Here is a 57,671-nt window from a genome sequence, read left to right as displayed (position 1 = left end):
GCGGCCGATGGGTTTTGCGATGAATGATGCAGTCGAGATTGTCGACCGGGCTTCTGCGTGTGCGCAGGCATTGTCCATTTCGAATGGCGCATCGGTTTCGGTTGGCACGCGGTTGTATGGTGTGTTGAGGCAGTCGCTGCGATCAGCGGTAGGACAACTCGAAGTCGATTTACGCGCCGCTCTCGAAGTCAAAGGCCATCTGGAGCAGTTGACGCTCGAGCGCCTCGAGCGGATTCATACGTTGGAGGCGCAACTCCGGGATACCGACAAAGCCTTCCGCTTTGCCGAACGGCTGTCGCTCGAACGTTTGTCGGAAATTCAAGCGCTGGACCAGCGAGCGACGGCATTTGATTTGGCGCTTGAAGAGGCTAAGTGCCTGTCGCAGGAGCGTCTTGCCCAGACTATGGCGCTGGATGCACAACTGGCCGAGACCAACAAAGCATTGGACGAAGTCAAGAAGCTGTCTATTGAGCGACTCGACAAACTCATGCTCCTCGAAAAGCAGCTAAAGGAAACCGCTGCGACACGCGAAACACGTCTTGAGCAGACCGATGCCGTGCTCAATGAAATGAAAGCGCTTGCGGACGAGCGGCTCGAGCGGATTCATACGCTGGAGGCACAACTTCGGGATACCGACAAAGCTTTTCGCTTTGCCGAACGGTTGTCGCTTGAACGCTTGTCGGAAATTCAGGTGCTGGACCAGCGAGCGACGGCATTTGATTTGGCGCTCGAAGAAACGAAGCGCTTGTCGAAGGAGCGGCTTGCTCAACTGATGGCACTGGATGCGCAACTGGCCGAGACCAATAAAGCATTGGACGAAGTCAAGGAGCTGTCTATTGAGCGACTCGACAAACTCATGCTTCTCGAAGAGCAGCTAAAGGAAACCGCTGCGGCACACGAAACACGTCTTGAGCAAGCCGATGCCGCGCTCGATGAAATGAAAGCCCTTGCGGATGAGCGGCTTGAGCGGATTCGTGCGTTGGAGTTGCAGCTGGCTGCGCATGCCGCCGAGCATTCAACCGACGCGGAGATCAAAACCGGTCAGGATGTGGCCAAGAAACCTTGATTGAAAAAACATGAGAACGAAGACCGTTGTATTTACCAGCGCAGCGCTTAACTATATTCCGAAAGTTCGGATGTTATTCAATTCCTTGCGCGAGCTTCATCCTGAAATCGAATTACATCTTGCGCTGTCTGACATACTGCCTAAAGATGTCGATCTGAGCGACGAGCCGTTCGACGAGGTTCACCCGATCAGTGAACTGGGCATTCCCGACTGGAAAGGATGGACGTTTTGCCATTCGATCGTGGAGCTGTCGACTGCGATCAAGCCGTTCGTGCTCGAAAAATTGCTGCTGCGCCCGGATACGGAGCGCGTGATCTACTTCGATCCGGACATGGTTTTATTTTCGAGGGTCGATGATTTGCTCGAGGCACTCGAAGAATCGAATGTTATTTTGACACCGCATCAAACGGAGCCTGAAAGCCGCTTATCGGCGGTGATCGACAATGAAATTTGCAGCCTCAAGCACGGGGTCTACAACCTCGGATTCGTCGGCGTTTCGGCGACGGACGAGGGATTGCGGTTTGCAAACTGGTGGAAGCAGCGAATTTACTATTTTTGCCGCGCCGATATTCCGAACGGCTTGTTTACAGACCAGCGCTGGATCGACCTCGTGCCGGCCTTTTTCTCGGACGTTGCCATCATTCGCTCTCCGCGACATAACGTGGCGCCTTGGAACGTCACGACCCGCGATGTGACGGGAAGCTTTGCAGAGGGGTTCCAGGTTAATGGCGAGAAACTCGGTTTCTATCACTTCACGGGTTTTGATAGCGGCGCGCATCGTGTAATGGCGTCGATCAATGCACGGCCGGCGTCGAAAATCGGCGTGTTGATCGATTGGTACGAACGCGAAACGGCTCAATTGGCATTGGATCCGCTCGCTCAATACAAATGGGCGTTCGCTGCGTATTCGAATGGCGAGAAGATCGATCCGCTCCACCGATTGATTTATCGAGAGCGTGTCGATTTGCAAAGAGCATTTGCCGATCCATTCGATGCAAGCAACGGCGGGTACTTCGGCTGGGTGACCAAGCAAGGCGTGCTCGAATATCCGAACCTGGCCGTGAGGGATCAAGCGGATCCCGGGCTCGATATGCTCAAGCGCCAATTAACGCCAGGCTTCAGGCCTTCTCATGAAGACAATCTGGATTGGAACCGCATTCGCAATCTGGCTGCTGACGTCATGACGCGTCCGTCGCAGGCGACTCGCTATGCTAAACGTGCATGGGAGATTTTGCGTCAGGAAGGCATAAAAGGAGTGACTCGTCGGTTGAGTTGAAAATTGTTTTAGCGGGACGGGGGCAATGCGAGAAAAGCGTGTTGCGACGAAAATAAAACGACTAGGGACCAAAATGAAACTACAAGCTAAATTTGCCGAAGACGGCACTGCGGGGATTTTGACGTACACCTTGCACGGTACCGGGCGGCTCAAGCCGAACGCGGAAATATCGATCCAGGTTGCCGGAAGGCAAGACATTCAGTTGAGCGCGGCGCGGGCAGCAGACTTGCCGATCGATATTCATATTCACACACACCTGTTCGAAAACGGTACGTACACGCTGCAAGCAAAGGCAAAGAGCGGATGGCTGGGCGACACGATTCGCGCACAAACCGTTTTTAAGATCGAACATCGCGATGGACTGGCGGTGAAGGTCTCGTCTCTTCTGGCCGAAGCCGGCACGCCTCCGGTATTCGCGGGAGACTGCGATTCGTCGTACTACCCCTATGACGAAACCGCGGCGACGCCTTGGTTCGATCGGCCGGATGCGGATGAACATATTGCTGCATTGCTGCGCTCGGGCGAGATTTCGGGCACTGAGGCCAGTGCGCTGCGCCAATTCGTGAAAGACGGTTTCATGATTCTCGAAGACGTGATCGACGACGCGTTGGTCGATGCCGTCAACGCGGAAATCGAAGATGCGATTGAACGTAAGTACCAAAACTATGAGTTTGGGACGAGTCAGCGAATCGAACATCTTCATCTGCATTATCCGAACATACGTAAGTTGTGGCTCGATCGGCGCCATCTTCGCCTGGCCGATCTGGTATTCAATGCTCGTGCCCGGCCTTGTCAGACACTGACTTACGTATTCGGCAGTCAGCAAGATGCGCATCAGGACACGGTGCACCTTACGCCGTTTCCCGCAGGCTATATGTGCGGCATTTGGATCGCGCTGCAGGATATCTGCGCAAATAGCGGAGAGCTTGTCGTTTATCCGGGCAGTCATCGCGAGCCGCGCATTTATTTAAATGGAACGGGGTGCAATAAGGTCCGATCGGACTGGAGCGAATTCGGTGCCAAGATCGTGCCGAAATATCAGGAAATGTCGGCGCGATATACCCCTTTCGTTTACCGCCCGAAAAAAGGCACTGTTCTGATTTGGCATGAAAACCTGTTGCATGCGGGGTCGGTTCGTCTTGATCAATCGTTGCCGCGCCGCTCGGTGGTCATTCACGCATTCGCGGATGGTGCGATCGGTTACTACGATTCAACGGGTATAGCGGCAAGTGCAGTGCCATTCACGGAAATTGCCGCCTTTGCTGGCAATTGACGCGCTTTATGCCGTCGACGGGTTAAGAAATACTGATATGAATATATCCAATGCCCCAATACTGGACCGGGAAAACGATTTGACCGAATTCAGGTGGTCGATCGATCATCTTGCCGTAAATGAAGATGGCGCGCTTCTCTTATTTGGTTGGGCCCTGCATGTCAAGCGCGAAATCAAGCGGCTGATTGTCGTTTGCCACGGCTCGGACGGGGAAGAATTGCATTTTCCCGTCACATATGGAACTGAACGGGTAGACGTTGCGAGGTCGATGCCGGAAGTCATCCATGCAAGCGCGAGCGGGTTTTATTATTTCGGACATTTGCCGCTTTCGGGGAAGACGAGCGTATCGCTCAAGGTTACGTTGGCGGACGGCAGCAGCGTCACGCTCCCATCTGACCGCGAGGTGGAAAAAAAAGCGGCCGCGTCAGGCGTTTCGAGCGCTACAACACGCACGCGTATTCAGGCGTATCGCTATCTGCTGGGGCGCGCGTGGCATTTTGCGGCATCGGGCCGCTTCACGGATCTAGGAGCGGCTGCCGCACGATACCTTCGCAATCGGCCTCCCAAGGTCGCAGGCGGACTGGACGGCATCCTGAGTCGGCTGAGTCAACAAAAAGAGACGGTGCTCGTTATCGATCATGATTTGGGGGGCGGCGCGAATCAGTTTCGCAGGAAATTGATGCGCGATTTGGTTTCGTCGAACGCGCAAGTCCTGCTTCTCACCTTTCATCTACCGTCGCTGCGTTATGCGATCGAGTTGCATGTAGACGACGAACTGGTTCGAGTCGCGGTGAATGGCGAGCGTCTGTTCACTGAACTACAGCGTTTGCCGCTCAACCGGATTCATTATAATAATTCGGTTTCCTTCACGAATCAGTTGTCGTTGCTTCATGCATTGATATTGATTCATTCGAGTCGTGCGGTGCCGATAACATTTTATTTGCACGATTATCACAGTATTTGCCCATCCCATTTTTTGCTCGATAATCACGGGAAATTTTGTAATATCCCTGATCTGCAGCGCTGTGCAAAATGCCTGCCGGCGATGAGCAGTGGCCTAGTGTCGTTGTTTGCCGAGCGGGATATCGGTCTTTGGCGGAAGGTCTGGTTTGACTTTCTGACGCAGACGGCTGAAATCGTCTGTTTTTCGAATGCGAGCCTTCAACTGCTGCTGAAGGCTTATCCGGGACTTGCCGATCATCGTCGCCTGGTGGTCCGGCCGCATGACATGTCCGATTTTCCGGTCAAGCAGATAACGTTTGACCTCGATAGGCCGCTCAATATCGGCGTGGTTGGTCGAATTAACGAACATAAGGGGGCCGCTATCGTTGCGGAAATGGCCGACGCGCTCGAGCGGAGGAACAAGGGTGAGCGTATCACCGTCTTGGGCGCGCTCGACGCGGCTCGAGTGTCGGGCGTTCTTCACGTAACGGGAGCGTATGAGCGGGACAAGCTGTCAGATCTCGTGGACAAACATCAGATCAACATGATTGCGTTCACCTCGATCTGGCCGGAGACGTTTTCGTTCGTTGTATCGGAAGTCATGAATTTGGGCTTGCCGATTGTCTGCTTCGACATGGGCGCACCTGCCGAGCGAGTCCGATCTTATTCGCTTGGCAAGGAAATTCCATTTTGTGATGGTGCCACGCTGGTCGAGACGATCGTGGCGTTCAAGGACGAACTGCGCAAGAAGCGGCAGCTACATCGGGTGTAACAGCGGTCCTGGCATGACGCAAACAGTAGCATTCAGAGTGTTGTCGGCTGGTATGCGCACTCGATTTGTTAGCAGCGTCAAATTTGCTGAATCGATGTTTCGACGGCTGGCGGCCTAATTGGGTAGTGTTTGTTCGGACTACCATGATTTAAGGCACCACGCCGGCCCGTGTGCCGGAAAGCAAGCGATCGATATGCTTCGACGGCTTGCTGCAAGCGAGTCCGATGCGTGGGTGCGTCGCGATATCGGTTTGCCGGCACGCGGGTTTATGGCCTCCCCAGGTTTTCTGCGGAGCGGATGACGATCGGCGTTCAGGGAGCCGCTCAATGCCGATGAAACTGCGTTCCGCACGGCGGCTTCGATATGCGCAGAAGAAGGTGGGCGAGTGCAAAGCATGGGCGTGCTTTTTATCGTAGGCTTGTCCGTGAGCGAAGAACATTGTCGCTGTGATCCGCGTGGTGGCAGCAAGCGGTTGCAGCAATCTACGTCGGAGAAAGTAGCTTTCGAGCTGTTAACCTGTATTGCACACTCGCTGATTTGGACTCGGAAGATCTACTTCGCGGTGGAGCGTTTCGGCAGTCACCGACGCTATTACCTTTGAAAACGCATCGATAAATGCTTGGTTTTCCTGAACAGTGCCGATCGTCACTCGAATATGATCGGGATATTCGCGGAACCCCCGCACGTGCACGTGATGTTTTCTTAGGCGTTCGACGATGTTCGAACCATCCGGCGCCTTTAGCAATAGAAAGTTTCCTTCGCTAGCTGCGACACAATACGGAGCGATGACTGGGTGAGTTTGCAGCCGCTGTCAACAGCAACTTAGAAGTGACCCACTTGGGCCGTTGTGCAGCACATTAGATTTGACCCACCTGGGTCACCAAGTTGATGCCCAGCATGTTGCGTGACCCTGGGTCAGCGCCAGTTGCTGGCCATCGGTTTCGCCTGACCCAGGTTCAAACGATGTTGCTGATCATCACTTAGGCGTGCATCTCCAGTTGCTGTTCAGCACTTTCGGATGCACGGGATCGGATCACGCCGGCTTTTCGCTTGTCCTTCAGTCGGTAGCTTTCGCCTTTGATCTGTAGAACATGGCTGTGATGTAGGAGGCGGTCGAGCAACGCGGCCGTGAGCGTCTGATCTCCGGCGAATGTCTGGTCCCATTGCCCGAACGGCAAGTTGCTCGTTACGATCACGGAACCCTTTTCATACCGCTTGGCGATTACCTGGAAGAACAGATTGGCATCGTCCCGGCCGAGCGGCAGATAGCCGACCTCATCAATGATCAACAGCCGTGGGTTCATGATGTTGCGCTTCAGGAAGTCGGCCAATCGATCCTGCCGGGAAGCGGCGGCCAAGGCAATGACGAGATCCGCCGCAGAGATGAAGCGCGTCTTGATCCCCATCTGCGTTGCGATGTAACCGAGTGCGATCGCCAGATGCGTTTTGCCAAGGCCGCTCGGCCCGAGCAACACGATGTTCTCGGCGCGCTCGACGAAGGCCATCGACGACAGCTCCAGCACCGATTTCTTGGTAACGCCGTGAGCAAACGTAAAGTCGAACTCCTCCAGCGTCTTCAGTACAGGGAAGCCGGCCGTGCGCAGCAACATGGATTTGGTCCGCGTGTGCTTCGCGTCCATCGCAGACTTCAACAGCGCCTCGAAGAAGTCGGCAAACGTGAGTTGGTTCGCCGCCGCGCGAGTTGCCAACATGCTGTACTGCTCGCCCATCGTGTCGATGCGCAGTTGTCGACAGGCTTCGAGGATACGTTCGTGCTGGATGTCCATCAACGCGCCTCCGTCAGCAGGGCTTGATAGACTGACAGCTGATGCTGCAGCGGCGTATCATCGAACCGCGACGGCGGTGGCATCGTCGGCATGGAAGCTGACGGCAGGTTCGCGCGCCACGGCTCCGGCAACTGCTGCAGCTTCGGTTGCTCGAGCAGGAGCCGCTCGAGCGGCGACTCGCCAGTCGTGCCGTGGATGCGCACATTGGCGACATCTCTCAGCCAGCGTACGACCTCGGCGTTCGCCGTGGTCGCGTCAAGCGAGAGGCGATCCTGAGCGAGCCGGCTTGCCAGCGGATTGTAGAAGCTGCGGCGCAGGTACCCGTTAAAGCGCTCCACCTTCCCCTTGGTCTTGGCTCGGTAGGGCTTGCACAGGCGCGGCACGAAGCCGTGGTGCTTCGCAAAGTCGAGGAAGGCCGGTTGATAGCGATGCAGTCCGGGACCATAGGCGTCTCGGCCAATCACCACCGTCTTGACGTTGTCGTACAGAACCTCGCGAGGAACCCCACCGAAGAAGTCGAACGCGCGCTCATGGCAGCCCAGCAGCGTCGGCAATCGTTCGTCGGTCACGAACTCGACGTAACTCGCCCGACTGTAACCAAGCGTCGCGACAAATGCCGATAGCGGCAGCTTGCCACGTCGAAACACAATCCAGTCGACCTGCATCTGCTGCCCCGGATCGGTTTCGAAACGCACCAGTGGCTCCGGCGCCTTGATCGACTTCAGCGACCGCAGATAGGCCCGCAGCCGCGTCAGGCCTCCGTCATAACCCATCGCGCGAATCTCGATCAGCAGTGCGGTCGCCGGCAGCCAGGCCGGATGCGCTGCGCGAACCCGGTCATGCAGATAGGCTTTGAACGGATCGAGCTTCTGCGTGCGCCCCGATCGCGGCGCACGATCCTGCTCAGCACAACTGCGTAAGTATTTGCGCACGGTGTTCCTCGACAGCCCCAGTTCCCGCGAGATCTCCCGGATTCCTAATCCTTGGCGGGCCAACACACGTATTTCCACGATTACCTCCCTCGTAAGCACCGGCCCTCCAAAAAGGGCCCATCCTACCCGGGTGGGTCAAATCCAATGTGCTGCCGCTGGGTCATTTTCAACGTGCTGCTGACACCGCTTGCGCTCGGCTGCATTGTGTGAGCGGCAAGCCGCAATGAAGTCGGCATCCTCGAGCGCCATTCTGGCTAGCTCGGCGGTCAACGCATTGATATTGAACGGCGGCCGCGCACGCTCCAATTGTCCAATCAGCATGGGATTCGAAATGCCATAGCCTAGGCGCAATCCCGCAAGTCCGTAGGCTTTCGATAGCGTTCGAACCACAACGAGATTCGGATATTGGTTGACAAAACCGATGCAAGACTTGAAGTCCGGGCTCGTCGCATATTCCACGTAGGCTTCATCGACAACGAGCAACGTCGACTCCGGTATGTGCTGCAACAGGCTACGCATCGTCACTTCATTCAGATAACGGCCCGTCGGATTGCACGGATTGTCGAGAAAAATGACCTGTGCATCGGCGGCGGCTTCCAATAGTGCGTCGACGTCGTGACCATAGTATTTTGATGGGACGAAACGGATTTCGGCGCCCGTCATCGAACTCGCAATCGAGTAGAACGAAAACGAGTATTCGGAGCACAACGCGGTGCGGCCTCGTGAGAGAAATGCCCGGGCCAGAAACATTAAGATTTCAGACGAACCATTGCCAATCAAGAGTTGATTTTCGTCGATGCTGTGTAGGCGGCTAAGAGCCGATCGAAGCGCAGGATAGTGATTGTCCGGATAACGAGCGATGTTGCAATGTTCGAGAAGTTGTTTCCCCAGTTTCCGCAAACGGGATTCACCGAACGGGTTTTCGTTGTTGCACAGGTATACCGCATACTGGCCTTCGGCTTCGACGTTGAGGCCAGGCTGGTAGGCCGGCATTCTGGCGATCCAGTCATTGACGGCGGGGCCGCGTGTAACGGATGCAGTGGTTGAATCGATGGAACGTGGCATTGTCGTCATGAATAACCTTTGCTGAAGGCGGTAGCGCTGCCATGAACAGCGCTACCGAGTCGACCGGATTGAACATGCGCTGGGTGGCCGGTGGCTGGAGACGGTCCGCGCTTGCACGCCTATGAGCTACGACCGCCCCATTGGATGGCAGCCGCGCCCGCGAAATCTCCGGTATGTGCAAAGCCGGCGAACATCACGACGTTTCCCGCTTGTAGCTGGCCTGAGCTGACTGCATGATCGAACGTCACGGGAATACCCGCGCCGAACAAATTTCCGCACTGATCGAAGGTGTCAGGGTGCCGTTCGGGTGGAATATTTAAAGAGGTTCGCCAATTTTTCAGGAATGTCCGATTCGGCTGGTTGGTGATCAAAGCGCCGAGATCCTTGGATGGCACACCGATTCGTTCGCAAACGACTTGCACGATTTCAGGAACTTGACGGCTGCCTCTCAGCAATACTTTCGTAACGCTTTCTTCAGTGAACCCCACTCGGCATTGGCCGGGTCCCGCCTCCCAGTATTTGCGAGGAGGATCGGTCACAAATTTCATTTCGCCAGCGTATTTTCCGTAGGTACGACATTCAATGTCCAGAATCGGCGATGCATCGGACAACTCGAGAAGACCGACTCCTGCACCATCGCCGGGGATAGCGGCCTGCGCCGTTTTGCGCACTTCGGATTGAGTGAATATCTGTGCAGCGCAATTCTGCGCGCTGGCAATCAATGCGGTGCGCGCGCCCGACGACTGCATGATCTGGCGTGCAAGCTTGATCATGTAGATGAATGACGCGCAGCCACCGTTGTGCAGATCGATAACCCACTCCGGACGCATCCCGAACCGATGCGCCACTTCGCCGCCACAACCGACAAAGGGAATGTCCGGCAATTGGGAATGCGTGATTAGGATATCTACGTTTTGAATCGTCGATCTCCCATGCCTTTCTATCATTCCTGCGCATGCCCTCTCTATCATGTCAGTGGCGGTTTCGTCCGGCGATGCATGGTGCCGGAATCGAGGTGCGCGGAACATGACGTTCTCGGCAAGTTCATCGTGCTCTGCATGCTCGAGGAAATAATCCAGAGTGACCCGGTTTTCGGGCAGATAGCTCGATACATCGATCAAACTGACGGCTTTCATCGCGACCTCTCGCTCATCCAATCTGGCGTAACGGGAAGGCGGTGCGTGCTGCGGTATTCAGCGATGGCCTTGAGATTGCGAAGCTCCAACAAATGCCCGGCACCGAACATGTGCCAGAAATCTCCGACCCAAGGTTTCCGATCGGCAGGCGCCGTTTCGGGATACGGATTGCGGTCATAGAAAGGATGATGACAATTGGTCCATAGCACAACGGAGCCGGGCTTGTTGAATACCAGCTGGGCGTCGACGACTCGCATCAGATAGATCATCCAGAGATGCTTGCCTTGATCCCACGCACAGTGGTAATCCACTGTGCGTGCATTTGAATTGGCAACCGTGCGGACATAGATCTTGGTTTGTGATCCTAATCTATCGTCGGCTACCCAGAGGCCTGGCTCGTCTGTTTCGACGAGTCCTCGCAAGCTGTAGGTCCATTCCTCGAGAGAGTATGTGTTGGCCAGATACTGGAACAATTCGTCTGGCGGACAATCGACGAAGTCCTGGACCGTGCAGTAATCACCAAAGACTTCCTCATGGGGATAGGCCGGCTGCATCATGCCCTGGATGATCGGGCTAACCGTCTCGAACGGCTTGGTTTCGATTCGTGTCAGGCCAGGCAGTGCCGTATCGATGTCGCTCAGTGCGGGCAGTGGAGTAGTCATCAATGTCTCCCGGATGAAATGAAGGGTTCGAGAAAAGGCGCAAAGGGCGGTAGCTCCGCCGAATCGCAACATACCGCCACAAATGACGGACCGTCGCCAACGACGCTTTCTGCAAGCGCGTGGCTAAGTTCTTCGACGTTGGTTGCCGTGAATGCAGGCAACCTCGGAAACATGGCGCCCATCCCGTTGCCGAGCTGCGCAGGATGGAAGCGATTGAAGCTGTATTGCGCGTCGTAGTAGATTTTTTCGCGGGTGACACACATCGCATGTGCGCTGTTGTCAAACACGATGAAGGTGATCGGCAGGTGATGTTCGATCGCGGTATGTATTTCCATGCCGTGCATGTAGAATGCACCGTCGCCGGCGACGACGATGGTGCGTCGGCCGCGCGCAAAGGCGGAACCTATGGCCGCGCCGAAACTGTAGCCCATGCCGCCCATACCGAGCGCCGCCACGAAGCGGCCATCTTTCCGCACGGGAAGATGGTGAATGCTTGCCGCACCGGTGTTGCCTGCATCGACGAAGATGTCCGCTCCGGCCGGAGTCATGCGATCGATTACCCCGACCGCATCGGCATAACGAAGGCCGCGTCCCTGGTGATCCGGAACCGGCAGCGTACAGCGGGGAAGTGGCGCGATGGCTGGATGTGCCGTCTTGGGTTGAGGCGGGAGTGCGTCGATCAACTCAGTCAACCAAGTCCGCAGGTCCGACGTCGCCCAGTGCGTCGACGGCACGAACGGCGGTTCGGAGCCGATGGACAATATCGGCATGTCCCGAAGCAGCCGCTTCAATCCGCCACGAGCGACCATCGGCAAACGGGTTCCGACGAGCAGGCACAACGCGGCGTCCGACAGCGCGGCGGCTACGCTGGGATGCCCCATGATGCCTGCCACACCGAGTAGAGACGGCGCTGCCGGGTCGACCACATCTTTTGCATCGGGGGTCACCGCTATACATGCGTTCAATGCGGTGGCAAGTTGTGCCAATTGTGCTCGGGCATCGCGCCGGGCGACTTCATCACCGGCAATAATGACGATTCGCGACGCTGCGCCAGCCAGCAGCCGGGCGCAGTTGTCAAGTTTCATCCGGCTGGCGGCTGCTTCTGTACATACGGATGAAATTTGCACTACTGATGATTTAGATGAAACGAAGCGGGCTTGCTGAACGTTCTTGGGCAGCAAAAGTACCGCTGGCCCACCTTGTCTGGCTGCGGCGATGGCAGCGTGCAACGCATCCATCGCATCGGCAGCTTCGGTGATGCATCGGCAGAATACGGAAACCGGACGAAATATTGCTTCGATGTCGAGACTGCCGTTGCGGCCACTACCGTCCTGGAAAGCTCCGGTTCCCGCCGTCTCGGAGGACGGCTGGCCAACCAGCGCCAGTACAGGAATGCGGCTCGCGTAGGCTTCGCCTAGCCCGGATATCAAGTTGAGGCAGCCGCCGCCGGAGGTTGCCGCGACTACGCCGAACCCTGCGCCGACGCGTGCATACCCGTCGGCCATGGTTACTGCGGAAAACTCGTGTTTTGCCACGATCCCGATGATATTGCGATTGCAATCGATCGCATCATAGAGATCCTCGATATTGGCGCCTCCGACTCCGAAGATATGTCGGACGCCTTCGGCCGCGATCTGGTGCAACATTGCATCGACGACCCGTTCCCCTCGATGGGAAGGCGCTTGGAGCGGCATCGGCATCACTGACCCTTCAATTCACTTGGATATGGATTACGTATTTGGCGGAATTCCGGATTCGTTCAATGAATTCTGGAAATAACAACGTGATGTATTCGTTGATGTTGTCTTGATAATTGATTATCAAGTGATAATTGAATGTTGGATATAGGTGCAAATTGATTATTTAATGAGGGATTTGAAAATGTTCTTAATCAAAGTAATCGATCGCCATTGCCGTTGTCAACATTTTTTTAAAATTTTGGGTAATTTTATTTAAATCGGCATGGTTGGGAATGCAGAGCGATTGCGGCGATTTTGAGCGATTCGCGAGTGTTTTTCCTGATTCTGTGTGTGATAATTAACTCACAATGGTTAATTTATCTGTAATTAATCGAGTGTGTGTGAGCTTTAGAGGCGACGGGGAGTTGTGAGTTTTATGGGTGGTTAAAAATTTCAGTTGTAATGATTACACAACGTGGATTCTCCGTTAGTTTGGAATAATGCTCGCAAAGAGACGGTATTTTGTAATTCGATTGTCGGCAGCGTCGAATGTGGAAATGTCGTCGTCAGATTGAGGCACTTGCCGTTACGCATGGGACGCGCGGACGAGGAAACGGCTTCAGTAACGCAGGGATGGAAACTTATTGGAGATCCAAGTCAGGCCGGCGTAGGGAGGTTTACCGGGAGCAGACCGTGCAGGGAGTCCGCCATTGACCGGTGCGGTTACCGTTTCTTGGGGCACTCACGGTGCCGGTGCGGTGGACCGGGACGTAACCGGTGTGCATGTGCCTATCCGGCAGGATAGGCACATGCACGGCAATATTTATTGGCATTCCTTCCGAGTCAGCCAGATCAGGATGTCGCAAAGATACAGAGAAAAGACTTCCGTTACGCCATAGATATGATTAATCATCGTGGACGTTCTCCATAGGTTTCGATAGTGGCTGGGAAGGGATGAGTGATGCGGTACGGGGCATCCGGTCCCGCATCTATCCTACAACAGGCACCCACACGTCAAAATAGCGCAGCGGCTCGTGCGCGCCATATAAGCATGCGTCGCGCAACAGCATGCCACGCCCATGCCGCCGTATCACGCGACGAAATAACTGACGTGGCAGGCCGAACGGCGCAGCGGTTTCACGCGGGCGAGATGACGGGTGACAGCGTATCGCGATACGCTGCAACCGCGTCACGGACGATCGGTGCGACACGCTGAGCCGCCTCGCATCCGGGATCGTCGAGCGCGGCAAGCAGCGCGCGCCGCATCCGAGGTTCCCAGAAGCGTCGGATATGGTCGGCAATGCCGGCCAGTGCCTCATCGCGATCGGGCATCGAAGCGAAAAATGCGCCGATCTGGTTGGCCATGTCGATCAGGTGTCCGGAATTCATTGCGTTCTCACTTACCCGTCGATACGCCTGCCGCTTCACGGCGTTCGAGCAGGTCGAGCTGTTCGGCGGTGAAGCGTGCGTATGCGGTTTGCCAATCGGAGCGTTGGGTGACCGGGAGCACTTGAACGGCCGTTACCTTGTATTCGGGGCAATTCGTCGCCCAATCGGAGTTGTCTGTCGTGATGACATTCGCGCCTGATTCGGGGAAGTGGAACGTCGTATACACGACGCCCGGCTGCATCCGCTCGGTCACGAGCGCACGCAGTACTGTCTGGCCGGCACGCGATTCGATGCCGACCCAGTCGCCGCTTCGTATGCCGCGTTCCTGCGCATCGTGCGGATGAATCTCGAGCCGGTCCTCGTGATGCCATTGCACGTTGTCAGTGCGCCGCGTTTGCGCGCCGACGTTGTACTGTGACAGGATGCGGCCTGTCGTCAAAATCAGCGGATAACGCGGCGTGATTTTTTCTGCGGACGGGATGAACTGCGTGATCACGAAGCGTCCCTTGCCGCGCACGAAAGTGTCGACATGCATCGTCGGCGTGCCGTTGGGCGCGTGTTCGTTGCATGGCCATTGGATACTGCCGAGCGCATCGAGCTTGTCATACGATACGCCCGCGAAGGTCGGCGTGAGCCGCGCGATTTCGTCCATGATTTCCGATGGATGCGCATAATCCATCGCGTAGCCGAGCGCGCGGGACAGCATCAGCGTCACTTCCCAGTCCGCATAGCCGGCAAGCGGCGGCATGACCTTGCGCACGCGCGAGATGCGTCGCTCGGCGTTGGTGAAGGTGCCGTCCTTTTCGAGAAACGACGAGCCGGGCAGGAACACATGCGCATACTTTGCCGTCTCGTTCAGAAAGATATCCTGCACGACGATGCATTCCATCGAGGTCAGTGCGGCCGCGACATGTTGCGTATTCGGGTCCGACTGAACGATATCCTCGCCTTGGCAATAGAGGCCCTTGAAACTGCCGTCCAGCGCCGCATCGAACATGTTCGGAATGCGTAGACCCGGTTCCGGCTGCAACGTCGCGCCCCACGCCGCTTCGAACTGCGCGCGCACGTTCGCATCGCCGATGTGCCGATAGCCGGGAAGCTCGTGCGGGAACGAACCCATGTCGCATGAGCCTTGCACGTTGTTCTGACCGCGCAGCGGATTGACGCCAACGCCTTCACGGCCGATGTTGCCGGTGGCCATCGCGAGATTCGCGATGCCCATCACCATCGTCGAGCCTTGCGCATGCTCGGTTACACCGAGTCCGTAATAGATTGCGGAGCGCCCCCGGCCCATGCCGGCGGGGCGTGCGCCGCTCGCATACAGGCGCGCGGCGGCGCGCACCTGTTCGGCCGGTACGCCGGTCACGGCAGCGCTTGCTTCGGGCGAATTCTCGGCGCGCGCCGCGAACTCGCGCCATTGCTCGTAAGCGCGGGCTTCGCAGCGCTCGGCGACGAAGGCGTTGTCGACGAGCCCTTCGGTGACGATCACATGGGCGAGCGCATTGATGATGGCGACGTTGGTGCCGGGGCGCAGTTGCAGATGATGATCGGCTTTCACGTGCGGGCCATCGACGAGATCGATGCGGCGCGGATCGATGACGATCAGCTTTGCGCCTTCGCGCACGCGGCGCTTCAGGCGCGAGCCGAAAACCGGATGGCCGTCGGTCGGGTTCGCGCCGATCACGACGATCACGTCTGCGTTGCCGATCGACGCGAAGGTTTGCGTGCCCGCCGATTCGCCCAGCGTCGTTTTGAGCCCGTAGCCGGTCGGCGAATGGCAAACGCGTGCGCAGGTGTCGACGTTATTGTTGCCGAACGCGGCGCGCACCAGCTTTTGCACCAGGTAGGTTTCCTCGTTCGTGCAACGCGACGACGTGATGCCGCCGATCGAATCGCGGCCGTATTTCGCCTGCAGGCTGCGCAGCCGCGTTGCCGCATAAGTGAGCGCTTCGTCCCAACTCACTTCGCGCCACGGATCGCTGATTTTCTCGCGGATCATCGGCTTCGTGATGCGGTCCTTGTGTGTCGCGTAGCCCCACGCGAAGCGGCCTTTCACGCAGGCGTGGCCTTCGTTGGCGCGGCCATTGCGGTGCGGCGTCATGCGCACGACCTGCGAACCTTTCATCTCGGCCTTCAGCGAGCAGCCGACGCCGCAATATGCGCACGTCGTGACAATCGCATGCTCGGGTTGGCCGAGCTGCACGACCGATTTTTCCTGTAGCGTCGCGGTCGGGCATGCGGCGACGCACGCGCCGCACGACACGCATTCGGAGGCCATGAACGATTCGCTTTCGCTGGCTGCGACGCGCGATTCGAAGCCGCGCGCGGCGATCGTCAGCGCGAACGTGCCCTGCGTTTGCTCACACGCACGCACGCAGCGGCTGCAGACGATGCATTTCGACGGGTCGTAGGTGAAATATGGGTTGGATTCGTCTTTCGGCTCGTGCAGATGATTGGCGCCGCCGTTGCCGTAGCGCACTTCGCGCAGGCCGACGATGCCGGCCATGTCTTGCAACTCGCAGTCGCCGTTGGCGGGGCAGGTCAGGCAGTCGAGCGGATGATCGGAGATATACAGCTCCATCACGTTGCGGCGCAGCGTCTGCAAGCGCTCCGATTGGGTGCGCACCTTCATGCCGGCTTCGGCCGGTGTCGTGCACGAGGCCGGATAGCCGCGCCGGCCTTCGATTTCGACGAGACACAGGCGGCACGAGCCGAACGGTTCGAGCGAATCGGTCGCGCACAGCTTCGGCACGTTGATGCCCGCCTCGATCGCGGCGCGCATGACCGACGTGCCGGCAGGCACCGTGACAGGCCGGCCGTCGATCTCGAGCGTGACGCGGGTGTCGGCGTGGCGGCGCGGCGTACCGTAATCCGTATCGTCGAACGGCTCCAGCACGCGCGCCTGCGCGGTGTGTTTGCATGTGCAGTGGCTCGAGCCACAGCCGCTTTCGCGGCCGTTGAGCGTGTCGGTGGACATGGAGGCTCCTTGCGGATCAGGCCGCGGTCTTGACCGGGTTCGGCGCGGCGTTTTTGCCGGCGGCGAGCCCGAAATCCTCGGGAAAATGCTCGAGCGCGGAGAGGACCGGATACGGCGTCATCCCGCCCATCGCGCATAGCGAGCCGGCGAGCATCGTGTCGCACAGCTCGCGCAGCAGCGTGATTTGCCGCTCGGAGGTGTCGCCTTGCCGAATGCGCGCGATGGTTTCGACGCCGCGCGTCGAGCCGATCCGGCAGGGCGTGCACTTGCCGCACGATTCGATCGCGCAGAATTTCATCGCGTACTCGGCGAGCTGCGCCAGATTCGACGTGTCGTCGTGCAGCACGATGCCCCCGTGACCGACGACCGCGCCGATCGCCGCGTAGGCCTCGTAATCCAACGGCACGTCCCATTGATGCTCCGGCAGATACGTGCCGAGCGGGCCGCCGACTTGCGCGGCGCGCGCGGGCCGCCCGCTAGCGGTGCCGCCGCCGAAATCGAACAGCAGCTCGCGCAGCGTCGCGCCGAACGCAAGCTCGACCAGGCCGCCTTGCTTGATGTTGCCCGCGAGTTGGAACGGCAGCGTGCCGCGCGAGCGGCCCATCCCGTAATCGCGATAGAACGCGGCGCCGCGCGCGAAGATCACGGGCGCGGTTGCGAGCGTGATTACGTTGTTGATGACCGTGGGTTGACCGAACAGGCCCGCAAGCGCGGGCAGCGGAGGCTTCGCGCGCACCACGCCGCGTTTGCCTTCGAGCGATTCGAGCAGCGCCGTTTCCTCGCCGCAGACATACGAGCCCGCACCTTTCGCGACATACAGCTCGAACGCGTGCGTGGAGCCGAGCACGCGTTCGCCCAGCCAGCCGGCCTCGCGTGCGCGCGCGATCGCCGCTTCGAGCGTGGCGATCGCATGCGGATATTCGCTGCGCACGTAGATATGGCCGATCGTTGCGCCGGTTGCGACGCCCGCGATGATCATTCCTTCGATCAGGCAGTACGGATCGCTTTCCATGATCAAACGATCGGAAAACGTGCCCGAATCGCCTTCGTCAGCATTGCAGACGATATATTTTTGCTGCGCGTTCGCGTGCCGGACCGTGCGCCATTTGATGCCGGCCGGGAATGCCGCGCCGCCGCGGCCGCGCAGGCCCGATTCGATCAGCGTTTCGCATGCGGCGTCGCCTTTCATGGCGAGCGCGTGCTTCAGACCGGCAAGGCCGTCGTGCCGCAAGTAATCGTCAATCGACAACGGGTCGGTCAGGCCGATGCGCGCGAACGTCAGACGCTGCTGGCGCGCGAGATACGGCAGCGCGTCAACGAGGCCGACGCAGCTTGGATGCGCGCCGCCGTTTAGCCAGCCGGCGTCGAACAGCGCCGGCACATCGGCAGCCGACAGGTTCGCATAGCCGATGCGGCCGGCGGCCGTGCCGATCTCGACGAGCGGCTCGAGCCACAGCAGGCCGCGCGAACCGTTGCGGATCAGCTCGATCGTCACGCCGCGCCGCTCGGCTTGCTCGGCGATGGCCGCGGCGAGTGCGTCGGCGCCAAGTGCAAGCGCGGACGAGTCGCGCGGCACGTAAACGCGTGTCGTCATGCTGCCTCCACGGTTTGGGATACGGCATGCTCGAGCAGTGTGTCGAATTTTTCCGGCGTGACCTTCGCGTGCAGTACTCCGTTGATCGTCATCGACGGCGATTGCGCGCATAGCCCGAGGCAGTAAACCGATTCGAGTGCAATGGCAGCCGGCACACCGGCGTCATGTGCGTGCGGATGCGCGGTGCCGTCGCGCGTATCGTCGAAGCGGCAGCGCGTGCGCGTTTGCGCATGCTCGGCGAGCGTTTCGCTACCCATGCTGCGGCATGCTTCGGCGCGGCATATCTGAATTGTCACGCGCGCGGGCGGCGCCGTGCGAAAGTGGTGGTAATAGGTCAGCACGCCGTGCACTTCCGCGCGCGACAAATTCAGCGCTTTCGCGAGCAGTGCGACGCAGCCGGGCGGCACGTAGCCCGCATCGTCCTGGATCGCGTGCAGGATCGCGACGAGCGAGCGGCCGGCGCGCGCATGGCGCTCGACGAGCGCATCGGGCGCGGGGGAAATCGGGGACATCTGTTATGCTCCTCCAAAGTCTCATATGCACTATGAATTCATATATGGTGCATCGCGGCTTTGTTTTGATGGATTTCAGGCAACGATAAGCGGAAGTCTTGACGGTCGCAATAGAAAATCGGGGGACGTAATTAATTCGAGTCGAATGCGACGCCTATTTGGCCGTGCGCGACAACGCAGGACGCGCGACGAGCTTGTCGAATATGGCGCCGTTGCACGAACTCGTCGCTGCGACGAGCAGCATTGTGTATGCAGCGCAAACGAAGGGTCTGTCGTACCGTCATGCGTGGGGCTGCTGCGCGCGCTCGCGGCCGAAGTCGCGAACGTGCTGAACCGCTGGCTCGCGTAGCGTGACAGCATCTTGCATATTTACGCTTTGCACGGCCTCGCGGTGGCGGTACTGGTGACGTCGTTCGTCGGGGCTCAAGCGGCGGGCGAGATCAAATGATGGTGAGAACGCCCAGGCTGGAAGGGCGCTCGCGCGTGGTAAGTGCGATCTGGCGGGATTTCATTTGCCGCTGAGCGTGTTTCGAGAACAGTGCGTGAGATTTGCCGCCCGTGGCTCGACGATGGGCGCCACGTGCTGATGGCTCTGTCGGACGGACGAATTAGGCATCGGCTTTGCTTGTCGGATCAAGGCCGCTCATTTTGAAGCGCAGTGTCTTTTCGCCGGCATCGACTCAAATCCGTCTGTTGTTTTCTGAACAGCAACCACGCTTGCCGATGATTGGTCGCTTGACCGCCAGCGTGACAGCGTCTCTCTGCGTTCAAGACTGCGACATAGGCCGCGGCAAATGCATCGTGTCGGTATCGGCGGGCAGCCACCGACGACAAAACAAGCCATGCAACCATGCCGTAAGCCAGGGATCCCTGACGAAATCTGCCTCCTCAACTTTTGTACACTTTCTTTGACAACCGTCGATCGCGGCAATTACTAAGCTGTATTTCGAGACGAATATCTATTGAAGACTTGCGCAGGTTGAAATGAAATCTATGTGAGGCATTTTTCTCCCCATGCCTATTCCTATATGGATACCGCTAACTCCTTCATTTAATAGAGAGTTAATTTTCCAATCTACAGGTTGATTGTACTTGGCGCATCCCAGTGAGAATTCCGTTGCAGTCAGACCTCGCTCAAGTTCGCTAAATATTTGATTGAATTCACTGGTTCTGTCCAAACCACCAATGATAATGGAGCGTGCTATGTTATCTTCAAATGTGATTTTGTTTTCCCCTGATGAGCAGGAAATCATCAATTGATTTAGAAAGCTATCGAATTTATTCTTTATTTCAACGTTATTAAAAAGATAAATTAAGCCATTGAATATAAATTCTCCATCTATCGTAAAGCTGGAGCGATCTTCACTGATGTTTACGATTGATGCTTCGAAGAATTCTGCAATGGAGTATAACCAACCCGCTTTCATGATTGTTGCGTCATTCGCAATTTCTACTTCTTCATTAAGACTACAAGTCATCTGCCCATATGGGGAACATATTTTAGCGCATCGATTTGAAAGTAGTTTTGTATATGCCTCTGAACGAGAGCGTATTACAGACCTGCAATCTACCGAAAGCAGTTTAGATAATGAGTAGTGGAGTGAGGTTGTGGAATTGTCGAATTTTGCAATGGCAAGGTGTGCCAAGATTGCTTGCGAGTTATTCCATAGGTTGCGCAATTTTTCGTGATATTCATATGTTGAAATGATTAATAGGGCGGCAATTTTATTTTGTAAAAAATCGCATTCGTCAAAGTGAATGACCTCGAATCCGTGTTGGTGTGCGACTTGGGCGGATTCTTTGGTATCAACCACAATTGGAATGTTTTTCGTAATTAATTTATCAAAATAATCTTCGGCGTTCATTCAATCCTCTGCTTAGATTAAAAGGAACGGTTGAAAATAAAAATTACTTCCAACCGTTCAACTTGCAACTTAATTACCAGTAGCAATTTTCTAGAGCTTGACGGGTCGTAATATCAACTGGACGAACCTTGACGGCCATGACCGGGATTTGATGTTGATTCATTTAAAACCTCGTTTGATCGAGAATATATGGAAATGTATGGTGAAGATTTTTTGGATAATCAATCTCACCTTACAGGGGTACTTGCCAACCCTAATATCAGAGCCGGCAATCCCAGCTTAGGTCATTAAAATGCACGTGTAAACATTGAAATGATGGTTGCGATTTTGCTCTGAAGTTTCACCGTTTGTCACGGGATGACGTAATAAGTTATTTTTAATGGTTTTGAAAATGCGCTTTGATCCGGGTGTGAGAATGTATATTGCTGGAATTTTCAATCATCTGTCGTTGTTCTCTGATATTGGCTTGGATTTGCGAAAATTCTTACCTTCGATGACGATGCGGGTAGTACCGTGGCGCCGTCAATCAAGCGTGGCGGCGCTCAGGATGCGTGTGCTGGGGCTACTTCCATTCTCTGAAGTCAAGATTGAATACCATCGGTGCCATGAGTGCCGCTCATAACGATGCTTATGTCGCAACTGAAAACAGAATAATTATCAACATAGTGGTACTCATACTGTTCAGGACGCTACTAAAAAAAGGAGCTTTATTTTTGTTTTTAAAACATGCATTCTTGATGCGGCATCATTTGTTTTGCGCTCGTAGATTAATTATCTCGGTTGATCTTAAAATAAACTGAAATGAATAAAATGGGTGCCGGCATCGGCGATAGTGTATGGAAAACTCGGTAAACGTTAAATATGCTAGCTTCCTGGCAAAAGTCTTGAGTAGGCACTTGTCTGCTGAAGCGTATGATTTCTTCCTGGCAGCCTCAGGTGAAATACACAGCGGCGTATCGAATTTACGCCTAACACAATTGATCACGCTCGCCGGGCGACATGCTCGACATTACCCAACACTTTCATTGAATGACGCCGAGCATCGTTCGTTGGTTGAAATGGGTTCCAATTGCAATCCGGCCAAGTGGAACGTACTCGAAGCATTGCGTATCGCCTTGTTGCTAACCTCACCGGACATCGACAGTGATGCCTTCCCGAACATATTCGAATATTGCTTCCGATTTCCTGACCACGACGAATCGTGTGCGCTCTATCGTTCGTTGCCGTTGCTACCTCGGGGAGAACGCTTTATCCGGCGCGCCTGCGAAGGTTGTCGCAGCAACATGCGCACGATATTCGAAGCTGTCGGATGCTATTCGCCGTATCCAGTCAAGTATTTCGACGACATATCATGGCGCCAGTTCGTCATCAAGGCCGTATTCATCGATGTGCCGCTTTGGCAAATTAACGGAATAGGCGAACGCCTCTCACCGGAGCTCGCTCACATGGCGCTTGATCTTGTAGACGAACGTCGCAGTGCAGGGCGCGATATACCACCGCAGCTGTGGTTTTGCCTTGGCCCTTATCTCGACGATCGCGGAATGCATGCACTTCAAAATGAGCTAATGGAAAACAATGATCGGAGGCAGCGCGGCGCATTGCTTGCGCTCGGTCGGGCCGGCGCATTGACGGAAGATCGCTGCCAACGTGCTGTGCTTACCGCTCACGCTCCGTTCATCCAGCAAGCACGTGCAGACGGCTTTACACAGCGCATGTTGGAATTTCTATAAACGATCAAAAGGAACAATCTTGAAATTCTTCGATCCCCATATTCACATGACTTCACGCACGACCGACGATTTAGAAGCCATGGCCGCTGGAGGTATTCGTGCAGTCATCGAACCAGCCTTCTGGCAGGGGCAGCCGCGTACCAATGTCGGGAGTTTCATCGATTATTTCTCGAGTCTCATCGGTTGGGAACGCTTCCGATGCGCACAATTCGGCATCGTTCACTATTGTGCAATCGGCCTGAATTCGAAGGAAGCAAATAACGAGGGGCTCGCGCGTGAAGTTATTGAATTAATTCCACACTTTGCGCTCAAAAATGGCGTCGTCGCAATCGGCGAAATTGGCTATGACGAAATTACTTCTGCAGAGGATTTCGCATTTCAAATGCAACTTGATTTTGCTCGCCAGCACGACATGATGGTGATGGTTCATACCCCGCACCGCGACAAGAAGCGTGGCACACGCCGTTCGATCGACGTCGCACGCGAGCACGGCGTCGATGTGACGAAGCTGGTTATCGATCATAACAATGAAGAAACCGTGCGCGACGTGCTGGAAGCCGGGGCATGGGCAGCATTCACGATTTATCCGAACACAAAGATGGGTTCCAATCGGATGGTCGACATCGTTCGCCAATATGGTTCGGAACGAATCATCGTTGACAGCTCCGCAGACTGGGGAGTGAGCGATCCGCTGGCGGTACCGAAAACCGCACGGCTCATGCTTGAACAAGGCATCCCATCCGCCACGGTTGAAGCAGTTACCTGGGGAAATGCACTGCAGGCATATGCGCAATCACAGCAAATCGACATGGCCGAATTGAATCGCATACCGAATCTCGATCAGCGACAACTGTTCGCGGACAATTCAGTTTTGCGCGGTCAAACGCCACGCGTCGACGGTCCCGTACCGAACTGATGTGGCAAGCGTGGCTTTCGATTGAACGCTCTTGCCGGTCTCTATCCGCGAGAATGCTCCATGCTCAAATATCGAATCGATCAAATTTTCGATGTTCGTTACGAATACCCCGTTTGCTTCACGCGCCATGCATTCGAGCCGGCCAACGCGGTGCTTGCAGAACTGATACGAGTGAGGGCAGATGACACAAAAGCACATGTCCTGTTTGCGGTCGATTCGGGTATCGTCGCTGCTCGCCCCGAATATATCGATGCCATCGAGCAATATGCAGCCGTTTATTCGGATGTATTCGAACTCGTTCGTCCAGCGTGGATCGTATGCGGTGGCGAAGCGGCCAAACAGGAATTGAACGAAATCGAGACTTTATACGCTCACACAAAAAATTTCGGACTTTGCCGACATAGTTATGTCGTTGCAGTCGGCGGTGGCGCCGTACTCGACGCGATTGGCTACGCGGCCGCTACTGCGCATCGAGGAATTCGGCTGATCCGAATGCCATCGACCGTGCTCGGTCAAAACGACGCCGGCGTGGGCGTCAAGAATGCGGTCAATTGGCATGGCCGCAAGAACTTTGTCGGAACTTTCGCACCGCCGTTTGCCGTAGTCAACGATTTTGATCTTCTTCGCAGCGTACCGGCAGCCGATCAGCGTGCAGGCATCGCGGAGGCGATCAAAGTAGCGCTAATTCGTGATCGACGTTTTTTCGATCAACTCCATCGAGCGCGGCACGCACTTGCCTCGCTTACGCCGCACGAGATGGAACAGATGATAGTTCGTTGTGCAGAACTCCACTTGGAGCAAATTCGCAATTCGGGCGATCCTTTTGAACGAGGCAGCGCACGACCGCTCGATTTCGGTCACTGGTCAGCACACAAGCTAGAAGAGATTTCGTGTCACCGCTTGCGGCATGGTGAAGCGGTCGCTATCGGCATCGCGCTCGACGTTCTGTATTCCAGACGGCTCGACATGATCGGCGATGACGTTGCCGATGTCATTTTCACGACCCTACAAGATATCGGATTTGAGCTCGACGACGTCGCCCTCGATGAGCTTGACGTCGAACAAGCGCTGAGCGATTTTCGAGAGCACCTTGGCGGGCAAATGTGCATTACGTTGATCAAAGGAATCGGTGAAGGTATCGAGGTTCACAGCATTGACGTCGATATCATGCGTGACTGCATATCCGATCTGCGCTCGTTGCAACGATCGACGCAGAAGCTGCCTCCGTCGGAGATCCATACATGAATCAAGACTATCCGCTGACGTACTGTACGAATGTTCACCCTGGCGACACATGGGTTGATGTACGGCGCAATCTCGAAGATGCGTTGCAAGTCAAACGAATCTGCTTTCCCGATCGCACGTTTCCGCTTGGTCTTCGCCTATCGGCCTCGGCCGCGTTCGAGATTGACGATACGGAGCTTCGTCGCTTTACGGATTGGTGTGACAAGTACGACTGCTACGTGTTGACGATCAACGGATTTCCATACGGTTCATTTCATGGAACACGAGTTAAAGAGACAGCCTACTTACCCGATTGGCGCGACCCTCGACGTGCGGTCTATACGATGCGACTTGCCGACATCCTCGCGCAATGCCCGTCCCTTTGTGGCACTGCTTCGATATCGACCGTACCGATTGCTTATCGAGACGGCTTCGCTCCGGAACATTGGCCGATCGTCAAAGGCTATATGCTTGATGTTTTGGCACACCTTGCACACTTGCGTGAACGAGGCGGTCCACTGATCCGCCTTGCGATAGAACCCGAGCCATGCTGTGTATTGGAACAAACTCGCGAGGCCATCGAGTTTTTCGAGCGGATGAATTTCCCGGACGCACTTGCCGAGCACATAGGTCTCTGCTTTGATTGTTGCCATCAGGCGGTCGAGTTCGAGGAAGCAGCGCATTGCCTCGAGCAACTGGCGCAAGCAAGAATTCCGATGGCCAAGGTACAGCTATCGTCCGCTCTGCGCGCGCGTGGAGACAAGGCAATCCATCTACTCAAATTCGATGAGCCAACGTATCTTCACCAGGCTGTGGCGCGCCGAAAGAATGGCGAACTTCAGCGCTTTGCAGACCTTCCCGATCTTGCCCGTTGGCTTGGCAGTGGTGAAATTCCTGAAGAATGCCGTGTGCATTTCCACGTACCTATTTTCCTAGCTGAACTTGGTGGCATCGAGACGACCCGCTTTTTCCTGGAGGATCTGCTTCCGCGACTTTCACCAGCGACGCCGCTCGAAGTCGAAACGTACAGCTTCGGCGTTCTACCTGCGTCATTGCGTCTGGAGTCACTCAGTCACTCCATTGCACGAGAGTTGAAGTGGGTCAAGGAGGTACTCGATGCAGCGCACGGCCATCATTAATGTTGTTGGTCTCACAAAGAATCTGATCGGTAGACACACGCCGCGTCTTTCCGCATTCAGTGACGAAATTGCTGTCGTCGATGCGGCGATGCCAGCGCTGACTTGCTCTGCGCAGACGACGTATTTGACTGGTGTACGGCCTGCCGAACACGGTATCGTCGGCAACGGCTGGTATTTTCGCGAACTCGACCAGGTTATGCTGTGGCGGCAAAGTAATCGGCTAGTGCAGTATCCCCGCATCTGGCACATCGCACGACAACGCGATCCTGCCTTCACGTGCGCCAATACGTTCTGGTGGTATGCGATGGCCACCGATGCGGACATCACACTGACACCACGGCCACTCTACCGTGCGGACGGTCTGAAATTGCCCGATTTCTATACGCAACCGGCGATGCTGCGCCAATCCTTGCGCGAGCAACTCGGACAGTTTCCGCTCTACGACTTTTGGGGGCCGCGCACGACGATCCGGTCGAGTCAATGGATTGCCGATGCCGCACTCATTGTAGAGAGACAATTTCAACCTACTTTGAATCTCATCTATTTACCGCATCTCGATTACTGTCTACAACGTGTGGGCCCGCAAGCCGATATTTCTGTGGAGCTTCGCGAGATCGACGCGGTTTGTGGCCGTTTGTTCGACGTCTTGCAGTCACGAGGCGTTCGCATTGTCGTGTTGTCCGAATACGGCATCATGCAAGTTGAACGGCCAATACACATTAATCGCGCATTACGCGAAGCAGGTTTTGTAGCAATTAAACGCGATCTCGGACAGGATTACCTCGACACTGGCGCATCCCGCGCATTTGCCGTAGCTGATCATCAAATCGCACATGTCTATGTCCGTGATCAATGCGACATCGCTACGGTTCGTCACCTCTGCGAAACTTTGCCTGGTGTCGGAGAGGTTCTGGATGAAGCAGGCAAATCCCATTACGGTCTGGCGCATTTCCGTGCCGGTGAACTCGTGCTGCTTGCCGAGCCCGACAGCTGGTTTACGTACTATTTCTGGTTTGACGACAGCGCTGCACCCGATTACGCACGCACGGTCGATATCCACAACAAGCCAGGCTACGACCCGGCCGAACTATTCATCGATCCGGCCATCCGCTTCCCGGCGTTGAAGGTCGGGATGACTCTTTTGCGTAAAGCGTTCGGCATGCGTTATCGAATGGATCTGATCCCACTTGATGCGTCGCTCGTGCGCGGCTCACATGGCATTCGCTCCATCAGTGACGGCGACGCACCAATTCTGATGAGTTCCGAGCGCGGACGGATTAGCCGCGGCAAGCTTGCATCAACCGATGTCTGCCCGATCCTGCTCGATCATATCTTTATCCGATGAACACGCTCTCATTCAACAGCCGCATTTATGCAATCCTGTCCCTCTGTCGGGTCAGCAATTTGCCAACTGTTTGGATCAACGTCCTGACGGCTTCTATTTTGTCTGGTGTGCTAAACAATCAACGAGAAGTTGAATCCGTGCTGTTGCTTGTGGCTGCGCTGTCTTGCTTCTATTGCGGTGGAATGGCACTTAACGATCTGTACGATATCGATCACGATAGCGTGCATCAGCAGTATCGCCCGATTCCTTCCGGCCAGATCACGTTCGTGCGTGCGCGCGCCGTCACATTCGGGCTATTCGTGTTTGCATTCTTCTGCTTGTCAATCGCCCCATATCGCATCGGACTTGTGGCTGGCGTCGCACTGCTGACTGTCATTTGGTTGTACAACCGGTTTCACAAGCGCCATTCAGTTGCCGTGCTTGCGATGGCTGGCGCTCGACTATTTATTTACATTGTCACTGCATTGGCGATTTCTGGTCAGGTATCGAAAACGATCTGGCTCGCGGGAGGGCTGCAGGCGGCGTACATTTTGACGATTACGATCGTTGCGCGCCGCAAAAGCCACGCGATTGGACAACGGCGCGATGTTTGGCCGTCGATTCCATGGATGCTTGCAGCGATACCGATATGCGATGGCCTTGTGCTGGCGATGCTTATCGACCCGGCGTGGCTAGCGGTAGGCATCGGCGGAACGATTCTGACTCGCATGGCCCAACGCTACATACGTGGTGACTGAATAATAAACATGATCAAAATTAGTTTCCGCATCTAATCAATAAGGATTGCTATGAATAATTTAGAGCATGCAATCGTCAAACTTATTAGTGATTTTTCTACCGCTCGGCCAGCAAGCTCTCGGTGTTGCGCCACATGAAATCGCGAGTTTGCGAGCAACATGATCCGGATGTTGTTGTCAGTCGACATCCGGGCGTCATGATCGAATCCGTCGCTTGCGATCAGCCGAAGCTCAAGGCGTTCTTAGCAACATGTTCGTATGTCGTTACAAAGCAGATACCACCGGCTTTGTGTGCATTCCGTTTCCAACGCGCGTAGCGCTATTACTCAATGGCATTGTCCAAGTGCGATTGGCTATACCAGACGCTGAACCGAGACGGATGCGTAGTCATTGGTCGAACTATGAGTTGGGATATGCATTGGCGACGAATTTATCTATTTTTGCCTCGGCGACAGTAAGTCCGCCATTGCCGGGGCAATCGAACACCGGGGTAGCCGCTACGTCGATCCAGCCGGTACTAACTGTTTCCAAAACCCGAAAGGCAATGCTATTGAACTGATCAATGCATTCGGGCGAATACCTGCGCTACGAAGTTGTTTACGGGAAACGTCCCTGCGATTAGGGGGTGTTTTGAAATTTGACAATGTATCCGAGGAGTAGACATGAGTTACTTACAGTTCCCCAGACTTGCTTTTTCCGGTAAATTTCAAGCTGATGTTTCGACGGTCAATAACGATCCACGACATTTCGATAACGATACATTCAATTCTTCTTTTCAAGAATTACAAACCGATCAGAACTTATTCTATGGTTGGTGGAATCCAATCGGTACCGGCATCATGCGTTTCAGCGATTGCACGGTGAAAAGTCTATTTGATAAATATGGAAGTATTATGACTGATGATTCATTGGATTCATTGATTGGAGGTTCGGTTGGCAATTCGCCAGACCGTCCGTCGGGCAAAATGGTTGATCTGGATACAGACTGGCAGTTGGCATCGAGTATTTATGGACTTTCCGTCTCGTTAACTACTAAAGACGGACTTCAAATTATGACGGCCAATTACGAAAGCCACCCTTTTCGTGATCTTTGGTTTCGAGCTCCTGGCGGAGGTGATAGTGCCGCATCAGCTGTGTTTCAGTCAGTGCTAACCGATGTCGTCTGGCTTGACGAGGGCTACTTGCCTAAGAGTCAGTTTCTCAGTGAACTGCGTGATGCATCCGAGAATGGGCTTTTATCAATCCGCTTGGCCACATATGGCTTCCAGGTTGACAGCAAGCAACCAGAATTTACTCTCGGAAAATTAATTGGAAATATTGGTCCGGCAAAATCCAATCAACCTCGCTCTTTTATCCTAGGTCGCCGCTTCATACCGACTACACAAGACGAGAATCGCGATCTGGCCAGTACCAGTTATGATTTGAATTCAGAAAATCAATCGAACCCGAAAATTCCCGATTGGGGATTTGGATGTTTCTCATCATTTGTCGAAAAAAATTCCGGGTATCTCGGATATCCTGGATGCCTCCACGTCGACTTGAGCAATGCTTTCCCAACTGATAGCGATTATAGGATTATCGATCAAGGTAACCTTATATATGCTGCCTTAAATGATGAGTCGATCAAGCAGGATGCCAAAATAACCATTCATGACTATGTCCCGCTTGGCAGTGTCGCCCGCGACGTTAAATCGTTGGAAGAATTGCAACAATACCGAGGCGGCATTGATTCACTGCCGTTAGCAGCACTTACGCTCAAATTGATGGAAGAAAGGCCGCTTGCCATTCTCAAAAAACTCGATTCAGACAATGCGCTGGTTTGCGTGCGCGAAGCGCCGCTTGGGCTGGAAGTTCGTGCGGAAACTTTTGCTTTCAAGCTTGACCCGAACGACCATAGCCCCGCTGAGAGAAATTCTCAGGAAGTAGTTCTTTATGCCGCTCGCTATGGCAAGCCTTATGCAAATCAGGAACTGGCGCTCTGGGCCAGCGCTCCAGCGCCCGATTTCGGTAATACTCCATCAAACAGAAAAGACCCTGGTACGACACCCAGGGCACCAATCCCCATCAACAATGTACCGGGCGATTGTGTCAGCATCACGCCACTCCGTCCACGTACCGACAATAATGGCATCGCAACGGTAAGGTTTACCGGGCCTAATACGATGGGTAATCCGCGTGGATATATAGACGGTCAGCTTTACACCTTCTCGTATAACTTCGCTGGCAACGATGCCGCAGTACAGCAGCCATTAGACATGATTGCCGTCGTGGTTTACAGCACTTTCCCCACACCAGGGCAAAACATTGATCTAACAAACCCGCGCTGGGAAGACGTACAGCCGATTCTCCAGCAGTATGCCAACCTCTATCCGGTTATGAGCAAGGGACTGTTCGATTTTTCGAAGCAAGAAGTTGCTGATTCCGCTGCCTTCATCATGAAATTCGTTTTCGACAAGCCAATAGACGACCCCGACCAGATGCCCGTGACGCGTGACCTATCCTCAACCAAACGTCGCATGCTAATTAATTATTTCGACAATGTCATAAAAAAAACCGGTAAGACGCTAGGCAGCCAGGCCATATATGGAAAGCGTTGTCCATTGCATCACTTCGCCGACTCTGAAAAATCGGCATCTAATCTCATGGATATCGCGCTGACACACGGTAGAAAGCGTTAAAAGCCAATATCTCTATCGAACATATCCCACTGAACAGGATCACTTCATCATGTTGAAAATTCGAAGGGAAATTATCGAAAAATTGCGTGCCACAACCAACCTTGGCGACGTGATATATATATTAGAGAATGCCGTGATGATTGAATTTACGACGATCCCTCCCTATCTGACAGCGCTCTTTTCCATCATCCCTCAACAGAATCCCAGTGCCCAAGCGATTCCCAGTGCCCAATCTCTAATGCATTCCGTTGTGCTCGAGGAAATGCTGCACATGACGCTTGCTGCAAATACAATGATTGCAATTGGTGGTAATCCGCGTATATACGAACTTGGTATAAAACTTCGCTACCCAGCATCATTTCCGATGAACGTGGACGAGGGTTTGCAAGCCCACCTAACCTCGTTGACCAGCCAGCAGGCCAGAGCCTTCATGGAGATCGAATACCCCGACACGAACGCACTTCTTCCAGGAGAAAAACAGTCTACATCCAACGATCATTCCATCGGTGATTTCTATGATGAGGTTATCCAAGCATTGATCAGATTGAACAATTTAGGCAAAGGAATTTTTTCAAATCCGCGTCTTGATCATCAGATCGATGTTGCTCAATGGTTTCCTTTCGAATTAAATAATATTGGAAATGGCAAGGTATCTTCGTTAGATTCTGCTCAAGTAGTACTCAAAGAAATCACAGCACAAGGTGAAGGGGTTCAAATCAGAGCAGATCCTATCGATCCATATAATGGCGGGAGAGAATATGCACACTACTTCAAATTCGGTGAGATCTTTTACGGTCGACAGCTAGTGGGGGATCGGAATGATCCTTCTGGTTTTTCCTACACCGGCCCTCAGATTCCGTTGGCTATATGCAACCTGTTGGAGAATGCTGCAGTCTCCGATTACGAAAAAGGCAGCGATGCTTATATTACGGGTTCTCAATTCTATGAGACTTATCGACGCCTGCTGAAAGCGCTGGATGAGACGTTCAACGGCTACCCGGAAAGTTTGAACTCAGCTATGGGCATCATGTTCGAGCTTAAGCTGGCCGCTCAGAAAGTCATACAATCTGTGGAATTGATTGATCCTTCCACGGGGAAGCAATGTCATCCCGCACCTCCTTTCATGCCAGACCACGACAAGCCTGCGACCAGCGAGCTCCTGTCACGTTGACGAAGCGATGAGCGAAGATGTTGCACTGAAGAAGACGCTCCAGCTCAGCGTGCGCGACATTGAAGAGTTGATGCTCAGAAGATCGTCACCCACCAACTGTACAGTTGACCTGCACTCAGCAAACCGGGCTAGTCAAACCTAGTGGAGTTCGTTTTTGAGCGGCCACGGTTTGCGGTGTCAGCGGCAATGCTAGTCCTCGGCGTTCTGTTTTTCCGTCAGTTTGGCCTGTAGGCCAAATTGACGGACGTATTCCGCAGGCGGCACTTCACCGAAAACCCGGTGAGGCCGACTCTCGTTGTACTCGACCCGCCATCGCTCAATCTGCTTCCTGGCATCGGCCAACGATATAAACCAGTGCGCGTTCAGGCATTCATCGCGCAGCGTGCCGTTGAGCGACTCCACGAATGCGTTATCGGTTGGCTTGCCGGGCCGACTGAAGACAATCTCGACCTTATAATGGTAAGTCCACAGGTCCGCCACCTGACTCGTAAATTCCGAGCCGTCGTCACACGACAATGTACGAGGAGCTCCGCGTTTGGCCTTCAGTTCATCCAACACGCGCACGACATCTGACGCGCCCAATAGCTGACCAACATAGATGGTGAGCGCTTCGCGCGGAAGACAGCAGTGATGGTCAGTGCGCGAAACCTCTGGCCGCTCGAAAGCTGGCCAGCGACCAAATCCAAACTCCACATCGGATTTGTCGCCGCCGACTTTACCCGCGCCGGCCGGCTCAACTGCGCACGTCGCTTGCGATCGGGCTGTCGCGCAGCGACAGACCTTCCTCTCGATACAGGCGGGACAGCCGATTCTTGCTGACCTGATAGCCTTCCCGGAGTGGCAGCACGCGTATTTTCGGATATCCATAGCGCACTCGCGTCGCCGCAATTTCACATACATGCTGCCGCAACGCAACCTGCGGATCGCGGTGACTGCGATACTGGTACACCGAGCACGATATGGCCGCCAAGCGGCAAGTGTGCCGCTTGGAGACTCCGTGGGCTGATTTGAGATAGTCCACGATGCTGCACGTCGGCGAGTAGGGATTTGACACTTTTTTCGATACGCGGGTCAGCATCGCCTTGTCCGACGCCAACTCCGCGCTACCTTTTTCAGTTGGACGTCTCGTCCTGGAACTACTTGAGCTGCCGCATCTGGACCGTCTGTAGGCCGACGTAGATCTTCTTTCAGCGATAAAAGGTTTGCTCCGGAATGCCTACGTGACGATCTGGTCCGTCACCGGCATCCCTGCTTCGCCTGTCTCAACATTGGCACAATCTGCTCGACACTGAAGTGTTGCGTTTTATCGTGTGGCTCCTTTCCATCGAAAAGTCTGCCGAAAACTCGCTCACATGATGGCGCCGCTTACTGGGAGCCGCTCGGCTACGATCCCGCCGCGTGCGGCACGGTGACGAGCGTCGCGGCGGGGCTTGCCGGCGTCGATCAGTGAGGAGGCCGTCACGCAACGCCGCACCGGGCGGGACGAAATTCCGGCTCGGTGTTGCGTGCGGATCGCCCCCGCGGATTGCAGGATGCACCGCGGCTTCGGCAGTCACTGCGATGGTTGGGTTGGCCTCTTCAGCGCTGGGTTGCTCAGCCATCCGAAGCGTTACCGGGGCGTATCGCCATCGTCAAACGTCCGCGCCACAAAGTCGAACACCGAGCGCAGCACTTCATTGCGATGCTCGGGCGTCACCATTGCCCGCGCAATCAGCACCGCGCCGACAGCCGCGCATCCGACCGTCCATGCAGTGGCATCGTCGTGCACTTCGTTGGCAATGGCGGCTTGATAGCGCAGGATCAGCTTTTCAAACGTCTTACGAGTCGCGTTATCCGCCCTTGCCACTTCCGCGCCCAGCGACGGAACCGGGCAGCCCAGCTCGGGATGGTTGACGTTTGCCTTGCTCAGGTAGTTGCGCAGCGCGGCAAGCAGTTCGGCCTTGGTGCGGCCTTCGAACGATGAAAGCACTTTCGACATTTCGTGCTCGATGATCGCGTGCAGGAACTCCGGCTTCGAGCGGAATTGCGTGTAGAACGCGCCCGTCGTCACGCCGGCTGCCGCGGTGAGCTTGTCCATGCCGGTGTTCGCAAAGCCGTTTTGTTTGGCGAGCGCCGCGCCTGACTCGATGAGGCGCATCCGGCTCTCTTCCTTGTGTTTCGGTGAGTAGCGCATGGCCGCTTCCCGTTGGTTAGAGACGTAATTCGATTGACTTCATCCGAAGTATAGAATAGCGTCCGTTATCATAACGATCGCTATTCTATGCGTTCGAGTGCCCCAATCGCCGCATGCGGCAGGCAGACGGAGTGTGTGATGACAGTCGAAAAAACCGCTTGCATCCTTTGTTCGCGCAACTGCGGCCTTGTCGTTGACGTCGAAGACGGCAAGTTCGGCAAGATTCGCGGTGACGACGAGCATCCGGTTTCGAAGGGCTATCTGTGCCAGAAGGCCGCGCGGCTTGCGTACTACCAGCATCACGATGATCGCCTGACGCACCCGTTGCGGCGCGAGCCGGACGGCAGCTTCGTGCGCGTTACGTGGGACGAAGCGATCGACGATATCGCGCGCCGTCTGCTCGCGCTGCGCGCGCGGCACGGCGGGGATGCGTTCGCGCTGGTCGGCGGCGGCGGGCAGGGCAATCATGTCGGCGGCGCATATAGCCGGCAATTGCTCGCAGCCATGCGCAGCCGCTATGCGTACAATGCGCTTGCGCAGGAGAAGACAGGCGATTTCTGGCTCAACGGCCGTTTATTCGGACACCAAACCTGTCATACGACCGAAGATATCGAGCATGCCGACTATGTGTTGATCATCGGGGCGAATCCGTATCAGGCGCACGGCATCCCGAATGCGCGTGATACGTTGCGCGACATCCAGAAAAATCCGGCCCGCACGATGGTGGTGATCGATCCGCGCCGTTCTGAAACGGCGAAGCTCGCCGATATCCATTTGCAGCTTCGGCCCGGCACGGATGCCTATCTGATGAGCGCGATGCTGTCGATCATCGTTCGCGAGGGGCTGCACGACCGCGCGTTCATCGCGCGGCATTGTCGCGGCTTTGAATATGTCGAGCGCGCGTTGCTCGAGGTGCCGCTCGAAGATTACGCGCGCCGCGCGGACATACCGCTCGCGGATATCGAACGCGTCGCGCGCGGCTTTGCGACGGCGCGCAGCGCATGCGTGCGCGTCGATCTCGGCATCCAGCACACGCTGCATACGACGCTCAATGGCTATTTGGAGAAGCTGCTCTTTCTGGTCACCGGCCACTTCGGCAAGCGCGGCGGCAACAACCTGCATACGTTCATACTGCCCGTGCTCGGCCATACCGACGAGCGCGCGCACCGGCACGGCAAGCCGCTCAAGCGCACCGCACATCACCGGATGCACCCGATCGCCGGAATTTATCCGCCGAATATCCTGCCTGACGAGATCGAATCGGCGGGCGATGATCGCGTGCGGGCCGTGTTCGTCGATAGCGCGAATCCGCTCGTCACTTATGCGGATTCCACCGCATACGAGCGGGCGTTCGCGAAGCTCGAATTGCTCGTCGTGGTCGACGTCGCGATGACGGAGACCGCGCGTCTTGCGCATTATGTGCTGCCCGCTGCGTCGCAATTCGAAAAATGGGAGGCGACGGGCTTCAACCTCGAGTTTCCGGAAAATGCGTTTCACCTGCGGCATCCGCTCGTCGCGCCGCTCGGCGAAGCGCTGCCGGAGCCGGAAATCTACACGCGCCTGCTCGAGCGCATGGGCGAGATTCCGCGCCGCTTTCCGATGCTCGCGCGTATCGCGCGGCTCGAGCCGCGAGCGTCCCGGCATCTGGCGTATATGGGCGCGCTCGGCGTCGCGCTGGCGTTGAACAAAGGTTGGCGGCGGCATGCCGCGTCGGTCGTCTACCGGACGTTCGGCCGTGCGCTGCCGAATCAGGCCGCCGGCGTGGCGCCGCTGTTGCCGCTCGCGATCGCTTATGCGCAGCGGCATTATGCGGCGGTGCGCCGGGCCGGCCATCGCGGCAACCGGCTGACGCTCGGCACCGCGCTGTTTCGCGCGATCCTCGAACGGCGCTCGGGCACGGTGATCAGCGTTCACGAGTTCGACGAGATGTGGCGCTTCATTCGCCACGAGGATGGCCGCATCCATCTGCACATCCCGGAAATGCTCGACGAATTGCGCGCACTGCGAACCGAGACGCCGCCGGGCGCCGACTATCCGTTCGTGCTGATGGCAGGCGAGCGGCGCGCGTACAACGCCAACCAGATCTATCGCGATCCGTCGTGGCGCAAGGTCGATCCGCATGGTGCGCTGCGCATTCACCCGGACGATGCGGCGGCGCTGGGCGTCACGGATGGGGACAAGGTCGGATGCGCGTCCGAGACGGGCTGTATCGAGGTTGTCGCCGAGCTGGACGACAGCGTGCGGCGCGGGATGGTCACGCTGCCGCACGGTTACGGCATGCGTTACAAAGGCGGCGCGCCGATCGGCCCCGAGCTGAACCGCCTGACGTCGGGCGCGCATTGCGATCCGCTGTCGCGCACGCCGTATCACAAGTATGTGCCGGTCCGGCTGAGCAAGATCGATGCCGGCGCGCGGGCGCCCGCCGCCGAGCTGACGCATGCGTGATGCGGCGAGCCGCGCCGGGCGGCGCTGCGATCGGACGCGCACGCGCGGGCTTACGCTTTGCCCATCGGAGCCGGATCGATCAGTTTGATTGAGTCTAGATTGGGACGGCGTTGGCGATGCGATTCCAATCATTATTTCAATCGACGAAATTGGTTAATTGAATTGAAACGCGCCAGTACAATGATTGACCCTTGATGAAAAAATCGGGGGCGTCGCTGATTCGAATTAATTATTAAAGGGGACTGGCCATGAAATTTTGCCGCATTGCATTCCGAGGTTCCACGGTGGCGCTTGCCGCGTTGTTTATCCACGCCGCGCCTTTGCATGCTCAATCCACACCTGGTATTCCCGATCCTGCCGCGGTCGGGCTGACGCCCGGCACCGGGCAAAACGGCGCGCCCACCGTGTCGGCCTGTTTTTATAATTACCGAACCGGCGTGGTGGCGGGTTTTCCGGCTCAAATCACGTCCTGGTGGATTGTCACCAATCAACGTAACAATCCGCAGTGCACGCCGCCGGGAGGGCTGCCGAGTCCCAATTGGCAGGAAATGACGTATTTCCACGATATGCCCGTGGGCTCGACCATTTCCGCATGCTGGAGTTTTTCGTGGCCGTCCGATTGGCAACCGATCGGATATTCCGCCGATCCGTCGAAATGCGGTTATTGGCCGAGCGGGCAGATTCCGGGCGCACAGCCTAATGTGGTTTTTTTGAAAAGGGTGCGGTGAGGCGGCCGCTCGGTATGACAAAGCGCCGAACGAAGGATGACAGCAATCGCATCCCTATTCGCGGCGCGTTGACGAGCAGGTTCGCAGAGCTGGCGGTGCCGATGACGACCCGGACGAGTCCGGGTCTTTTTTTTCGAAAAGCCTTGCCGCGCGACGCGCCTCTTTCAGCATCGTTGCGGCGTCGGAAAGTGTGACAGATCAGCCGCGGATGATCGGAGAGCTTCACCGGCAGCGGCATGTTGATGGTGCTGAAGTGTCGCGCGGATATGGGCCTGCCGATGGCCGGCGCGGCGCGCGATCCCATGCCGCCCGCCGATAGCGGACGCGCATTGCTTCCGGTTTCGCCGCATCGATGCCGCGAGGCTCGCAAGAGAGGGGCGTTGCACGGCGGCGATCTGTTTCGAGCTGCTTTTCCTGCGGTACCGGATGAGTGCCTCGCCGCCTTTACCGGCGCACCTTGACGGAGGATACTTCGTCGTCGAGATCCGCGCCGTGTGTGCCGGCCGTCCTCGACGCATCTTTTTTTTGCGGGTATCGCGCACGCAGCGTTCGGTGCCGCGTTGGCAGACGCTTACGCTTTGCGCACGTCCACTCATTGCTGGAGCACGCATGTTCGATCACGTCGTATTCGGAGTCAGCGATTATGAGGCGAGTAAGGCGTTTTTCCTCAAGGCGCTCGAACCGCTCGGTATAGCCGTGGTTCTGGAAGGTCCTCTTGGTATCGAGCTTAGCTCGGACGGCAAGGTTTCATTGTGCCTGTTCCAAACCGACGAGAAACCGGCGCATCTTCACTTGGCATTCACGGCCGAGAATCGCCGGCAAGTGGATGATTTCCATCGCGCGGCTCTGGAGGCGGGCGGTCGGGATCATGGTGCGCCCGGCCTGCGCACGCGCTATCACGCGAACTACTATGCGGCTTTCGTCATTGGCCCGGACGGACACAATATCGAAGTGGTTTGCCATCACCCCGAAGGCTAGCGCTTGTGTCGACGGGCACGCGCATGCAGGCCGCGGCGGGCGGCGCTTGCTTGCGTTTGCGCTGCATGTCGAACGTCGTTTCGATTGCCCGGCGGCGGCACGCGGCCCGTAAGCGATATTCACGAGATTGCCGCGACCGATTCTTTTGACGCTCAGCGTCCCGCGCATTCGCGCCAGCGCATCAGTCGCCGCCACAGCGACGGACGCGCTTGCTCGTTCGGCGCCAACGTCACGATGCGAGCGATACCTTGAACGCTGATCAATGCGCCGGCATTCGGCAGTGCGGCGGTTGCATCGTCGGCAGGCAGCGACGGAAGCGGCGCCGGTGTTCGCGGCGAGCCGGTGGTTTCGACGCCGGAAGCGACGCGGGAATCGAAGCCGGAATCGCAACCGGAATCGAGACCGGAATCGAGACCGGAATCGAAGCCGGGATCGGGCCTGGAAGCGATGCCGGAATCGGGGCTGGGTTCGGAACCGCCATCGGAACCGGCATCGGTGGAGAAACGGACCATGATCGGCATCCTGTCGAAATCGAAGGGGTATCGGTCAATAGCGAACGCGCCCGACGAGCCGCAGCGGGTCGAGCGCGCATTGAACGGCGGATGCGGCAGCCCGCTCTTCGGCGCGCACATATTTGCGGTAATACGCGAGATTGGCGGGGCCGACGCCGTGCTCGGCGCTGAAGCAGCCGCCGAAGCGCGCGACGCGTTCGTACAGCGCGCCGCGCAGCGCGATTTGCCGTACCGCGCCGTATTGCTCGGCGCATGCATGCGGAATCGATACGACGAGATGGCAGCCGCCGTCGCCGAAATGGCCGAATGCGTAGCAGCCGAGCGCCGGATGCGTGTCGGCCAGCCAGCGTTCGGTATCGGCGATGAACGGCGCGAGCGCGCCGCGCGCGAACGATACGTCGAACGACAGCGGCAGGCCATCCTGCGCGACGGCGGCAGGCAGGCTATCGCGCAGCCGCCAGAAACGCTCGGCGGTGGCGCAGGCGGCGTCCAGCGCGTCGCCGCGGCCGACGAGCGCATCGAGCGTGTCGAGCGCGCGCGTTTCCAACAGCGCGTCCAGACCGGGCATGCCGGAGGCGATCTCGACGAGCGCGAAGCACGCGGCAGGCGTATCCGGCAGCGGGACCGACAGATTGGGAAACGCCGCGGCGGCGCGCGCGATGGCACGGGACGACATGAACTCGAATGCGCACAGCAGTTCGCCGAACGCCCGCTCGAACGCGAGCAGGCCCGCGAGCGCGGCGTCATAGGAGGCGAACGCGACGAGCGCCGCGTAAGACGAGCGTTCAAGCGGCGCAAGCGAGAACGAGACTGCGGTGACGAGCCCGAGCGCGCCGCCCGCGCCGATGAACAACTGCTTCAGATCGAAACCGGCGTTGCGTTTGCGCAGCGGCGCGAGTGCGTCGATCACCGTGCCGTGCGCATCGGCGAGCACGGCTTCGATGCCTAGCACGTTGCGGCGCACGTCGCCGTATTTGATGAGCCGACTGCCGCCCGCATTCGCGCCGACCAGGCCGCCCGCGCTCGGATCGCTGCCGAGATCGATCGGCAGGGTGAGCCCGGCCTCGGCCGCCGCGCGGTTCAGCTCGGACAGCCGCACGCCCGCGTCGACCGTGATGCTGCGGTTCGCGACGTCGAGCGCGCGAATGCGACGCATCCGGTCGAACGATACGACACATTGCGCACCGCTGCGATCGGGTACTGCCGCGCCGACCAGCCCGGTGCGCGCGCCCTGCGGGACGAGCGTGATGCAATGGGCATGCGCGGCTTGCACGAGCGCCTGGGCATCGGCGGTCGATGCGGGCCGCGCGACGCCGAGCGCTGCGCCGCTGATCTGCATGATGTCGGTCAGATAGGGCGCGCCTGCATCGCCCTCGAGCCAGCCGTCGCCGAGTGCGGCGGCGAGCGCGGCGGCTTGTGGTGCCGTAGGCGCTGCCGGGTGTGTATCGGGCGGTTGAGCCATTTTTGCCGTTTCGCGTGCGTTGGCTGGTCGGGCCGTATGCGCCGATTCAAGCGCATCGGTTGGCCGGGCCACACGCGCCAATTCAAGCGTATCGGCTGGCCGAGCCGCATGCGCCGATTCAAGCGTATCGGCTGGCCGAACCGCATGCGCCGATTCAAGCGTATCGGCTGGCCGAGCCGCATGCGCCGATTCAAGCGTATCGGCTGGCCGAACCCCATGCGTCGATTCAAGCGCATCGTCCGGCCGAACCACACGCGCCGTTTCAACCGTTTCGGTCGGAGCGCCCATGTCAGTGAACCTGCGCGAGTTGGCGGCGCAGCCGGCCGCGCACGACGACGAGCGCGATCAACGGCACGACGCCGCCCCACAGCGGGCTGTGGCGCATCGCGATCGACACGCCGAGCGCGACGACCGTGGCGACGATCATCACGAACGACAACGCGCGCACCCGCCGGTGCTCGGCGCATGCACCGTCGACGAAGCCGCCGGCGGACCACGCGGTCAGCGCGACGCCTACCGCGAGCACGCAGACGAGCATCGCGGCCGGGCCGAGTTCCTCGCCCCATAAGCGGCTGCCGGCCGGCGACACGAGCGCGAGCAACGCGCCGATCACGAGAAACAGGTCGACGCCGATCGCGATGCTGTTGCGCTCGGCGCGGCGCAGCAGCCATGCGCCATGCGCGAGCGCGAGCACGCCGCCGATCAGGAACGCATGGGTCCAGCGCTCGTCCGGCTGGCCGGGGCCGAGCCGGCCGTAGAACAGAAACACGATCGCCGGCAGAAAGTTGCTCGCATGCAGCAGGTAGTCGGTGAGCGGATGGCGGGAGGGGGTCATCGGGCGTTTCTCCTTCAGGAAAGCGAATGGATGCTCATGCGTCGTGCCAACGGAACAGGCGCGCGGACACGAACAGGAACAGCAGCGTGCTTGCCGCCATGCCGGCAAGCTGCGGCGCGAACTGCGCATACTGCGCGCCATCGAGCAGCAGGCCGCGCAGCGCGACCGCGAACTGATTGGTCGGCAGGAACGCGAGCGCGGCCTTGAGCCAGGACGGCGCATCGTGCATGGGAATCGTCAGATCGCTGAAGAACAGCAGCGGATAGTACGTGACGTTGCACGCAAGCTCGGCGGCGGCAAGCGACTGCGCGCGGCTCGCGAGCAGCACGCCGAAGCTCAGCACCATCGCCGCGCCGAGCAGCACGACCGGCAGCGCGCGCAGCCCGGCAGGCGAGACGATCGGCAATGCGATGCCGAACGCGAAGCGCGCAACCGCGAGCAGCACCACGGCGGACAGCGCCATCATCGCCATGCGCGCGACGATCAGCGCGCCGAGGAACACGCCGCGCGACACCGGAAAGCAGACATAGAGCTTGAACGTGTTGCGCTCGCGCAGCGCGGCGATCGCGGTCGCGGTGGAATTCAAGCCGATCGCCATGAACGCCATCACGAGAATGCCGGTTGCGAAGAATGCGCCGTAGTCGAATGCACGGCGCTCGGGCGCGGCGTTCTCGAAGCGCGCCGGCTCGGCGGGCAGGCCGAGCCCTTGCGCGGCGCAGCGCGCGAGCGCGATCTCGATCACCCGCGATGCGGCTTTCGCGGCGAGCGAGCCGTTGAAGTCGTAGCGTATCGTCGCGGGCGTGTGCGCGTCGGCGCCGAGCACGACGTTGACGCGTTCGGTGCTGCCGCGCGCGCCCGCGGCGACGATCGTTGCCTTGACGACGTCGCTGCGCGCCAGGCTCGCGACGATTTCGGCACGGCACGCGTCACGGTACAGCGTCGTGCCGCCGGGCGCATCGAATGCGATGTCGACAGTGCCGAGCGAGTTCGAGCCGCCGAATGCGAACAGCATCACGCTGAGCAAGAACACCGGAAAGACGAGCGTCCAGAACAGCGACGAGCGGCTGCGCAGAAAGCCGAGCAGCTCGTTGCGCACCAGGATTGCGAATACCTTAAGCATCGCGTGGCCCCTCCGTGCATACGCGCAGCAGATCCTCGAGCGTACTGGGCGCGAGTTCCAGATGCTGAATGCCCTGTTCGCCGATGAGCGCATGCACGCGCGCGTGAAGCGTCGCGTCGCCGAACGCTTCGGCAACGAGCGGCTGCGGCGCGCGAACGTTGACGACGCCCGGCAACCCGGCGAGCCGCGCGCGCAGCGCGCGGGCCTCGGCGGCGTCGCGGCAGTGCAGCGCGGCGCGCGCGTGGCCGACGCTCGCCGCTATCAGCGCGTCCTTGGCGCCCTGGTAGCGGATGCCGCCGTCGCGGACCCAGACGAGATCGTCGACGAGCGCAAGCTCGTCGGCGCTGTGGCAGATCATCGCGATGCTGGTGGCTGCGGCGCGCGCGCACAGCAGCCCGGTGACGGCGCCCGTATACCGCCGGTCGAGGCCGGTGAACGGCTCGTCGAGCACGGCCAGCTCGGGCCGGTGCGCGAGCGCGACGTACAGATCGACGCGCTGGCGTTGCCCTTTCGACAGCGCGCGGCACGGCTTGCCGAGCAGCTCGCCGATGCCGAGCGCGGCGGTGACGTCCGGGTCCGCGCGGCGGTACATCGCGCGATGCAGCGCGACGATTTCGTCGACGCGCGCATGATCCGGATATTCGACCTTCTGCAGTTGCGCGCCGAGCCGGCGCAGCGAAGCAGGTTCGCGCATGAAGTGCGGCGCGGGCGCATCGAGCACGCGCACGTCGCGGCCGCCGCGCCGAAAGCCGAGCAGCGTCTCGAGCAGCGTGCTCTTGCCCGCGCCGTTGGGCCCGACGATCGCGGTGATCGCGCCCAGGCGAAAGCGCACGTCGTGTGCAACGAAACGGAAATCGCCCGCCGCGACGTCGATCGCGGCCGCGCTCAGCGCGGCTTGCGGCGCGTGCCGCGCGGGCGGCTGCTGCGTGCCGAACAGCCGGGGCCAGTCGAATGCGTGGCGCGGATCGAGTATCGCGCGCAGCAGGGCGGGAAAGGACACACTCATCGGCGGCATCCGCTCAGTCGAACAGCATCACTTGCGTGTCGCGCGCGCCCCGGTACGGGTTGCGGCCGTGCGCGACCAGCATGTTGTCGACGACGAGCACGTCGCCCGCTTGCCACGGGAACGCGATTTCCTCGCTGTCGAACGCATCGTAGATGGGGACGAGATCGTCGAACGGCATCGGCGTGCCGTCGCCGTAGCGGACCTCGTATGGAAACGCGGCGCGGCCGCCGAATACGCGCTGCAATTGCCGATAGCTGAAATCGCCCATCGAGCGGGGGTTCGGATGCTGCGCGCTCGCCTGGTTGAACCACAGCACGTCGCTGGTGCGCGGATGCGTGCGCAGCGCGGGGCCGACGTGCGACACGGTCACGCTGCCGTCGTCGAGCCAGCGGCAGCCGAGCCCGCGTGCCGCGCACAGCCGTTCGACGTCGGCGCGCTCGGCGGTGCCGAATGCGTCGTCCCACGGCCGGTGGTATTCGCCGAACGCCATGCCCGACCGGTTGCTGCTGGCCGCCCGTTCGCCCGGCGCGGCGAAGTTGCGCAGATACATCACGCCGCGCGCGGCGAAGCGCTCGCGCAGCGCGGCCGGAATTCGCGCGGTCACGCGGCGCATGTCGCAAATCGGCGTTTCGCCGCCCGCGTCGGCCGGCCGCCGGCAATAGAACGCGACGAGCCGGGGAAACGCCGGCATATAGGCCATCTCCTGATGCAAGCCGATCTTGAACGGCGGGGGCATCCGCGTCGATTCGTACACTTCGCCGGCGATTTGGCGGCGCGGTGCGGCTCCCGCGGTGTAGCCGTTCGCGTGCGGCGGATAGAGCGCGCCGAGGCGGCCGAACGCGGCGGTGTCGGGCACGGCGAAACCGCGCCACAACAGCGCGCCGCGCGCGTCGAGCAGCTGGTCGATGTCGGCAAGCCGCGCGCCGTACCACGCGGCGAATGCGTCGGGCGACGCCGCGAGCGCGGGATCGCGCGGCGTGATGCAAAGCGGCAGCGCGGCGTGCTCGACGAGCGGCGCGCATGCGACGCGGTCATCATCGAACAGCGCGGCGGCACCGCCGGCAAGCGGGGCGGGAGTCGGCATGGCGTTACGCAAGCGCGGGTTTTTTCAGCAGGATTTCGAAGCCGAGTGCGCCGAGCCCGGCGCTCGGGCTGTAGATCGACGCGTGCGCCGCGAGGCCGGCCTGCGCGACGAGCGCGTGCGCTTCGTCGAGCGTGATCTTCTCCTCGACGTGAGTCGGCGGATAGTCGGCCGCCGCGCGCATCGCGGTGAAGCGATCGAGCAGGTGCTGAGGCGCATCGCGCCGCATGTCGTGAACCAGCGCGACGCCGCCCGGTTGCAGCACGCGGAACATCTCGGTCAGGCTGAGTGCTTTGTCCGGCAAGTGGTGCAGCGTCGCGCGGCCCACCGCCATCGTCAATTCGCCGTCGTCGAAGGGCAGCGCGAGCGCGTCGCCGACCCGCAGCTCGATGACGTCGTCCAGGCCGAGCGCATGGATGCGCGGGCGGCCCTCGTCGAGCATGGCCGGGTCGAGATCGATGCCGACGTAGCGCCAGCCGGCCATCGCCGGATCGGCCGCCAGCCGGACCGGCACGACGCCCGTTGCCGTGCCGATATCGGCGATCACGCCCGCGTTCATCCCGCGGGCGAGCTGGCGGATGCGGCTGATGAACAACAGATCCCACGGTTCGAGCGTTTCGGTGGCGAAGCGGTCGTAGTCGTTGGCCGGACGCAGATTCTTGAGCAGCATGTCGTTCCTCGCATGTTGATGGATTGCGAATGGGGCAAAGGGGCCGTCCGTCAGAGCCAGCCGACCGGCACGGCGGCGAGCAGGCGCCGCGCGGTTGCGCTGTTGACGCCGAACGCCGGCCGCTGGCGGCGCTCGAGCGCATGCGCGCACATCGCGGCGATGCGCGCGCCGAGGCCGACGCCGACGCCCCACGACGGCGCGGCGACGCCGAGTTCGAGCAGCGCGGCGGCGGTCAGGAAATCGATGTTGGGGCGCAGTCCGCGGCGTGCGTCGGCGTGCGCGCAGCACGCGTCGAACAGCGTCAGATACGGGCCGTCGAAGCCGCGTGCGGCGAATAGCCGGCGCAGGTGCGGCGGGCGCGGATCGGCGACGAAAAGCGGATGACCGAAGCCGTACAGCGTGCGCTTGGCGTCGAGATCGTCGTCGATCGCCGCGCGCGCGGCCGCTTCGAGCGCGTCGCGCGCGGCCGGGACGGCGGGCTCGGGCGTGGCGGCGGCAGCGAGCGTCGCGAGCCAGCCCATTGCTTCGAGCGCCGCCCCGACGTGCGACGGGCCGCTCGCCATGAAGCCCGCCGCGACCGCCTGCACCAGCGTCACGCCGGTGCCGATCGCCACGCGCGGCGCGAGCACGGTCGGCGTGATGTAGCCAAAGCCCGCGTGCCACGCGACGAGCAACGCATCCATTGCCGCGTCGGCGGCCGGGCCGCGGCGCGTCGCGCCGGTCAGCGCGAGCATGCGCTGCGCCTGGGTGGCGGCGGGGTCGCACAGGGTATCGCCGGCGGCGGCCGCGGCGTAAGGCCGCCCTTCGATGGCCGCGTGCAGCAGCAACGGCGCCACGGCCGCGCATGCGAGCATCGCGTCTAGGTCGGCGTCGCAGCGCGGATCGGCGGCGAGCCGGCCAAGCGCATCGTCGAGCCCGCGCAGCAGGCCGGCGGCGGCGGCAAACACCGGCGCGACGCCGGCCGCGCCCATGCCGGCGGCGACGTCCTGCGCGGCCGAGCCGCGCGCGAACGCCGCCGCGTGCGCGGCGAGCCGTTCGCGGATCGCGGTTTCGCGCGCCGTATGCGCGCTACTGCCGGGCGCGACGTCGAACCACAGATGCGCGAGCGCGCCTTCGAACGTCACCGCGCTGATCAACGCGTTCAGATCGACGCTGCGCACGCGCAGCGCCTCGTCGGGCGCGAGCGTCGCGCCGTCGATGTCGGTGCCGCGATGGCGGGTGGCGGGGCGGCCGAGCAGGTTGCGAGGGGGAGCGTCGGCGGGTTCCGGGCGCAGGGCGGTCGTGTCCGTGTCCATGTTCATGTCATTCCACCTGAGCGAGTTCGTCGCTGCTCACCGAGATCGCGGCGTCGCTCATCGACGCGATCACGGCGGCGTGCTGGTGAACGAGCGGCAGCACGTTCGCGAAGTAGTAGCGCGCGCTCTTGAGCTTGCCGCGGTAAAACGCGGCTTCGGCCGGCTCGTCGGCAAGCGCTTGCCCGGCGAGCGCGCGCGCGGCGATGCATGCGGATTCGAGCAGCACCCAGGCCGACGTGACGATGCCGAACATCTCCAGAAAGCGCGTGTAGAACTGGCTGCTGCGATGCGTGTGGCCGTCCTGCACGTCGCGTGCGATGTGGTCGAGCGCGGCGCCGATGCACTCGGCGCCCGCGCGCAGCGCGTCGAACAGCGGCCGCAGGTCGGCGGGCGTATCGGCATGCGGCTGGCGGGCGACGAACGCGTCAAGTTCGTCGCGGTAGTATTGGATCAGCCGCGAATGCCGGCCGAAGCCGAGTTTGTCGCGCACGAGGTCTTGCGCCTGAATGTAATTCGTGCCTTCCCAGATCGACAGAATCTTCACGTCGCGCGCGCATTGCTCGACGGGGCTGGCGTCGGTGTAGCCGAGCCCGCCGTGCACCTGGATCGCGGTTTCGCAGATCCGCCAGGCCTGATCGGAGATGAATGCCTTGCAGATCGGCGTGAGCAGCAGTTGCAGCTTGCGGTGGCGCTCGATGTCGGCCGGGTCCGCGCCGGGCGTCGCTTCGAGTATCGCCGCGCGGGTCGCGGTCGCGGCAAGCTTGCCGAGCAGCCCGCGGCAGCCGTCGATGCGGCTTTTCATGTCGATGAGCATGCGCTGCACGTCCGCGTGCTCGATGATCGGTACGCGCGCCGCGTGGGTGTTCGACGCGTGCGCGATCGGCCGGCCTTGCAGCCGGCGCCCGGCGTAGTCGACTGCATGCAGATACGCGCTCGATGCGACGCCGACGCCGAACATGCCGGTGCTCATCCGCGCCTGGTTCATCAGCGGCATCAGTTGCAGCAGGCCGACGTTGCGGCGGCCGCCGAGCAGCCAGCCGCGGGTCGTGCCGCGCGCGCCGAACACGAGATGAGTGTTCGCGCAGCCCTTGAGGCCCATCTTGCGCGGCAGGCCGATGCATTCGACATGGTTCGGCAGCAATTCGCCCGTCGTCTCGTCCGGCCAGAAACGCGGCACGACGAGGCACGACAGCGAGAACGAATCGGGCGTCGCGGTGTCGATTCGCCCGAGCACGAAATACAGCGTGTTGTCGGTCAGCTCATGCATGCCGGCGGAGATGTAGATTTTCTCGCCCGTTATCGCATAGATATCGTGTTCGAGCGGCGTCGCGCGCAGCGCGACCGCGGTCAGATCGGTGCCGGCCTGCGGCTCGGTCGCGCAGAAGCACGCATCCCAGCGGTACGCCTCGAGCGGCGCGATCAGCGCCTTCTGGCGCGGCGTGCCGTGCATCTGCAGCAGCTTGACCGCGGGCCGCGTGAAGCCGCCATAGGTCATGAACGACGGGTTCGCGCCCATGAACATTTCGTAGATCATCTGCGTGACGATCGGCGGCAGCCCATGTGTGGAGCCGAACAGCGTGTTCGCCCACTCGTCGCGAAAGCGTGCCCACAGCGCGTGGAAATGCGACGGAATCCGCACCTGGCCATCGTCGAGCAGCGTGCAGCCCTCGATGTCGGCTTGTTGATAGCTGAGGCCGAGATCGTGCGCGAAGTCGCGCGCGCGTTCGAGCAGCGCGTCGATCGCGGTGCGATCGTGCGTCGCATAAGGCCCGTCGGACAGAAAGCGGCGGTCCGCCTCGAACAGTTCCCACAGAAAGAAGCGCAGTTCGCGCAGGCTGACTTTATAGGCGCTCATCGCGCATCTCCGTCGATGTCGAGTGCGGCATCGAAGCCGCCCGTCACGTCGCACACGGCAGCGGCGGCCGCGCCGTGCAGCGCCGCGTCCCAAACCAGCACCGTGCGGCGCTCGCCTTCGTCGAGCGCGCTGGCCAGGCGGATCAGCGCGGCCGCCGAGTCGGCCGACGACAGGTGTCCCGCCAGGTCGTGCTGCATTCGGCAGCCAAGCGGCAGCGAGGCGGCATTAGCCACGCGCGCGGTGAACTCCGGATCGAAGCCGGGCGGCGCGCACCAGTCGATCTGATCGGCGCGCAGCGCCGCGGCGTCGAGCGCATGCTGGATCGCGCGCGCGGCGATCGGCGCGAGCGTGTCGCGCAGCGCGCCGGGCTCGGCCGCCCAGGGCTCGGCAATCGATTCGCCGAACGCCAGCGCGACGCCGCGCAGCCCGCCCCACGCGGCGCCGTCGGGCGCGTGGCCGGCGCGGTTCACCAGCATCGCGGCGGCGGCGTCGCCGTAGCCGACGAGATCGCCGAACTGCCGGAAGAACGGATACAGCCATTTGTCGCTGACGATCACGAGCGCCTGATCGTCGGGGCCGAGCATGCCGTCGAGCAGCGTCAGCGCGCTATACCAGCCGAGCGTGCCGTTCTGGCCGAGCGCGAGCGGCATCACGCGTTGCAGCCCGAGTTCGTATTGCATCCGGCCGACGACGGAATCGCCGATCGTCTCGTTGAGTGCGCAACTCGCGACGAGCACGTGCGTCGTGCGCGCGAGCTGGCCGGAGCCGAGCTGGTCACGCAGATCGAGGGCGGCGTCGGCGGCGAGATCGGCGAGGCTGCGTCCGGGCGGCGCGATCCGCAGCGTCGGGCGGCCGCCCGGCGCGAGGCGGGCGGCCTCGTCGGGCGTGAGCGCGCCGTGGCCGCGCGGGCGGGCGAAGCGCGCTTGTGGCAGCAGCAGATGGCGGTAACCGTGATGGCGCTCCTGCGCCTGGATCGCGTTGAACGCAACGGCGGGCGGCAAGACTACGACGCCGCCCGTCAGCGTGAGCACGTCGCGGGCGAGTGGAGCGCGGCGCGCGGCGCCGCGCGTGTCGTGGCGAACTTCGTCGAGCGTCGGCAGGCTCATGCGGGCGTTTCCTCCAGGTTCGAACCGGTGAATGTGTCGCGATGCAGCGCCTTTAACGCGGGGCGGTCGATCTTGCCGTTCGGATTGCGCGGCAGCGCCGCTCGCACGTCGACGACGAGCGGCACCATATAGGTCGGCAGCGCCGCGCGGCAGGTACGCACGACGTCGGCGCGGCACGCATCGGCATCGAGTGTCGATACGACGCACGCGGCGATCGCCTCGCCGAGCGCCGTGTGCGGCACGCCGAACACGGCGGCTTCGCGCACGTGCGGCAGCGCGAACAGCACGTCCTCGACTTCGGTCGGGCTCACGCGGTAGCCGGACGTCTTGATCATGTCGTCGCCGCGTGCGACGAAATACAGGTAGCCGTCGGCGTCGCGCCGCACGATGTCGCCGGACCAGACGGCGACGCCGTCGCGCGGAATCTGCCCGTGACGCCGAGGCAGCGGCCTAAAGCGCTGGGCGCTCAGCTCGGGCTGGTTCCAGTAGCCGAGCGTGACGAACGCGCCGCGATGCACTAGCTCGCCCGGCTCGTCGGGCTCGCATTCGGTGCCGTCCGGGCGCAGCACGAGAATTTCGGCGTTCGGCACGGCCTTGCCGATCGAGTTCGGACGCACCTGCGCGTCGGCGGGCGGCAGATAGGTCGAGCGGAACGCCTCGGTGAGGCCGTACATCAGGTAGGGCTCGGCGTTCACGTACAGCGCGCGCAGCCGCTTGAGCAGCGGCGTCGCCAGATGGCCGCCGGTGTTCGCGAAGCGGCGGATTCGCGAGCGCGCGGTATCGCTCCATTCGACGGACGCGAGCTGCATCCACAGCGGCGGCACGCCGGTAATCGACGTGACGCCGCGCGCGTCGCAGTAGCGCGGCACCTCGGACGGTTGCAGGAAATCGAGCGGCGCGTAGCACGCGCCCGATACGAGCGCGGTGGTCAGTTGGCTCAGGCCCGCGTCGAAGCTGAGCGGCAGCACGCCGAGGATCACGTCGCTCGGATGCAACCCCTGATATGCGGCGACGCTGAACGCGCCCGAGACGAGATTGCGTTGCGATACCACCACGCCTTTGGGCTTGCCGGTGGAGCCGGACGTGTAGAGCAGCGCGGCGGGATCGTCGTCGACCGGCCCGTGCGCGATGCGGCGCGGCGCGCCGGACGACGCCTGGATCGCCTCGCCGAGCGCCTCGCCGAGCGCCTCGATGAGCAGCGTGCGCCCGGCCACGCGCGCGGCGAGCGCTGGCAGCCGCTTGAGCCGTTGCGCGCCGGTGACGAACAGCGCCGCGCCGCTGTCGGCGACGATGTGTTCGATCTGCGCTTCCTTCAGTTGCGGATTGATCGGCACGAAGATCGCGCCGAGCGCGTTCGCGGCCAGGATCGCGACCACGGTTTCGTATTGCTTCGGCGCATAAATCGCGACGCGATCGCCGGGGGCGATGCCCGCCGCATCGAGCGCGGCCGCCGCGCGTTCGACCGCGTCGGCCAACTGCGCATAATCGGCTTGTTGCCTGCCGTCGGCATAGGCGGTGTGATTCGGCCAGCGGCGGGCGCTGTCGTTGAGCACGTCGGCGAGGCTGATCAAGGCATTCATGGTCGACTCCTCGTGGATGGGGCTACGCGGGCCGGATATAGACATGGGCTGGTTCGTGCGACAGAAAATGCGACATCGAATAGGTGCGGTGATACGCGCCGCAGCGCGGGAACAGGGCGAGATCGCCTGGTTGCGGCGGCGGCGTGTGCGCGTCGGTGCGGCCGATCACGTCGGCGCGGCTGCATGTGCTGCCGACGAACACGGTGGGCACGTCGCGCGACGCGCCGGCCGGCTTGGCGCGCACGAGCCGGGGCGAGGCCAGGCGTCGCATCACGGTTTCGGTTTGCGCGAGCAGGAAGCTGTGCGACAGGCCGCCGTCGCAGACGGCGATCGTGCGCTCGGGCCAGTGCTTGACGGCGACGATCCGCGTGACGAACGTGCCCGCGTCGGTAAAGATCGCGCGGCCCGCCTCGTGCGCGAGCGCATGCGTGGCGGCAAGCGGCGCGAGTGCGGCGCGGTAGCGCTCGAACGCGGCGTCGGGGGCGGGGTCTTCCGCAAAGCCGCCGCCCAGGCTCAGCGACGTAAGCGGCGCGCCGTTTGCGCCCGCGAGGTCGCGCGCGAGCGACGCGAGCGCCTCGGGCAAGACGAGCGTGTCGGGGGCGGCCGGGTCCTGCCGAACGAACGAGTGCGGGCCGGAGAACACATGCAGCCCGGCCACTTGCAGGCCCGCCGCCGCGAGCGCGCGCACGGCCGCGTAGGCTTCGTTCGGCGTCATCCCGAAATGGTCGTGCCAGTGCGGCCGCGCATGCTCGCCGGCGAGCGCGCCCGCATTCAGCCTGAGCAGGATTTGGCCGGGGGCCGTGCCGGATGCCGCGGCGTGGCTCGCGAGCGGCACGAAGCGCGCGACCGCGTCCGGGTTGTCGAGCACGAAATGGCAACGCGACGCGAGGCCCGCGCGCATGAACGTTTCATCCATCGACGGATTGTTCAGATAGCGCGGCGTCTTGATCCGGCCGATCACGATATCGAGTTCGCCGCGGCTCGCGAGCTCCACGCCGTCCTCGTAGGCGTGCGCGCAGCGGGCCAGCATGTCCTGGTTCGGATTGGCCTTGAGCGACACGATGAGCCGTGTGCCGAGCCGCGCCTTCAGCGCCCGGTAGCGCTCGATTGCGATTTCCGGTTCGTACACGTAGCACGGCGTGCGCAAATCGGCGGCCCATGCATCATCGTCGGCGCGCGGCGGGCGCTCAAGTTCATGCGTCATGGCGGGTCACCGGATGGAGCGTGGCCGCCGCATACGCGCCGCAGTTCGACTGCATCACGCCGAGCACGCGCTGGCCTTTCGCGACGGCGTCGAGGCCGACGTCCGCGAGATTGATCGGAAAATCGGAACAGCATGCGTGGCCGCGCGCATGGATGTTCGCCTCGTAGAGCCGCTCCGGCGGCACGCGCATCGCGCGGCACAACGCTCGCCAGCCGGGCAGGTCCGCGTTGTGCGGCAGCACGAGCGCGTAATCGTCGAGCGGGTGCGGCTCGAGCGCGAGCGCCGCGTCGATCGCCTTGCGCGTATAGGGCCATTCCATCGCGATCAAGTCGGCTTCGTTCTCGGCGACCGTATCGGAGCCGCGATACCACTTCGCATGCGTCTCGATCGCGATTGCGCCGAGGCGGGTTGCCGTGCTGTTGCGCACGAGCAGCATCGCGGCCGCGCCGTCGCACTGAACGCCCGTCATCTGGCGCATGCGGAAATCCTCGCCGTACACGCGGTCGGACGACACGATCAGCGCCGCGTCGAGCTGCGCGTGGCGCCGCATCAGCGCGCGCACAGTTTCGATGCCCGCGGCGACCGACACGCAGTTCAATTGCGCGATAGAGCCGAGCCACAGCGGTTCGATTCCGCAATGCGCGGCGAGCTCGTGCGGCAGACTGCGCGGCGCGGGCGGCACGCTGAACGGCTGGGTATGCACGTGCACGATCGCGCCCACGTCGGCGGGGCTCACGCGCGCGACGTCGAGCAACCGGCCGGCCGCGGCGATTGCCAAGTCGGTCTCGCTCGTGTCGAGCGCCATGTGGAAATAGCGGCTGCCGGAGCGCGCGATCGCGGCCGCGCGCTGGGCGGGGTAGTCGCGCTCGGCGGCCCACGCCTCGATGTCGACGGGCGGGCCCGGCAATTCGTAGGCGGCTGCATCGATGCCGATCCAGAAATCTTCGCGGCCCGTGACGGGCGTCGGTGTCGTCGTCATGGTCAGTTGAGCGGCATGGCCGCGTAGTCGAGGACGTCGAGTTTTTCGAAGCTTGCCTGCACGGTGGGCGTCAGCAGGCCCATTTCGCGGATCGTCGGCACGAGCCGGCGGAAGATCGAGCGGCGGATCGAACTCGACACCGGCGATTCGCGCACCAGCGCGCCGCATTCGCGCTTGGACAGCCCCATCGGCTCCCAGATGTCGTCCGCGCACAGATGCTCGTACAGCACGGCCGCGCCTTCGCAGACGAATTCCTCGCGCTCGCGCAGCTCGCGCGCGTCCATGTCCGCATAGACGCGGCACAGCGTGATCCGGCCGACCGCGAAATGGCGCGATTCGTCGCGCTGGATGCGCGTGAACAAATCCTTGACGAACGGATCGCGGCTGTACGCGACGACGCTCTGGAAGATCGACAGCGCGATTCCCTCGACGAGCACCTGCATCCCGAGGTTGGTCATGTCGAGCGCGCTGCTCGTGATCGTGTCTTGCAAGAGCCCCTTGAGCGAGCGGCTCATCGGGTAGCGCACGTCGAGCTTTTCGTTGACGAGCTTCGCGTATGCCTCGACGTGGCGCGCCTCGTCCATCATCTGCGCGGCCGCGCAAAGGCGCGCGCTCAGGCCGTCCTCGGCCGATGCGAGCTTCGACGCGCAGATCAGCGCGGCCTGCTCGCCGTGCAGGATTTGCGACAGCAGCCAGCCCTGCGCGTGATGGCGCACTTCGCGCTTGTCCGTGTCGGACAGCTTGCTCCACAGTTCGGAGCCGTAGATCAGCAGCGTCGGGTCGGGCATGCCGAGCGGGTTCGCCGGGTCCAGCTCGTGGCGCCAATCGACGTCTGTCGCGACGTCCCACTGCGCCGCCTTGGCCTTTTCGTACAGGCGGTTCAGCGCGGCGTCGCGCAGCGCGTAATCGTTCGACATCAGCGCGTCGACGGGCATCGGCCAGCGGATGTCGGCGGTGTCGTGGGCAGCGGTCAGCATGTCGGTCATCTCATCTTCTCCCCGGCCGCGCGGCGGCGCCGGATTGGGCTGAATGGGAACAACGGCGGGAAACGGCGGACGCGGCCGGGTCCGCTTCGATGCGCACGCCATATGCGGGCCATGCGCGCCGCAGCAGCGCGTCGAGCGCGCCCGCCATGCGGGCAGGCCAGAGCGCGCAGCGCAGCGTGTTGCCGCCGGCGAAATCGAGATCGCGCGCGATCCGGTCGGCAAACCAGACGACGGGCGCACCGTCGGCGGCATCGCGCAGCGCCTCGTCGTACAAATCCACGCCGAGCAGCACGTGCGGCGCAAGCAACGCGGCCGGCAGCGGAGCGAAGTGCGGCGCGCACACTTCGAAGAAAAGCCGCGCGTCGGGATGCACGGCCGCGCGCACGCGCTGCGTCAGTTCGGCGAGAAACGCGTAGTACTGAATATGGTCGAGCAGCACGCGCCGGGCGTCGTCGCGACCTTGGCGAGGACCGTCGCGGCCGGGCGGCACGCCGCCCGTCGCGGCGGCGCCGGCGTCGGCCGCAAGCGTGGCGCGCGCGTAGTCGGCGGGCGTATCGAGCGGCATCCGGTACGCGTTCGCGGCGACGATCACCGGCTGCGACGCGTCGCGGACGATCCGATACGAAAAGTGCTCGGGCTTGGTCATGTCATCGCTCCACGTCGAGCACGAGCGTCGCGTGCGGCGCGAGCGCCAACTCGGCAATCGCGTAATAGCCGTTCAGCGCAAGCGAGCAGACAGCCGCGTGCCGGGGCGTATCGCCTTCGCGATGCGCGAGCAGCAGCGAGATCCACGGATCGCTGCCGAACGCGTGCCCGAACGCGGCGTGGCCGTCGGGCAGCAGCGGCGTCTTGCCGACCGATGCGAGCAGCGCGCGCCGCGACGTGGCCGGAAAGAACGGCAGTGCCGCGCGCGCGCCCGGGCGCTCGGCGCAGAAAGCGCGCAGGTCGCGCCCCAACTGCACGACCGCCGTCGCGGGCGCGGCGGCCTCGGTGCGCACCGATGGCCGCTCCTCGCGGCCGACGTCGACGAGCAGCGTGCACACGCCGAAGCCCGAGCGGCCCCAGGCCGGATTGCCGAGCCAGTATGTATAGCCGTGCACGTCGACGTCGACGATCTGCAGCAGCAGCGTGCGCGGCCCGGTGGTGGCGGCCTTCAGCAGCGTGCGGCGCAGCACGTAACCCCAGCCCGCGCATTCGTATGAGCAGGTCATCCAGTCGGGGCGGTATTCGTTCGCGCCGGCGAGCGCATCAGCGAATGCGCGATGCGGCGCCGAGCCGTTCATCAGCAGCATCGACAGGATCGTCGAGCTGAGCACGTAGTCGTCGGCGCACACCGAGCCGCACAGCCGTTCGCGCTCGGCCGCGACCAGCGCGCCGAGCGCGCGCGCCGTGTCGAGCGGATCGGCCACGGCGTCGCCGGGCGGCGCATCGACGCGCCGGTATGCGAGCGCGTGCAGCGTCAGGGCGCACGGCGCCGGGCTGGACTGCATCGAGGCGGGCGGCGCGGCCGGGGCCGCCGCCGATGCGGCTGTCGGGGCGAGCATCGCGGCGTCAGGCAGCGTGCTGCTGGTGGCGCAACTGCGTGTCGAGTTGCTGCAGCGTCGTGTACTGCGTGATGTTCAGCGCTTCCGGGTCGATCGATCCGTAAAGCTGCTCGCAGAATACGATCAGCTCGACGATGTTCAACGAATCGATGCCCAGCTCGCCAATGCCGGCGTGCGTATCGACGGTTTCGACGTTGAGAATCTTCGCGACTTCGCGCGCGAGGATGTCGAGGGCGTCGGCCGGAACGTTTTGGGTCGTCATGTTGAGGCTCCTTATATCGAGTCGTGGTTGCTTCGTGGTTGCGTCGTGGGAAACGGGTGAATCGGAATCGGGAACGGTCGGTCAACTGCCGGTTGCGCTGCGCACGCTCTTGCGAAGCTCGTGATAGCAGCGGTAGGAACTGCCTTCCATCTTCGTGAACGCGAGCAGATCGCGCTGATCGTCGAACGCCGCGACGGCGCCGTTGCGCACGAGCGCGCCCAGAAACTCGTTGGACAGCAGCTTGATCGCCAGCACGCGCTGCACCTTGCCGAAGCTGTAGTGCTCGAGATCCGTCTGGCTGCGCGCGGCCTCGGCGATGAAGCGATGCAGCGCGCGCGCGTCGGCGTCGAGCGACACGCGAGCGCTTCGTTCGAGCCAGCCGACGTGCGCCATCAGCGCGCGGACGAAATACGGGCGCACGACGGTCAGATATTTGTTGAACACGGTCGGCCCGCCGATGCGCAGCCGGTCGTCGGCGAACACGCGCACCGTGCCGCTCACGTTCGCGAGTTGCAGATGGCCGGCGAGAAACGGCGCGCCGAACGTCTGCCGGGCGAGCTTGCGGTATTCGTCCGGCCATACCAGATAGGCGGCCGGAAACATCACGCCGGGCAGCCGCGCGGCGATCACGGCCATGCAATCGCGCTGCGCCTCGATTCCCCAGACCTTGTCGACGCTCAGCGTGAGGCCGCTGGCATCGCTGCGCGCGAGCGTGCGCCATGCGGCGAGCGTCGGGCCGCCGCCGTCGCTCATCAGGAACGCGAACTGATGGCCCGAGTCGATGCAGTCGCACGCGCGGCGGTTTTGGTCTTCCGAGAAGAACAGCCCGAACATGATCCGGATGAACGCGCGCATGAACGGCTTGAAAAGCGCGTGCAACCCTTCGTGTTCGATTCGCTCGAGCAGTGCCTCGGTGAGCGGCGCCTCGTCGTGGCGAAGCGGCGTCGACGCGCCCGAATCCGGCAGCGCCTGGGCAAGCGCTGCATCGAGCGCGATCACCATCTCGCTGTCGAGCAGACGCACGGCGGCGGCTTCGATCAGCTCGACGGCTTGGCGGGGCGTATCGCCGAGCATGCCGAGATGGCGCAGCACCGGATAAGCGGCGCGTTCGGCCACGCGCGGCGCTGCCGTCGGCGTCGGGCGTGCGGGGGCGAGCGAAAGTGTGGACATGAGCGGTTTCCTGTCAGAAGCGCACGCGCAGGGCGGCGTCGATTTCGGTGCTAAGGCCGATTGCCCGGTATTCGGAGCCGGCGCCGGCGAATGCGTGGGTGACGGCGATGTCGACGCTCGTGCGCTTGCCGATGTCGGCGACGGCCTGCGCGATCGCGAGCAAGCCTTTGTCCTGCGGCGAGTAGACGCCGCGCACCGAGTACTCGACGCGCCCGATTTTCTTGCCGAGCCGCGCGAAAAAGTAGTCGCGCAGGCTGCCGTCGACGCTGACGTAGTTCGCCGTCGCGCCAAGCCCGGCCAGCGCCGCGCCTGGCGCGGCGGCCAGCCGCGCGTTGTTCGCGCGGATCGCGGCGGTGAGCTGGCGCCACTGGCTCGCGTCGAAGCGCGCCTCGTCGTGCGACCATTCGACGATCAGCGACAGATTGCCGGGCAGCGCGCTTTGCATGCCGAGCGCGCTGCGCCACATGTATTGGCGATCGTCGCGGCGATCGACGGCGTCGTATGCGTGTTGCGCATCGAACGGCGTGCCATGCGCGATGAACGCGGGCACCGGCCGAGTGGAGCCGCGCTCGACCCAGCCGCTCGCGTACACCGTGCTGGATGCGCCGACGTCGAACGACAGCGTCGCGCCCGCGCCGCCGCGGCCGGCATGGCGGCCGAGCAGCAGCGCGGCGCAACCGCCCGGCCACTGAGTCGCGCCGCGCAGGATCTGCGTCGCGCCGCCGACCTCGCGATTGTCGATGTCGCGCCTCAACGTGCGGTTCTGGCCGGCGATCAATTGCAGCGTCGCGCGCTCGCCGACCCATTTGGCCT

The 57,671-nt window shown here is 60.6% G+C and carries 47 protein-coding genes and 2 pseudogenes (2 of these 49 cut by a window edge); 16 read left to right on the top strand and 33 right to left on the bottom strand.

The features are described 5' to 3' along the window. The 4 genes from AQ611_RS22975 to AQ611_RS22960 all read left to right on the top strand — a co-directional run. Nucleotides 1–1,066 carry the end of a methyltransferase domain-containing protein gene (locus tag AQ611_RS22975; protein WP_069236185.1) on the top strand. The gene continues 1,712 nt to the left of window position 1, outside the view, so only the last 1,066 of its 2,778 coding nucleotides appear in the window; the start codon falls outside the window, past its left edge; the stop codon is at nucleotides 1,064–1,066. A gap of 10 nt (nucleotides 1,067–1,076) precedes the next feature. Continuing rightward, nucleotides 1,077–2,342, top strand: coding sequence for a glycosyl transferase (locus AQ611_RS22970; RefSeq protein WP_197517141.1), 1,266 nt, complete (start codon nucleotides 1,077–1,079; stop codon nucleotides 2,340–2,342). Nucleotides 2,343–2,415: 73 nt separating this feature from the next. Then, nucleotides 2,416–3,615, top strand: coding sequence for a phytanoyl-CoA dioxygenase family protein (locus tag AQ611_RS22965; protein WP_180978191.1), 1,200 nt, complete (start codon nucleotides 2,416–2,418; stop codon nucleotides 3,613–3,615). Next, nucleotides 3,602–5,329, top strand: a complete 1,728-nt coding sequence (locus tag AQ611_RS22960) for a glycosyltransferase (RefSeq protein WP_197517140.1) — start codon at nucleotides 3,602–3,604, stop codon at nucleotides 5,327–5,329. The genes AQ611_RS22965 and AQ611_RS22960 overlap by 14 nt, the downstream gene beginning before the upstream one ends. A 980-nt stretch (nucleotides 5,330–6,309) precedes the next feature. Here the strand turns inward: AQ611_RS22960 and istB are convergent. The 10 genes from istB to AQ611_RS22910 all read right to left on the bottom strand — a co-directional run bounded on the left by istB (nucleotide 6,310) and on the right by AQ611_RS22910 (nucleotide 19,062). Then, complete coding sequence (gene istB / locus AQ611_RS22955) at nucleotides 6,310–7,116, bottom strand: IS21-like element ISRme20 family helper ATPase IstB (RefSeq protein WP_059515728.1); 807 nt, start codon at nucleotides 7,114–7,116, stop codon at nucleotides 6,310–6,312. After that, nucleotides 7,116–8,147, bottom strand: coding sequence for an IS21-like element ISRme20 family transposase (gene istA, locus AQ611_RS22950; RefSeq protein WP_069233719.1), 1,032 nt, complete (start codon nucleotides 8,145–8,147; stop codon nucleotides 7,116–7,118). The genes istB and istA overlap by 1 nt, the downstream gene beginning before the upstream one ends. A gap of 36 nt (nucleotides 8,148–8,183) precedes the next feature. Beyond that, the gene (locus AQ611_RS22945; protein WP_083237519.1) at nucleotides 8,184–9,122 is read right to left on the bottom strand and encodes a pyridoxal phosphate-dependent aminotransferase; all 939 of its coding nucleotides are present in this window, start codon (nucleotides 9,120–9,122) and stop codon (nucleotides 8,184–8,186) included. 110 nt (nucleotides 9,123–9,232) lie between these two features. Next, complete coding sequence (locus tag AQ611_RS22940) at nucleotides 9,233–10,249, bottom strand: 3-oxoacyl-ACP synthase III family protein (protein WP_069236180.1); 1,017 nt, start codon at nucleotides 10,247–10,249, stop codon at nucleotides 9,233–9,235. After that, a complete protein-coding gene (locus AQ611_RS22935; RefSeq protein WP_069236179.1) occupies nucleotides 10,246–10,911 on the bottom strand; it encodes a hypothetical protein in 666 nt (221 codons plus the stop codon). Before AQ611_RS22935 ends, AQ611_RS22940 begins: the two co-directional genes overlap by 4 nt. Continuing rightward, nucleotides 10,911–12,557: a thiamine pyrophosphate-binding protein gene (locus AQ611_RS22930; protein WP_197517139.1), complete on the bottom strand. Its 1,647-nt coding sequence runs from the start codon at nucleotides 12,555–12,557 to the stop codon at nucleotides 10,911–10,913. Before AQ611_RS22930 ends, AQ611_RS22935 begins: the two co-directional genes overlap by 1 nt. A gap of 1,170 nt (nucleotides 12,558–13,727) precedes the next feature. Next, nucleotides 13,728–13,979: a formate dehydrogenase subunit delta gene (locus tag AQ611_RS22925; RefSeq protein ID WP_059518787.1), complete on the bottom strand. Its 252-nt coding sequence runs from the start codon at nucleotides 13,977–13,979 to the stop codon at nucleotides 13,728–13,730. A 7-nt stretch (nucleotides 13,980–13,986) separates the two neighbouring features. Continuing rightward, nucleotides 13,987–16,956, bottom strand: coding sequence for a formate dehydrogenase subunit alpha (gene fdhF / locus AQ611_RS22920; RefSeq protein WP_069236177.1), 2,970 nt, complete (start codon nucleotides 16,954–16,956; stop codon nucleotides 13,987–13,989). 16 nt (nucleotides 16,957–16,972) lie between these two features. Then, entirely contained in the window at nucleotides 16,973–18,550 is a 1,578-nt protein-coding gene (locus tag AQ611_RS22915) for a formate dehydrogenase beta subunit (RefSeq protein WP_069236176.1), read from the bottom strand. Further along, nucleotides 18,547–19,062, bottom strand: a complete 516-nt coding sequence (locus tag AQ611_RS22910; protein WP_069236175.1) for an NAD(P)H-dependent oxidoreductase subunit E — start codon at nucleotides 19,060–19,062, stop codon at nucleotides 18,547–18,549. Before AQ611_RS22910 ends, AQ611_RS22915 begins: the two co-directional genes overlap by 4 nt. Before the next feature lie 134 nt (nucleotides 19,063–19,196). Between AQ611_RS22910 and AQ611_RS26520 the strand changes: the two are divergent. Further along, a pseudogene (locus AQ611_RS26520) lies at nucleotides 19,197–19,660 on the top strand (LysR family transcriptional regulator); the annotation flags it as partial. 361 nt (nucleotides 19,661–20,021) lie between these two features. Here AQ611_RS26520 and AQ611_RS25940 read toward each other — a convergent pair. Beyond that, complete coding sequence (locus AQ611_RS25940) at nucleotides 20,022–20,927, bottom strand: CgnE/CgnB domain-containing protein (RefSeq protein WP_146011747.1); 906 nt, start codon at nucleotides 20,925–20,927, stop codon at nucleotides 20,022–20,024. Between the two features lie 836 nt (nucleotides 20,928–21,763). On the opposite strand from AQ611_RS25940, the gene AQ611_RS25935 reads away from it, so the two are divergent. The 8 genes from AQ611_RS25935 (at nucleotide 21,764) to AQ611_RS22870 (ending at nucleotide 31,867) form a co-directional block, all read left to right on the top strand. Then, on the top strand, nucleotides 21,764–22,657 hold the full coding sequence (locus tag AQ611_RS25935) for an EboA domain-containing protein (RefSeq protein ID WP_146011746.1): 894 nt from the start codon (nucleotides 21,764–21,766) through the stop codon (nucleotides 22,655–22,657). Nucleotides 22,658–22,676: 19 nt separating this feature from the next. Next, the gene (locus AQ611_RS22900; protein WP_083237518.1) at nucleotides 22,677–23,573 is read left to right on the top strand and encodes a TatD family hydrolase; all 897 of its coding nucleotides are present in this window, start codon (nucleotides 22,677–22,679) and stop codon (nucleotides 23,571–23,573) included. 60 nt (nucleotides 23,574–23,633) lie between these two features. Beyond that, the gene (locus AQ611_RS22895; protein WP_069236172.1) at nucleotides 23,634–24,818 is read left to right on the top strand and encodes a 3-dehydroquinate synthase; all 1,185 of its coding nucleotides are present in this window, start codon (nucleotides 23,634–23,636) and stop codon (nucleotides 24,816–24,818) included. Next, nucleotides 24,815–25,936 (top strand): metabolite traffic protein EboE, encoded by a 1,122-nt coding sequence (gene eboE, locus AQ611_RS25185; protein WP_083237517.1) that lies wholly within the window; start codon nucleotides 24,815–24,817, stop codon nucleotides 25,934–25,936. Before AQ611_RS22895 ends, eboE begins: the two co-directional genes overlap by 4 nt. Next, a complete protein-coding gene (locus tag AQ611_RS22885) occupies nucleotides 25,914–27,281 on the top strand; it encodes an alkaline phosphatase family protein (protein ID WP_069236170.1) in 1,368 nt (455 codons plus the stop codon). Before eboE ends, AQ611_RS22885 begins: the two co-directional genes overlap by 23 nt. Further along, on the top strand, nucleotides 27,278–28,018 hold the full coding sequence (locus AQ611_RS22880; RefSeq protein ID WP_069236169.1) for a UbiA family prenyltransferase: 741 nt from the start codon (nucleotides 27,278–27,280) through the stop codon (nucleotides 28,016–28,018). Before AQ611_RS22885 ends, AQ611_RS22880 begins: the two co-directional genes overlap by 4 nt. A 662-nt stretch (nucleotides 28,019–28,680) precedes the next feature. Continuing rightward, on the top strand, nucleotides 28,681–30,696 hold the full coding sequence (locus AQ611_RS25930) for a hypothetical protein (protein WP_146011745.1): 2,016 nt from the start codon (nucleotides 28,681–28,683) through the stop codon (nucleotides 30,694–30,696). A gap of 49 nt (nucleotides 30,697–30,745) precedes the next feature. Then, nucleotides 30,746–31,867, top strand: coding sequence for a ferritin-like domain-containing protein (locus tag AQ611_RS22870; RefSeq protein ID WP_069236167.1), 1,122 nt, complete (start codon nucleotides 30,746–30,748; stop codon nucleotides 31,865–31,867). A 189-nt stretch (nucleotides 31,868–32,056) separates the two neighbouring features. Here AQ611_RS22870 and AQ611_RS22865 read toward each other — a convergent pair. Continuing rightward, nucleotides 32,057–33,136, bottom strand: a pseudogene (locus tag AQ611_RS22865) (IS3 family transposase). Nucleotides 33,137–33,476: 340 nt separating this feature from the next. After that, nucleotides 33,477–34,040, bottom strand: coding sequence for a TetR/AcrR family transcriptional regulator (locus tag AQ611_RS22860; protein WP_069236166.1), 564 nt, complete (start codon nucleotides 34,038–34,040; stop codon nucleotides 33,477–33,479). A gap of 87 nt (nucleotides 34,041–34,127) precedes the next feature. On the opposite strand from AQ611_RS22860, the gene AQ611_RS22855 reads away from it, so the two are divergent. Together AQ611_RS22855 and AQ611_RS22850 are read left to right on the top strand one after the other, a co-directional pair. Next, nucleotides 34,128–36,485: a molybdopterin-dependent oxidoreductase gene (locus AQ611_RS22855; protein ID WP_069236165.1), complete on the top strand. Its 2,358-nt coding sequence runs from the start codon at nucleotides 34,128–34,130 to the stop codon at nucleotides 36,483–36,485. A 248-nt stretch (nucleotides 36,486–36,733) separates the two neighbouring features. Continuing rightward, the gene (locus tag AQ611_RS22850; protein WP_069236164.1) at nucleotides 36,734–37,213 is read left to right on the top strand and encodes a hypothetical protein; all 480 of its coding nucleotides are present in this window, start codon (nucleotides 36,734–36,736) and stop codon (nucleotides 37,211–37,213) included. Here the strand turns inward: AQ611_RS22850 and AQ611_RS25925 are convergent. Then, nucleotides 37,182–37,517 (bottom strand): hypothetical protein, encoded by a 336-nt coding sequence (locus tag AQ611_RS25925; RefSeq protein ID WP_146011744.1) that lies wholly within the window; start codon nucleotides 37,515–37,517, stop codon nucleotides 37,182–37,184. The genes AQ611_RS22850 and AQ611_RS25925 overlap by 32 nt on opposite strands. 305 nt (nucleotides 37,518–37,822) lie before the next feature. Between AQ611_RS25925 and AQ611_RS22845 the strand changes: the two genes are divergently transcribed. Beyond that, complete coding sequence (locus AQ611_RS22845) at nucleotides 37,823–38,191, top strand: VOC family protein (RefSeq protein ID WP_059518804.1); 369 nt, start codon at nucleotides 37,823–37,825, stop codon at nucleotides 38,189–38,191. Nucleotides 38,192–38,343: 152 nt separating this feature from the next. Here AQ611_RS22845 and AQ611_RS22840 read toward each other — a convergent pair whose 3' ends face one another. The 19 genes from AQ611_RS22840 to AQ611_RS22745 all read right to left on the bottom strand — a co-directional run. Then, nucleotides 38,344–38,703, bottom strand: a complete 360-nt coding sequence (locus tag AQ611_RS22840; RefSeq protein ID WP_146011743.1) for a hypothetical protein — start codon at nucleotides 38,701–38,703, stop codon at nucleotides 38,344–38,346. 34 nt (nucleotides 38,704–38,737) lie between these two features. Then, nucleotides 38,738–40,165, bottom strand: a complete 1,428-nt coding sequence (locus tag AQ611_RS22835) for an FAD-binding oxidoreductase (protein ID WP_069236162.1) — start codon at nucleotides 40,163–40,165, stop codon at nucleotides 38,738–38,740. Nucleotides 40,166–40,454: 289 nt separating this feature from the next. Continuing rightward, entirely contained in the window at nucleotides 40,455–41,000 is a 546-nt protein-coding gene (locus AQ611_RS22825) for a permease (protein WP_069236160.1), read from the bottom strand. Nucleotides 41,001–41,034: 34 nt separating this feature from the next. After that, on the bottom strand, nucleotides 41,035–42,120 hold the full coding sequence (locus AQ611_RS22820; RefSeq protein ID WP_069236159.1) for an ABC transporter permease: 1,086 nt from the start codon (nucleotides 42,118–42,120) through the stop codon (nucleotides 41,035–41,037). Next, nucleotides 42,113–43,126 carry an ATP-binding cassette domain-containing protein gene (locus AQ611_RS22815; protein ID WP_069236478.1) on the bottom strand — a complete coding sequence of 338 codons (1,014 nt, stop codon included), beginning with the start codon at nucleotides 43,124–43,126 and terminating at the stop codon, nucleotides 42,113–42,115. Before AQ611_RS22815 ends, AQ611_RS22820 begins: the two co-directional genes overlap by 8 nt. Nucleotides 43,127–43,139: 13 nt before the next feature. Continuing rightward, the gene (locus AQ611_RS22810; protein ID WP_069236158.1) at nucleotides 43,140–44,210 is read right to left on the bottom strand and encodes a TauD/TfdA family dioxygenase; all 1,071 of its coding nucleotides are present in this window, start codon (nucleotides 44,208–44,210) and stop codon (nucleotides 43,140–43,142) included. A 4-nt stretch (nucleotides 44,211–44,214) separates the two neighbouring features. Beyond that, on the bottom strand, nucleotides 44,215–44,877 hold the full coding sequence (locus tag AQ611_RS22805; protein ID WP_069236157.1) for a class I SAM-dependent methyltransferase: 663 nt from the start codon (nucleotides 44,875–44,877) through the stop codon (nucleotides 44,215–44,217). A 50-nt stretch (nucleotides 44,878–44,927) separates the two neighbouring features. Next, nucleotides 44,928–46,172 carry a citrate/2-methylcitrate synthase gene (locus AQ611_RS22800; protein WP_069236477.1) on the bottom strand — a complete coding sequence of 415 codons (1,245 nt, stop codon included), beginning with the start codon at nucleotides 46,170–46,172 and terminating at the stop codon, nucleotides 44,928–44,930. 7 nt (nucleotides 46,173–46,179) lie between these two features. Then, nucleotides 46,180–48,027 carry an acyl-CoA dehydrogenase family protein gene (locus tag AQ611_RS22795; RefSeq protein WP_069236156.1) on the bottom strand — a complete coding sequence of 616 codons (1,848 nt, stop codon included), beginning with the start codon at nucleotides 48,025–48,027 and terminating at the stop codon, nucleotides 46,180–46,182. Then, nucleotides 48,024–49,133: a hypothetical protein gene (locus AQ611_RS22790; protein WP_069236155.1), complete on the bottom strand. Its 1,110-nt coding sequence runs from the start codon at nucleotides 49,131–49,133 to the stop codon at nucleotides 48,024–48,026. Before AQ611_RS22790 ends, AQ611_RS22795 begins: the two co-directional genes overlap by 4 nt. Beyond that, nucleotides 49,130–50,713 carry an acyl-CoA ligase (AMP-forming), exosortase A system-associated gene (locus tag AQ611_RS22785; protein ID WP_069236154.1) on the bottom strand — a complete coding sequence of 528 codons (1,584 nt, stop codon included), beginning with the start codon at nucleotides 50,711–50,713 and terminating at the stop codon, nucleotides 49,130–49,132. The genes AQ611_RS22790 and AQ611_RS22785 overlap by 4 nt, the downstream gene beginning before the upstream one ends. 22 nt (nucleotides 50,714–50,735) lie before the next feature. Continuing rightward, entirely contained in the window at nucleotides 50,736–51,917 is a 1,182-nt protein-coding gene (locus tag AQ611_RS22780) for a type III PLP-dependent enzyme domain-containing protein (RefSeq protein ID WP_069236153.1), read from the bottom strand. Next, nucleotides 51,907–52,896 (bottom strand): beta-ketoacyl-[acyl-carrier-protein] synthase family protein, encoded by a 990-nt coding sequence (locus AQ611_RS22775; protein ID WP_059518857.1) that lies wholly within the window; start codon nucleotides 52,894–52,896, stop codon nucleotides 51,907–51,909. The genes AQ611_RS22780 and AQ611_RS22775 overlap by 11 nt, the downstream gene beginning before the upstream one ends. A gap of 2 nt (nucleotides 52,897–52,898) precedes the next feature. Further along, nucleotides 52,899–53,882, bottom strand: coding sequence for a ferritin-like domain-containing protein (locus AQ611_RS22770; RefSeq protein WP_069236152.1), 984 nt, complete (start codon nucleotides 53,880–53,882; stop codon nucleotides 52,899–52,901). Nucleotide 53,883: 1 nt separating this feature from the next. Further along, complete coding sequence (locus AQ611_RS22765) at nucleotides 53,884–54,528, bottom strand: hypothetical protein (protein WP_069236151.1); 645 nt, start codon at nucleotides 54,526–54,528, stop codon at nucleotides 53,884–53,886. A 1-nt stretch (nucleotide 54,529) separates the two neighbouring features. After that, nucleotides 54,530–55,426, bottom strand: coding sequence for a hypothetical protein (locus AQ611_RS22760; RefSeq protein ID WP_083237515.1), 897 nt, complete (start codon nucleotides 55,424–55,426; stop codon nucleotides 54,530–54,532). 7 nt (nucleotides 55,427–55,433) lie between these two features. Continuing rightward, nucleotides 55,434–55,688 carry an acyl carrier protein gene (locus AQ611_RS22755; RefSeq protein WP_059518865.1) on the bottom strand — a complete coding sequence of 85 codons (255 nt, stop codon included), beginning with the start codon at nucleotides 55,686–55,688 and terminating at the stop codon, nucleotides 55,434–55,436. Nucleotides 55,689–55,769: 81 nt separating this feature from the next. Continuing rightward, nucleotides 55,770–56,858 (bottom strand): hypothetical protein, encoded by a 1,089-nt coding sequence (locus AQ611_RS22750; RefSeq protein ID WP_069236150.1) that lies wholly within the window; start codon nucleotides 56,856–56,858, stop codon nucleotides 55,770–55,772. Nucleotides 56,859–56,871: 13 nt separating this feature from the next. After that, on the bottom strand, nucleotides 56,872–57,671 hold the 3' portion of the coding sequence (locus AQ611_RS22745; RefSeq protein ID WP_069236149.1) for a hypothetical protein. Its footprint extends 535 nt past the window's final position; only the last 800 of its 1,335 coding nucleotides appear in the window; its start codon lies off the right edge, out of view; the stop codon is at nucleotides 56,872–56,874.

The sequence above is a fragment of the Burkholderia singularis genome (assembly GCF_001718875.1).
Taxonomy (GTDB): domain Bacteria; phylum Pseudomonadota; class Gammaproteobacteria; order Burkholderiales; family Burkholderiaceae; genus Burkholderia; species Burkholderia singularis.
Note: the sequence above shows the minus strand (reverse complement) of the source record. Positions and strands in the feature narration are given on the sequence as shown.

Coding starts and splice junctions, on each gene's coding strand:
- AQ611_RS22855 (WP_069236165.1), top strand. CDS start 34,128: ATGCGTTCGAGTGCCCCAATCGCCGCATGCGGCAGGCAGACGGAGTGT.
- AQ611_RS22800 (WP_069236477.1), bottom strand. CDS start 46,172: ATGGACACGGACACGACCGCCCTGCGCCCGGAACCCGCCGACGCTCCC.
- AQ611_RS22785 (WP_069236154.1), bottom strand. CDS start 50,713: ATGAATGCCTTGATCAGCCTCGCCGACGTGCTCAACGACAGCGCCCGC.
- AQ611_RS22750 (WP_069236150.1), bottom strand. CDS start 56,858: ATGTCCACACTTTCGCTCGCCCCCGCACGCCCGACGCCGACGGCAGCG.
- AQ611_RS25925 (WP_146011744.1), bottom strand. CDS start 37,517: ATGGGATCGCGCGCCGCGCCGGCCATCGGCAGGCCCATATCCGCGCGA.
- AQ611_RS22805 (WP_069236157.1), bottom strand. CDS start 44,877: ATGCTGCTCAAGAATCTGCGTCCGGCCAACGACTACGACCGCTTCGCC.
- AQ611_RS25930 (WP_146011745.1), top strand. CDS start 28,681: ATGAGTTACTTACAGTTCCCCAGACTTGCTTTTTCCGGTAAATTTCAA.
- AQ611_RS22820 (WP_069236159.1), bottom strand. CDS start 42,120: ATGCTTAAGGTATTCGCAATCCTGGTGCGCAACGAGCTGCTCGGCTTT.
- AQ611_RS22840 (WP_146011743.1), bottom strand. CDS start 38,703: ATGGTCCGTTTCTCCACCGATGCCGGTTCCGATGGCGGTTCCGAACCC.
- AQ611_RS22790 (WP_069236155.1), bottom strand. CDS start 49,133: ATGAGCCTGCCGACGCTCGACGAAGTTCGCCACGACACGCGCGGCGCC.
- AQ611_RS22765 (WP_069236151.1), bottom strand. CDS start 54,528: ATGACCAAGCCCGAGCACTTTTCGTATCGGATCGTCCGCGACGCGTCG.
- AQ611_RS25935 (WP_146011746.1), top strand. CDS start 21,764: ATGGAAAACTCGGTAAACGTTAAATATGCTAGCTTCCTGGCAAAAGTC.
- AQ611_RS22965 (WP_180978191.1), top strand. CDS start 2,416: ATGAAACTACAAGCTAAATTTGCCGAAGACGGCACTGCGGGGATTTTG.
- AQ611_RS22860 (WP_069236166.1), bottom strand. CDS start 34,040: ATGCGCTACTCACCGAAACACAAGGAAGAGAGCCGGATGCGCCTCATC.
- AQ611_RS22835 (WP_069236162.1), bottom strand. CDS start 40,165: ATGGCTCAACCGCCCGATACACACCCGGCAGCGCCTACGGCACCACAA.
- AQ611_RS22850 (WP_069236164.1), top strand. CDS start 36,734: ATGAAATTTTGCCGCATTGCATTCCGAGGTTCCACGGTGGCGCTTGCC.
- AQ611_RS22760 (WP_083237515.1), bottom strand. CDS start 55,426: ATGCTCGCCCCGACAGCCGCATCGGCGGCGGCCCCGGCCGCGCCGCCC.
- AQ611_RS22870 (WP_069236167.1), top strand. CDS start 30,746: ATGTTGAAAATTCGAAGGGAAATTATCGAAAAATTGCGTGCCACAACC.
- AQ611_RS22910 (WP_069236175.1), bottom strand. CDS start 19,062: ATGTCCCCGATTTCCCCCGCGCCCGATGCGCTCGTCGAGCGCCATGCG.
- AQ611_RS22925 (WP_059518787.1), bottom strand. CDS start 13,979: ATGAATTCCGGACACCTGATCGACATGGCCAACCAGATCGGCGCATTT.
- AQ611_RS22930 (WP_197517139.1), bottom strand. CDS start 12,557: ATGTTGCACCAGATCGCGGCCGAAGGCGTCCGACATATCTTCGGAGTC.
- istB (WP_059515728.1), bottom strand. CDS start 7,116: ATGGACATCCAGCACGAACGTATCCTCGAAGCCTGTCGACAACTGCGC.
- AQ611_RS22770 (WP_069236152.1), bottom strand. CDS start 53,882: ATGACCGACATGCTGACCGCTGCCCACGACACCGCCGACATCCGCTGG.
- AQ611_RS22915 (WP_069236176.1), bottom strand. CDS start 18,550: ATGACGACACGCGTTTACGTGCCGCGCGACTCGTCCGCGCTTGCACTT.
- AQ611_RS22880 (WP_069236169.1), top strand. CDS start 27,278: ATGAACACGCTCTCATTCAACAGCCGCATTTATGCAATCCTGTCCCTC.
- AQ611_RS22885 (WP_069236170.1), top strand. CDS start 25,914: ATGCAGCGCACGGCCATCATTAATGTTGTTGGTCTCACAAAGAATCTG.
- AQ611_RS22970 (WP_197517141.1), top strand. CDS start 1,077: ATGAGAACGAAGACCGTTGTATTTACCAGCGCAGCGCTTAACTATATT.
- AQ611_RS22935 (WP_069236179.1), bottom strand. CDS start 10,911: ATGACTACTCCACTGCCCGCACTGAGCGACATCGATACGGCACTGCCT.
- fdhF (WP_069236177.1), bottom strand. CDS start 16,956: ATGTCCACCGACACGCTCAACGGCCGCGAAAGCGGCTGTGGCTCGAGC.
- AQ611_RS22825 (WP_069236160.1), bottom strand. CDS start 41,000: ATGACCCCCTCCCGCCATCCGCTCACCGACTACCTGCTGCATGCGAGC.
- AQ611_RS22815 (WP_069236478.1), bottom strand. CDS start 43,126: ATGAGTGTGTCCTTTCCCGCCCTGCTGCGCGCGATACTCGATCCGCGC.
- AQ611_RS22775 (WP_059518857.1), bottom strand. CDS start 52,896: ATGACGACGACACCGACGCCCGTCACGGGCCGCGAAGATTTCTGGATC.
- AQ611_RS22940 (WP_069236180.1), bottom strand. CDS start 10,249: ATGAAAGCCGTCAGTTTGATCGATGTATCGAGCTATCTGCCCGAAAAC.
- eboE (WP_083237517.1), top strand. CDS start 24,815: ATGAATCAAGACTATCCGCTGACGTACTGTACGAATGTTCACCCTGGC.
- AQ611_RS22895 (WP_069236172.1), top strand. CDS start 23,634: ATGCTCAAATATCGAATCGATCAAATTTTCGATGTTCGTTACGAATAC.
- AQ611_RS25940 (WP_146011747.1), bottom strand. CDS start 20,927: ATGAACGCCGAAGATTATTTTGATAAATTAATTACGAAAAACATTCCA.
- AQ611_RS22945 (WP_083237519.1), bottom strand. CDS start 9,122: ATGACGACAATGCCACGTTCCATCGATTCAACCACTGCATCCGTTACA.
- AQ611_RS22810 (WP_069236158.1), bottom strand. CDS start 44,210: ATGCCGACTCCCGCCCCGCTTGCCGGCGGTGCCGCCGCGCTGTTCGAT.
- AQ611_RS22755 (WP_059518865.1), bottom strand. CDS start 55,688: ATGACGACCCAAAACGTTCCGGCCGACGCCCTCGACATCCTCGCGCGC.
- AQ611_RS22845 (WP_059518804.1), top strand. CDS start 37,823: ATGTTCGATCACGTCGTATTCGGAGTCAGCGATTATGAGGCGAGTAAG.
- AQ611_RS22780 (WP_069236153.1), bottom strand. CDS start 51,917: ATGACGCATGAACTTGAGCGCCCGCCGCGCGCCGACGATGATGCATGG.
- AQ611_RS22795 (WP_069236156.1), bottom strand. CDS start 48,027: ATGAGCGCCTATAAAGTCAGCCTGCGCGAACTGCGCTTCTTTCTGTGG.